Source organism: Pedobacter ginsenosidimutans, from assembly GCF_001442625.1.
Taxonomy (GTDB): Bacteria; Bacteroidota; Bacteroidia; order Sphingobacteriales; family Sphingobacteriaceae; genus Pedobacter; species Pedobacter ginsenosidimutans.
Window position 1 is genome coordinate 1 of the sequence record NZ_LMZQ01000019.1, and the last position, 56,487, is coordinate 56,487.

45 protein-coding genes and 1 pseudogene are annotated in these 56,487 nt (G+C 38.1%); 9 read left to right on the forward strand and 37 right to left on the reverse strand.

Annotated elements, in window-relative coordinates; all coding sequences use genetic code 11:
• The 3 genes from ASU31_RS27260 to fabG all read left to right on the forward strand — a co-directional run.
• Positions 1-110: agmatine deiminase family protein (locus ASU31_RS27260; RefSeq protein WP_167346212.1), on the forward strand; the 110-nt coding region annotated here is incomplete at its 5' end.
• Between the two features lie 136 nt (positions 111-246).
• Complete coding sequence (locus tag ASU31_RS19495) at positions 247-546, forward strand: GIY-YIG nuclease family protein (protein ID WP_057933996.1); 300 nt, start codon at positions 247-249, stop codon at positions 544-546.
• A 49-nt stretch (positions 547-595) separates the two neighbouring features.
• Positions 596-1,339: a 3-oxoacyl-[acyl-carrier-protein] reductase gene (fabG, locus tag ASU31_RS19500; protein ID WP_057933957.1), complete on the forward strand. Its 744-nt coding sequence runs from the start codon at positions 596-598 to the stop codon at positions 1,337-1,339.
• 154 nt (positions 1,340-1,493) lie between these two features.
• Here fabG and ASU31_RS19505 read toward each other — a convergent pair whose 3' ends face one another.
• Entirely contained in the window at positions 1,494-2,228 is a 735-nt protein-coding gene (locus tag ASU31_RS19505; RefSeq protein WP_057933958.1) for a L,D-transpeptidase family protein, read from the reverse strand.
• A gap of 449 nt (positions 2,229-2,677) precedes the next feature.
• On the opposite strand from ASU31_RS19505, the gene ASU31_RS19510 reads away from it, so the two are divergent.
• Complete coding sequence (locus ASU31_RS19510; RefSeq protein ID WP_057933959.1) at positions 2,678-4,762, forward strand: hypothetical protein; 2,085 nt, start codon at positions 2,678-2,680, stop codon at positions 4,760-4,762.
• Positions 4,763-4,917: 155 nt separating this feature from the next.
• Here ASU31_RS19510 and ASU31_RS19515 read toward each other — a convergent pair whose 3' ends face one another.
• The 5 genes from ASU31_RS19515 to ASU31_RS19535 form a co-directional block, all read right to left on the reverse strand.
• Positions 4,918-5,532: a trimeric intracellular cation channel family protein gene (locus ASU31_RS19515; RefSeq protein ID WP_057933960.1), complete on the reverse strand. Its 615-nt coding sequence runs from the start codon at positions 5,530-5,532 to the stop codon at positions 4,918-4,920.
• Positions 5,533-5,625: 93 nt separating this feature from the next.
• Positions 5,626-5,925, reverse strand: a complete 300-nt coding sequence (locus tag ASU31_RS19520) for an FtsB family cell division protein (protein WP_025145767.1) — start codon at positions 5,923-5,925, stop codon at positions 5,626-5,628.
• A 169-nt stretch (positions 5,926-6,094) separates the two neighbouring features.
• The gene (gene eno, locus ASU31_RS19525; protein WP_057933961.1) at positions 6,095-7,390 is read right to left on the reverse strand and encodes a phosphopyruvate hydratase; all 1,296 of its coding nucleotides are present in this window, start codon (positions 7,388-7,390) and stop codon (positions 6,095-6,097) included.
• A gap of 291 nt (positions 7,391-7,681) precedes the next feature.
• Entirely contained in the window at positions 7,682-8,530 is an 849-nt protein-coding gene (locus tag ASU31_RS19530; RefSeq protein ID WP_083505444.1) for a DUF2911 domain-containing protein, read from the reverse strand.
• Positions 8,531-8,591: 61 nt separating this feature from the next.
• Positions 8,592-9,113, reverse strand: a complete 522-nt coding sequence (locus ASU31_RS19535; RefSeq protein ID WP_057933962.1) for a GNAT family N-acetyltransferase — start codon at positions 9,111-9,113, stop codon at positions 8,592-8,594.
• 74 nt (positions 9,114-9,187) lie between these two features.
• On the opposite strand from ASU31_RS19535, the gene ASU31_RS19540 reads away from it, so the two are divergent.
• Both ASU31_RS19540 and ASU31_RS19545 read left to right on the forward strand, forming a co-directional pair.
• Positions 9,188-9,820: an ABC transporter ATP-binding protein gene (locus ASU31_RS19540; protein ID WP_057933963.1), complete on the forward strand. Its 633-nt coding sequence runs from the start codon at positions 9,188-9,190 to the stop codon at positions 9,818-9,820.
• Entirely contained in the window at positions 9,820-10,947 is a 1,128-nt protein-coding gene (locus ASU31_RS19545; protein ID WP_057933964.1) for a hypothetical protein, read from the forward strand. The genes ASU31_RS19540 and ASU31_RS19545 overlap by 1 nt, the downstream gene beginning before the upstream one ends.
• Positions 10,948-10,976: 29 nt before the next feature.
• On the opposite strand, the gene ASU31_RS19550 is transcribed toward ASU31_RS19545, so the two are convergent.
• From ASU31_RS19550 to ASU31_RS19640, 19 genes are all read right to left on the reverse strand, one after another.
• Positions 10,977-11,336: a hypothetical protein gene (locus ASU31_RS19550; RefSeq protein ID WP_057933965.1), complete on the reverse strand. Its 360-nt coding sequence runs from the start codon at positions 11,334-11,336 to the stop codon at positions 10,977-10,979.
• Between the two features lie 18 nt (positions 11,337-11,354).
• The gene (gene dacB, locus ASU31_RS19555; RefSeq protein WP_057933966.1) at positions 11,355-12,764 is read right to left on the reverse strand and encodes a D-alanyl-D-alanine carboxypeptidase/D-alanyl-D-alanine endopeptidase; all 1,410 of its coding nucleotides are present in this window, start codon (positions 12,762-12,764) and stop codon (positions 11,355-11,357) included.
• Positions 12,765-12,878: 114 nt separating this feature from the next.
• Positions 12,879-13,481 carry a CDP-alcohol phosphatidyltransferase family protein gene (locus ASU31_RS19560; protein WP_057933967.1) on the reverse strand — a complete coding sequence of 201 codons (603 nt, stop codon included), beginning with the start codon at positions 13,479-13,481 and terminating at the stop codon, positions 12,879-12,881.
• A gap of 67 nt (positions 13,482-13,548) precedes the next feature.
• Entirely contained in the window at positions 13,549-14,538 is a 990-nt protein-coding gene (locus ASU31_RS19565) for an aspartate-semialdehyde dehydrogenase (protein WP_057933968.1), read from the reverse strand.
• A gap of 551 nt (positions 14,539-15,089) precedes the next feature.
• On the reverse strand, positions 15,090-15,959 hold the full coding sequence (locus tag ASU31_RS19570; protein WP_057933969.1) for a sugar phosphate isomerase/epimerase family protein: 870 nt from the start codon (positions 15,957-15,959) through the stop codon (positions 15,090-15,092).
• 9 nt (positions 15,960-15,968) lie between these two features.
• Complete coding sequence (locus ASU31_RS19575) at positions 15,969-16,844, reverse strand: sugar phosphate isomerase/epimerase family protein (RefSeq protein ID WP_057933970.1); 876 nt, start codon at positions 16,842-16,844, stop codon at positions 15,969-15,971.
• Between the two features lie 10 nt (positions 16,845-16,854).
• Positions 16,855-17,745 carry a hydroxypyruvate isomerase family protein gene (locus ASU31_RS19580; RefSeq protein WP_057933971.1) on the reverse strand — a complete coding sequence of 297 codons (891 nt, stop codon included), beginning with the start codon at positions 17,743-17,745 and terminating at the stop codon, positions 16,855-16,857.
• A 1-nt stretch (position 17,746) separates the two neighbouring features.
• Positions 17,747-18,988, reverse strand: coding sequence for a nucleoside permease (locus ASU31_RS19585; protein WP_057933972.1), 1,242 nt, complete (start codon positions 18,986-18,988; stop codon positions 17,747-17,749).
• Positions 18,989-19,166: 178 nt separating this feature from the next.
• Positions 19,167-19,847 carry a 3-keto-disaccharide hydrolase gene (locus tag ASU31_RS19590; protein WP_057933973.1) on the reverse strand — a complete coding sequence of 227 codons (681 nt, stop codon included), beginning with the start codon at positions 19,845-19,847 and terminating at the stop codon, positions 19,167-19,169.
• Positions 19,848-19,897: 50 nt separating this feature from the next.
• Positions 19,898-21,355 (reverse strand): Gfo/Idh/MocA family protein, encoded by a 1,458-nt coding sequence (locus ASU31_RS19595; RefSeq protein WP_057933974.1) that lies wholly within the window; start codon positions 21,353-21,355, stop codon positions 19,898-19,900.
• Positions 21,356-21,386: 31 nt separating this feature from the next.
• Entirely contained in the window at positions 21,387-21,770 is a 384-nt protein-coding gene (locus tag ASU31_RS19600; protein WP_057933998.1) for a c-type cytochrome, read from the reverse strand.
• A gap of 92 nt (positions 21,771-21,862) precedes the next feature.
• Positions 21,863-22,921 carry a sugar phosphate isomerase/epimerase family protein gene (locus ASU31_RS19605; RefSeq protein ID WP_057933975.1) on the reverse strand — a complete coding sequence of 353 codons (1,059 nt, stop codon included), beginning with the start codon at positions 22,919-22,921 and terminating at the stop codon, positions 21,863-21,865.
• A gap of 9 nt (positions 22,922-22,930) precedes the next feature.
• Positions 22,931-24,088: a Gfo/Idh/MocA family protein gene (locus ASU31_RS19610; RefSeq protein WP_057933976.1), complete on the reverse strand. Its 1,158-nt coding sequence runs from the start codon at positions 24,086-24,088 to the stop codon at positions 22,931-22,933.
• Between the two features lie 81 nt (positions 24,089-24,169).
• Entirely contained in the window at positions 24,170-25,870 is a 1,701-nt protein-coding gene (locus tag ASU31_RS19615; protein ID WP_209435025.1) for a GMC oxidoreductase, read from the reverse strand.
• Positions 25,871-25,894: 24 nt separating this feature from the next.
• Entirely contained in the window at positions 25,895-26,479 is a 585-nt protein-coding gene (locus ASU31_RS19620; RefSeq protein ID WP_057933978.1) for a gluconate 2-dehydrogenase subunit 3 family protein, read from the reverse strand.
• Between the two features lie 279 nt (positions 26,480-26,758).
• Positions 26,759-27,664: a TIM barrel protein gene (locus ASU31_RS19625; protein ID WP_057933979.1), complete on the reverse strand. Its 906-nt coding sequence runs from the start codon at positions 27,662-27,664 to the stop codon at positions 26,759-26,761.
• Between the two features lie 48 nt (positions 27,665-27,712).
• Complete coding sequence (locus tag ASU31_RS19630) at positions 27,713-30,643, reverse strand: TonB-dependent receptor domain-containing protein (protein WP_057933980.1); 2,931 nt, start codon at positions 30,641-30,643, stop codon at positions 27,713-27,715.
• Positions 30,644-30,838: 195 nt separating this feature from the next.
• Positions 30,839-31,861 (reverse strand): FecR family protein, encoded by a 1,023-nt coding sequence (locus ASU31_RS19635; RefSeq protein WP_057933981.1) that lies wholly within the window; start codon positions 31,859-31,861, stop codon positions 30,839-30,841.
• Between the two features lie 106 nt (positions 31,862-31,967).
• On the reverse strand, positions 31,968-32,528 hold the full coding sequence (locus tag ASU31_RS19640) for a sigma-70 family RNA polymerase sigma factor (protein ID WP_057933982.1): 561 nt from the start codon (positions 32,526-32,528) through the stop codon (positions 31,968-31,970).
• Between the two features lie 307 nt (positions 32,529-32,835).
• On the opposite strand from ASU31_RS19640, the gene ASU31_RS19645 reads away from it, so the two are divergent.
• Both ASU31_RS19645 and ASU31_RS19650 read left to right on the forward strand, forming a co-directional pair.
• Positions 32,836-33,780 carry an NAD-dependent epimerase/dehydratase family protein gene (locus tag ASU31_RS19645; protein ID WP_057933983.1) on the forward strand — a complete coding sequence of 315 codons (945 nt, stop codon included), beginning with the start codon at positions 32,836-32,838 and terminating at the stop codon, positions 33,778-33,780.
• A gap of 74 nt (positions 33,781-33,854) precedes the next feature.
• Positions 33,855-34,583 (forward strand): YebC/PmpR family DNA-binding transcriptional regulator, encoded by a 729-nt coding sequence (locus ASU31_RS19650; RefSeq protein ID WP_029274031.1) that lies wholly within the window; start codon positions 33,855-33,857, stop codon positions 34,581-34,583.
• A gap of 230 nt (positions 34,584-34,813) precedes the next feature.
• On the opposite strand, the gene ASU31_RS19655 is transcribed toward ASU31_RS19650, so the two are convergent.
• From ASU31_RS19655 to ASU31_RS19710, 12 genes are all read right to left on the reverse strand, one after another.
• Complete coding sequence (locus ASU31_RS19655) at positions 34,814-35,593, reverse strand: carboxylesterase family protein (protein ID WP_057933984.1); 780 nt, start codon at positions 35,591-35,593, stop codon at positions 34,814-34,816.
• A 150-nt stretch (positions 35,594-35,743) separates the two neighbouring features.
• Entirely contained in the window at positions 35,744-38,041 is a 2,298-nt protein-coding gene (gene bglX, locus ASU31_RS19660; RefSeq protein ID WP_057933985.1) for a beta-glucosidase BglX, read from the reverse strand.
• A gap of 144 nt (positions 38,042-38,185) precedes the next feature.
• The gene (locus tag ASU31_RS19665; RefSeq protein WP_057933986.1) at positions 38,186-39,940 is read right to left on the reverse strand and encodes a discoidin domain-containing protein; all 1,755 of its coding nucleotides are present in this window, start codon (positions 39,938-39,940) and stop codon (positions 38,186-38,188) included.
• Between the two features lie 13 nt (positions 39,941-39,953).
• Positions 39,954-40,355: a hypothetical protein gene (locus tag ASU31_RS19670; protein ID WP_057933987.1), complete on the reverse strand. Its 402-nt coding sequence runs from the start codon at positions 40,353-40,355 to the stop codon at positions 39,954-39,956.
• A 58-nt stretch (positions 40,356-40,413) separates the two neighbouring features.
• A complete protein-coding gene (locus ASU31_RS19675) occupies positions 40,414-41,772 on the reverse strand; it encodes a glucoamylase family protein (protein ID WP_057933988.1) in 1,359 nt (452 codons plus the stop codon).
• A 15-nt stretch (positions 41,773-41,787) separates the two neighbouring features.
• Positions 41,788-43,452, reverse strand: coding sequence for a glucoamylase family protein (locus ASU31_RS19680; protein WP_057933989.1), 1,665 nt, complete (start codon positions 43,450-43,452; stop codon positions 41,788-41,790).
• 76 nt (positions 43,453-43,528) lie between these two features.
• Positions 43,529-44,353, reverse strand: a complete 825-nt coding sequence (locus ASU31_RS19685) for a LamG domain-containing protein (RefSeq protein ID WP_057933990.1) — start codon at positions 44,351-44,353, stop codon at positions 43,529-43,531.
• Between the two features lie 23 nt (positions 44,354-44,376).
• Positions 44,377-45,861, reverse strand: a complete 1,485-nt coding sequence (locus ASU31_RS19690; protein WP_057933991.1) for a RagB/SusD family nutrient uptake outer membrane protein — start codon at positions 45,859-45,861, stop codon at positions 44,377-44,379.
• Positions 45,862-45,872: 11 nt separating this feature from the next.
• Entirely contained in the window at positions 45,873-48,887 is a 3,015-nt protein-coding gene (locus ASU31_RS19695; protein WP_057933992.1) for a SusC/RagA family TonB-linked outer membrane protein, read from the reverse strand.
• Between the two features lie 378 nt (positions 48,888-49,265).
• Entirely contained in the window at positions 49,266-52,145 is a 2,880-nt protein-coding gene (locus ASU31_RS19700) for a triple tyrosine motif-containing protein (RefSeq protein WP_157258137.1), read from the reverse strand.
• Positions 52,146-52,562: 417 nt separating this feature from the next.
• Positions 52,563-53,498, reverse strand: coding sequence for an oxygen-dependent tRNA uridine(34) hydroxylase TrhO (gene trhO, locus ASU31_RS19705; protein WP_057933994.1), 936 nt, complete (start codon positions 53,496-53,498; stop codon positions 52,563-52,565).
• 124 nt (positions 53,499-53,622) lie between these two features.
• The gene (locus ASU31_RS19710) at positions 53,623-56,070 is read right to left on the reverse strand and encodes a DUF5686 and carboxypeptidase regulatory-like domain-containing protein (RefSeq protein WP_057933995.1); all 2,448 of its coding nucleotides are present in this window, start codon (positions 56,068-56,070) and stop codon (positions 53,623-53,625) included.
• 247 nt (positions 56,071-56,317) lie between these two features.
• On the opposite strand from ASU31_RS19710, the pseudogene ASU31_RS28055 reads away from it, so the two are divergent.
• A pseudogene (locus ASU31_RS28055) lies at positions 56,318-56,487 on the forward strand (glycine C-acetyltransferase); the annotation flags it as partial.

A 56,487-nucleotide genomic window follows, 5' to 3' on the forward strand; every position in this document is an offset into this window, starting at 1 on the left:
TTATTCAAGGTTGTTTCCCAGATAGAAAGGTTATCGGTATCAATTCGGTTGATATTATCTGGGGATTGGGAAGCTTTCATTGTTTGAGCCAGCAGGAGCCAGCAGTTTAAGTTTGGAGTTGGCAGTCAATCTTGTGTGGTTGTCATCCTGAGCTTGTCGAAGGACTTTTTGTAGTGTTTCGACAAGCTCGACATGACAGTTTTAGCGAGAAATATTTTTAGTAACTTTATGTTCCTAAAGATCTTTATGACTATAATACATAACTATTTTGTCTATATCCTGGAATGCGCTGATAAAAGTTATTATGTTGGGATAACAAATGATTTAGAGGCTAGACTTTCTCAGCACAATGATGGTGAAAATGTCTTTGCTTATACTTTTTCAAGAAGGCCAGTTACTTTAAAATATTATCAAAGATTTGACCAAATAGAAGATGCTATAGATTTTGAAAAGCAGCTTAAGGGATGGAGTAGAAGGAAAAAAGAAGCTTTATTTAAAGAAGATTGGAACGAAATTGTAAGATTATCAAACTATAAAAATAAATAACACATTCGGTCTTCGACAGGCTCAGACTGACAAACAATAAAAATAAAGAATGAAATTATTAGAAGGAAAAACAGCATTAATTACAGGCGCATCTAAAGGAATCGGTCGTAAAATAGCTGAAAAATTTGCCGAGCAAGGCGCTAATGTAGCTTTTACATATTTATCATCAGTAGAAAAAGGCGAAGCTTTAGAACAGGAATTACAAAGCTTCGGAACAAAAGTTAAAGGTTATCGTTCTGATGCTTCTAAATTTGCCGAAGCTGAACAATTGATCAACGATATCGTAGCCGAATTTGGTACCATTGATATCGTGGTAAATAATGCAGGGATTACCAAAGATGGTTTATTGATGCGTATGAGCGAAGAAAACTGGGATGATGTGATCAATATTAACCTAAAATCGATTTTCAACGTAACCAAAGCGGCTTCTAAAGTGATGATGAAAGCACGTAAAGGTGTTTTTATCAATATGGGTTCTATTGTGGGGACTACAGGTAACGCGGGACAGGCAAATTATGCAGCGTCTAAAGCTGGTATCATTGGTTTTACCAAATCAATCGCTAAAGAATTAGGTTCGAGAAATATCCGTGCCAACGTAGTTGCGCCGGGCTTTATCCGTACTGAAATGACAGATATTCTTGATCCGAAAGTTGTTGAAGGATGGGAAAAAGATATTCCATTAAAACGTGCGGGAGAAACTGAAGATATTGCCAATGTTTGCGTGTTCCTAGCCTCAGATATGAGTGCTTACGTAACTGGCCAAACTTTATCTGTTTGCGGCGGGATGCTTTAAGAGAGGTTGAAGGCGGAAGGTTTAAGGTAGGGGGCTTTCGTTCCAATACCATAAAAATAGCAAAGGCGTAAGGTGGGTTTAACCCTAAACCTTACGCCTTTTAGCTTTTACCTTATTTAGAACATTCCAACTTTTCAACATTACAACATTAAAACTATTTTACAACATACTTCCCTTTTACCTCACTTACATTAGCTTGGTTTTTATTTTTCTCAAAAGCTAAATACCCTGGTTGCAACGATTTCCAAAAGTTTGCCTGCGCAGGGAATTGAGCACTGTATTTCTTCATATTTGCATCAGTCATTTTGAAAGGATAGATGTTAACCGGAATCTTTTCCTGACCAGCATTCCTCGCTTCAACACCTAAAATATAAACTTCTTTAATTTTTTCGTCAGTTAATGGAATGCAGCCAACAGTAACGCAATTGCCGTGGATGTAAATATCACTCCCAGGTTTTCTGCCCTTTCCAGTTCGGGCATAATCTACAGCGTTTGGATAATTCACGCCCAACGATAGATGGAAATTACTCATCGGGTTAAAAACATTAATGTAATAAAAACCTTCCGGTGTTTGTCCATCGCCTTCAATTACTTTTGGGCCAATGGTGCCAGAATGTGCGCAGAAATCATATATTCTAAACAACGAATATGTTTTTGCTGAATTATTTTTTAACCAAATTTCTAGTTTTCCTTCTGTTTTATAGGCATTGATCAACATCGAAAACTGATCACCATAGCCACCTGCCAGAACAAATTTTCTCAATGTTTCCCATTTTTCATTGTAGGCCTTTTCTACTCTTTCGAATTTAATTTGAGTGGCTTTAAAATTATTTTGGGCATTTACCATAAGGCTTAGAGACAGTAGAAACGTTAAACAGATTAATTTCATAAATTTTGATTTGGTTTAAAAATAGGGATTTAACCACAGAGCGCATAGCGTTCTCTTTTTTTACCACAAAGGTCACCGAGAAAAGGCACGAAGTACACAGAGTTGGGCTTAAAAAGGTTTAGGTAGTCTGTGATCCTCAGTGTAAAACTCAGTGAACTCGGTGGTTAAAAAAACGTTAAACAGATTAATTTCATAAATTTTGATTTGGTTTAAAAATAGGGATTTAACCACAGAGTGCATAGCGTTCTCTTTTTTTACCACAAAGGTCACCGAGAAAAGGCACGAAGTACACAGAGTTGGGTGCTTAAAACGGTTTAGGTACTCTGTGATCCTCAGTGTAAAACTCAGTGAACTCGGTGGTTAAATGAAGTTATATTTTAGCCCTCGCATAAATTCTTTATAGACAATACTCTTGAAAATTTCCCCAAAATTACCATCTTTATAAAAGTATGAACAGTTTTTTTTCGGGTACATCTATTTTGTTTTTTCTCGGTTGCTTGGCTTTGGGCGTGCTGTATGCCTGGTTGCTGTATCGCGGCAACAAAAATTTGGATAAAAAACTTGAGTATGGCTTAACTGCCTTGCGGATTATCGCAGTGGCTACTATTGCCTGGTTAATATTTGCACCGCTGATTAAAACCTTAAATTACACTTTAGATAAACCTGTAATCATTATCGGACAGGATAATTCCCAATCAGTTGGTCAGGTTAAAGCCGCAGGTTTCGATCAAAAATTATACGAACAAAACCTTAAAACCTTACAAGATAAGCTATCAGACAAATACGAGGTAAAAACGCTTCACTTTGGCGATCAGGTTGCGGATGGTTTCGATTTTAAAAATAAGGGTAAATTAACCGATGCTTCCGCATTTTTTCAAAAAGTTAGAGATGAATATACGAACAGAAATGTTGGTGCCATTATTTTAGCTACCGATGGTATTTTTAATCACGGTGGAAGTCCGCTGTACAGCGTAAATCAGATCAATGCCCCGGTTTATACCATTGCCTTGGGTGATAGCATTCCAAAGCGTGATGTATTGATTTCTAATGTAAATTACAACAATATTGTTTATCTGGATGACGATTTTACGATTGAAGTTCAGGTTCAGGCTTTTCAAAGCAATGGCGAAAGCACTTCTTTAACGGTTAGCCAAAACGGCGCGAAGGTTGAGCAGCAGAACATTGTCATTAATGGAAGCTCTTTTGTTAAAACGATTCCGGTTAAGATCCATGCAGGTAAAATTGGTGTTCAGAAATATACCGTTCAGCTCAGGGCACTGAAAAATGAAATTACTACCCGGAATAATATTCAAACTTTTTATGTAGAAGTGATTGATGGCAGGCAGAAAGTATTGCTTGCAGCAGTTGCGCCGCATCCTGATTTGGGCGTGTTAAAAGAGGCTATTTCGCTCAATAAACACTACGAGGCTAAACTCGCACTTGCTGATGATTTAATTACCACAGATCCCGCTAAATTCGATCTAATCGTGTTGTATCAATTACCCGATGCGCAAAATATTTCGTCAGCATTTTTAAAGAAATTAACTGGACTGAAGAAACCAATCTGGTACATTTTGGGTGCACAGAGCAATATAAATGCTTTTAACCAAATGCAAAATCAGGTTAACTTAAGTTCTGCAAATGGCTCCATTCAGGAAGTATATGCCGATTTTGCAAATGGATTTACAAGCTTCAATCTTACTGAAGATAACAAGAAGCAGTTTTCATCTTTCGATCCTTTGCTAAGTCCGTTTGGAAGATTAACCGTAAATGCAGGCGCAATACCTGTTTTTAATCAGCGTATCGGCAAAGTAAGCACACAGCAGCCTCTACTGTTCTTCGCGAATGAAAATGGCTTAAAGGCAGGTTATTTGATGGGAGAGGGGCTTTGGAGATGGAAACTTTCAGAAGCTGAAAATGAAAGCAATCAATTGGTTTTAAACGATCTGATCTCAAAAACGGTTCAATACCTGTCTGTTAAAGATGATAAGAGAAGGTTTAAGGTATTTACTTCAAAGTCTGCTTACGATGAAAATGAAACCATCCAGTTTAACGGTACCCTTTATAACGATAGCTATCAGTCTGTAAATGAGTCGGAAGTTAATCTTCAGGTTAAAAATGAAACGGGCAAAGTGTTTAACTATATTTTTTCTAAAACTGAAAATGCTTATCAGCTAGATGCAGGAACCATGCCTGCAGGGAACTATTCTTATCTCGCCAATACCGAGCTGAGTGGAAAGAAATTCACGGCTACAGGTAGTTTCTATGTAAATGCTTTGATTGCAGAATTTCAGCAGACAACAGCTAATCACCAGCTTTTAAATACGATGTCTAAACAAAGTAATGGCAAGTTGTTTATGCCCGAAAACCTGCTGAAAATTGCTGATGAGATTGCTAAAAATGAAAATATTAAAACCATTAGCTACGAAGACCGTAAATACGATGAATTGATTAGCATGAAATGGTTGTTCGGCTTAATTTTGATTTTGCTGGGACTAGAGTGGTTTTTAAGAAAAAGAAATGGGGAACTCTAAAATTGGAGCTCGTTGCGCAGTCAGATGTTTACCATCTGACTGATAAATAATCCTTAAATTGGAGAATAATGAATGGTGTTCAAATAATTTGAAAGTGTCAGGTGGTAACACCTGACACCACGGGAAAAAGCTCTAAGTTGAAACTCCCAACTGAATTAGTGCCATTCATCCCTGTAAACAAACTTAGGCATATGCCATTCGAAGCGGATAGAAAGTAATCTTAGGGCTAATCCAACTACGGCTGCTAAAATAGTAGCTAGCATCTCACTTCCATGAAAATGCTCTATGCCGATATAAACGGCACCAGTAACTATAGCTGCACTGGCATAAATCTCTTTTCTAAAAAGAAATGGAACCTCATTGCAGAGGACATCGCGAAGTACACCGCCTGCACAACCAGTAATCATTCCGCTAAAAAGTACAATTAAATAAGGTAAATGGATTTCCTGCGCAACCTGACAGCCGATAATGGTAAAAACTACCAAACCTAAAGCATCAAGGTAAAGAAAAAGCTTTTTGAGTTTAGTCATAATCGAGGCAATAAATGCAGCGATTAAGGCCGCTACCGCTGTAATCACCAAATATTCTGGATGTTCTACCCAACTCATTGGGTAATGGCCAAATAATACATTTCTAACCGTTCCGCCACCTAATGCCGTAACCCAGGCAATAATACAAACACCAACCCAATCCATATCACGTCTGCCTGCAGAAAGTGCAGCAGTCATGGCTTCAGCGGTTATGGCAATAATGTAGAGGATGTGAAGCATTAGATAGGTTAACTGTTTGAAGTGGTTAATCTGTTAACTGGAAGGGGAATTGTTCTATGGTTTAACTGCCAACTGAGAACTGCCAACTGAAAACTAATCCTTCTTCTCTTCCTGAATAATCACGAAAACATCTTCATTATCTTTTTTCATAAAGTATTTTTCGCGGGCAAATTTTTCAGCCGTATTCAGGTTGGTATTCAGTTCGTTTAAATCTTTTTTAACCTGAGCGGTTTCTTTCTCGAAATATTCCTTTTCTTCCTGCAGTTTATTGGCCTGACTGCGGTATTCATACTGCGACATCATATCGTTTTTGTCGAAAAATAGCATCCACATCGCAAAAGCGACAGTAGCAAGGAAATATTTATTGCGGAAAAGATCTATTAAACGTTTCATATATTTTGATATGAGATTTTAGATGTGAGATTTGAGAAAACCCAAATCCAACAAACAAATATAGTATTAAAATAAAAACATCCGAAGATTTAAAATCCCCGGATGTTCTGCAAATAAGTTTTTCAACTTGTTAACATTATAGGATTGGGTTTAAACCCAATCCTATAAATTATTTCTTAGCGTATTTGAATTTTGAACCGATGAAACGAGCGTTTTCACCTAATTCTTCTTCAATACGTAATAATTGATTGTATTTTGCAATCCTGTCAGAACGTGATGCAGAACCAGTTTTAATCTGTCCGCAGTTTAATGCAACAGCTAAATCAGCAATCGTAACATCTTCAGTTTCGCCAGAACGGTGACTCATTACCGAAGTATAGCCATTGTTTTGTGCTAAAGTTACCGCATTGATGGTTTCAGTTAAAGAACCGATCTGGTTTACTTTTACCAGGATCGAGTTAGCAGTAGCCTCATCGATACCACGTTGTAAACGCGTAACGTTAGTTACAAATAAATCATCACCAACCAATTGAACATGATCACCAATTTTATCGGTTAAGCTTTTCCAGCCAGTCCAGTCGTTTTCGTCCATACCATCTTCAATAGAGATAATTGGATATTTTGCAGAAAGATCAGCTAAATATTGTGCTTGCTCTTCGCTAGAACGAATTACTCCAGTAGCGCCTTCAAATTTGGTATAATCATATTTACCATCTTTGTAAAACTCAGATGATGCACAGTCTAACGCTAAACAGATTTGAGAACCTGGTTTGTAACCAGCAGTTTCAATTGCTTTTAATACCGTTTCAATTGCATCTTCAGTACCATCGAAAGTTGGCGCAAAACCACCTTCGTCACCTACTGCAGTAGATAAACCTCTATCGTGAAGAATTTTTTTCAAGCTATGGAAAACTTCAGTTCCCCAACGTAAAGCCTCGGAGAAAGAAGGTGCACCAACTGGCATAATCATAAATTCCTGGAAAGCAATAGGCGCATCAGAGTGTGAACCACCGTTAATGATGTTCATCATCGGAATTGGTAAGGTATTTGCGTTAACACCACCAATATAACGGTACAATGGTTGACCGATTTCATCAGCAGCAGCTTTAGCAGCAGCTAAAGAAATACCTAAAATAGCATTAGCACCTAAGTTACCTTTGTTTTCGGTACCATCCAGGTCTAACATGATTTTATCAATTGTATTTTGCTCAAAAACATCAATACCTCTTAATGCATCAGCAATTTTAGTATTTACATTTTCTACAGCTTTTAAAACACCTTTACCTAAATATGTAGATTTATCACCATCACGTAATTCAACAGCCTCATATTGTCCAGTAGATGCACCGCTTGGTACAGCTGCACGGCCAAAAGCGCCTGCTTCTGTTACAACTTCTACTTCTACTGTTGGATTGCCTCTCGAATCGAGAATTTGTCTGGCATGGACATTAACGATTATGCTCATTTTTTATTTGATTTTTTATTGATTTTTTAACCTGCTTAGTGTATAAAGTACAATTACTAAGCGCAACATCAAAGTTAGTATTATTTTTAAATAAATAAAGCGTTTTAAGGGTTAATGTTATGATAGTTGTTCAAGTTAATCAACGGTTAATTTTAAGTTAATATTGGCTATCTGTAATGCCGGATGAAGGTCGTCATCTCGACTGAAGCGCAGTCCCGAATTTTCGGGAGAGAGATCTATGTACAATATCATGCAGATAGATTTCTCCGCTGCGGTCGAAATGACGCTTCTTTATTTTTTAGCTTCAGCCAAAAGTTCAGAGTTTAAGCGTACATATTCATCAACCTTTTGTGCTTTCGCAGCGTCTATGCCTTGTTGTGCAGTAACTGATGCTCCCGCTTTATCGCCCATTTTTAATTGGATACGGCCTTTCCACAGTTTAAACCACGGAGCTTTAGGATCTGATTTTTCTGCTTCCGTCATCCATTCTAAAGCTGTTTTTAAATCTTTTCCATTTTGATAATAATACAATGCCGAATTAAAGTAAGGTTTTTTTTCGCCCTTCATAGCTTCAGCAATATTTGCCATTACTTTTTCATCAATAGAAGTTGTGATATTGATTGAGTACGCACTATTCTCCCACATCATGTTTAACTGTGCCGAAGTTTCGCTAACAGCCGAAAACTGCATGCTAAGGGTTTCTACTTTATCTTTTAAAGCTATTGTTTTTACTTTTACACGAAGCACATCATCACTTTCCTTATATTCGTAAGCACCCCATTGATCGGCAATTTTATTAAAAATAACCGTCCATTCATTTTTGCCTGGGATACTGAACAGGCCGTATTCGCCGGCAGGTAAATCTTTGCCTTCAATTTTAACGGCATCGGTAAATTTAATGCGTGTAGCTGCATTTGCACCGTTACGCCAAACTACGCCCATCGGTTCCATACCTCCAAAAATTTTGCGGCTTTTAACATTCGGACGAGAGTAGGTTAACGTTATTTTGCCTAATCCAAAATCCTGGATAATAGTTTGTCCGCTACTCGGTTGAGGGAACTTGGCTCCCTGGGCATTTGCGAAATCTGCTGCACCTAAAAGTGCAACAAACAGCATTACTGATTTGATCGATAATTTCATTGCTTTGTTGTTTTTGGTTTGCACGAATTTACGCAATAAGCTTCGAGTTTAACAAAATGTTTTAATTCTGTTCTTTGCTTAGCTGATGTTTCCTAAATCCAAAAATCAATTCATCAAAATATTCTCCATTTTTAAAAATGGTGTCTTTTAGTTCCGCTTCGAAAATAAAGCCAGTTTTTTTTAAAACCTGTTGCGAGGCCAGGTTCGTATGTGTAGTTCGTGCGAAAATTCTTTCAATATCGAAGGTGTCGAAACCATATTTAAGCATTTCTTTTATGGCGAGCGGAACAATGCCTTTACCCCAAAAATCTTCAGCAATCCAATAGCCTATTTCTGCACTTTTGCTGTAAATATCGGCCAGTTGATGCACACCTATAGATCCAATTACTTCACCGTTTAACACAATGGCCTTAATCTGTAAGGGATTATGACTTAGTGCGAGTTGAATAAAAGCCTCCCCATCTTTTTTCTCATAAGGAAAAGGGAATTTATTGGTTAAATATTTCGAAATATTAAAATTGTTGGCATGTTTAACCAAACTTTCAACATCACTTGGTTGGTAAGGGCGTAAAACTAATTCCATCGTATATAATTTTATCGAGATGAATAAGGTCTGTAACTTTTTATTAAAACTAAAGTCAGAAATAAAATGATTTTATGTTAAACTTCAATCAATTTGAAAAATCTTATTTCAATCATCTTGTTTTAAAGATAGATAATATTAAAATTCCCGAAGGCATTTTCTGGATTAAAGGCAGCAACGGGTCAGGGAAGAGTACCCTGCTGAAAGCAATAGCAGGAATATTGTCTTTCGAAGGCGATATTGCAATAAGTACTATTTATTTAAAAAATCATGGTGTTTCCTATCGAAAGCTTGTAAATTTTGCCGAGGCCGAACCACTATACCCCGAATTTTTAACCGGATTTGAAATGGTTGATCTTTTCGCTAAAGCCAAGGGGGCGGTTTCTGATCAAGAAGAAACCTTAATTGCTGAAATGGGAATGAAGCCTTACATTCATAATCCGTTGGGTTCATATTCTAGTGGCATGTTAAAAAAGTTGTCGTTGGTTTTGGCTTTTTTAGGGAAACCTAAATTGATCTTATTAGACGAGCCATTAAATACAATCGATGTAGAATCTTTAGAAATATTATACCGTTGGATTAATGAAAAACACCAAAATGAAAAAATCAGTTTTTTACTGTCCTCACATCAGCCATTAGATGAGTTAAAACTGCCTGGACTTAAGCAGATCAATATTAAAGATAAAAAAATAATACTGAATTTTTAATGTCGTTGCTTTCAAATACTGCCTTAAAGAAAATATTTGTTGATGGTTTTTACCGTACCCATGCAGGTATGTTGGTGTTCATCTTTGTGGTGTTGATCAGTTACTGTTTGTTTATTAATACTTTGGGCACTGTCCGGCCAGACCAGATTGATTTCTGGCAGTTTTTCTTTACCATTAGTTTGGTGAGTAATCCACTTATTTTAACTTTTTACCTGATAGGGAGCTCACTTTATGCTTATAAAAGCTTAAAATATGTTTTAAACCAAATGGCTTTGCCACAGCAGGAATTTCTGTATTATAGTTTCACATCAGCAGCCAAAAAACAGCAGTTTATGGCCTGGTGCGTAGTGCAGACCTGCATATTTATCCCTTTATTGTGTTATACACTATACGCCATAACCATTGGAATTGTATTTGGGTATTATCTTATTTCCATAGGGATTTTGCTTTTTCAGGTGCTTCTGATTGTGGCTAGTGCTTATATCTGCCTAAAAGAAAATAACCGTTTAATTGAGGCCAATAAACCAGATTGTTTAATCAGGGTTAGCAGAAAATGGAACAAACCTGTTTTTTTGTTGTATACTTTTCAGGTTTTCAATCAATCGAAATTGGCTTATGTGCTCACCAAATTACTTTCATGGGTATTGATTTCGAGTGTTTTGGTGGTTTTTGCTGATCTTAAAGATGATTCAAGATTATTGATGCTCGTTACCTCATGTATTGTTGTTGCACATGTTGTACTCATTTATCAGGAGAAGGTTTTTAATAATAGATACTTGTCTTTCTTATCAAATTTTCCTTTTACTAAAGAGAAAATATTTTTTAGTTTTTGTTTAAACTATCTCGTTTTATTACTGCCCGAAATCTGTTGGATATTTACCAACTTCGGTATTTTAACATCGTTTGGGTTAATCGCATTTACCTTTTCTACGATTCTGTTATTTAGAAGCCTGCTTTTGTTAAATGCAATGCAGATTAAAGGATTTTTGATATGGGTTTTTAGTCTGTTTTTCCTTTTTTATGTATTCATCATGTTTGGCTTCGGGTTAATCCTTATTCCGTTGAATGTTATTGTTGCCTGGATATTGTTTAATCGAAATTATTTGAATAACAGTATTTTGTGTTGATGTTATTTCAGCTTATGCACGTAGTCTATTTAAATATTCGCGAATAAAAAGTTTAATCTTGTAAGCTCTGTTTTTATCTGATTCATACCCATTAAACCTCCAGACATGCCACTCGATTGCTGAAAAACATTTACAGTAAGTTCGTTTTCAGTATTTGGTGACATGGTTACGCTAAATTTATAATACGTTGCAAATGCACCTAATAAAAGCCGTTTTGTTCGGCTCCCTTTCTCTAAAATTAAATTGCCATATTGATGGTCTATGACTTTATAACCTTGTTGTTCCATGAGATCAGTAATTTTTTTGGTCATTTCTTCGATAGAAATTTCTTTATATAAATTCGAAATCAATCCGTCAACAGTTTGTATGTTTTTTATAAAATGTGCCATATTCTATATCAGTTGGTTTTATTTGAGTTCATCTAATACTTTAAACAATTTTTTGTTAATCCCACTTCCGTTGTAGTTGTTGATGTTAATAACGATTACATATTTATTGCCGGCAGCATCAGTATGATAGCCTGCAAATGCCGAAACATCATTTATCGTTCCGCTTTTAATTTTCATGCCATTGTATTCTGGCAGGGCTTTGTAATAATCAGGAAACCAATTTTCTTTTTGGATCTGGAAAAGTACACTGGCCATTGCCGAAGTGGTTATTCTGTCGCCCGGAGAAAGCCCGCTACCATCAATAATGTTTAATGCTGTTTTATCGATGCCTTTATCTGCCCAGAAATTAATCTCGGTTTCTGCACCTTTACTTGTTGTACCGGCTTTGCCCGATTTTATCGCAATGGTTTTTAAAAGTGATTCGCCATATAGGTTAATGCTTTTCTTTAAAAACCAATAAGTAATTTCACTTAAGTTAGGCGAACTTATGGTGCTTATTTTCTGTGTAACGGAAGGGATAACCTGATTATTTAAATTCATTAAGCGGGCAGTAGTTGCTTGTTGACTGGTAGAGATACCTAATCTCTTCAAGGTATCCTGTAAACGGAAGGCACAATCAAAAGCAGGATCGGGGGTTGCGACTGAAATGCCCGATTTACTAATGCCCATGCCCCAGCTACCGCGGAGGTAAGCAACATTACTGTAAGGCGGAAGAAAAGCATAACTTCTATCGCCAGAACCTGGACTTCCGGTTTTCAGTTCATTTATGATCTGCACATAAGGTGTTGCCGGAACTGTTTTTACTACCTTCACTTCATCTGCTGTACTACTTCCAGGTTTCAAATGAATATCAAATTGATTTTCGCGCCAGGCTAAGCCAGAAGTTCCGGCACCATAGTAATTGCCAATATCCTGCCAAACCCAACCCTCAGGCGTTGTTTGTGTACCGAAAATGCGATCATCACCAATAACTGTACCTTCAATTTTTTTGATTCCTGCAGATTTTATTGCAGTAACCCATTGTGTTAGAACAGCATTCTCTTTGTTTTGATATCGCCAGGATCCTAAAGTTGGGTCGCCACTGCCAATAATGATCAGGTTTCCTTTTAATATTCCATCTGTAGTAATTGTTCCGGTATAGGCCAATGTGGTTTGGAACTGAAAATCCTTCCCTAAAATACTGAAAGCGGTGGCCGCAGTAATGGTTTTTAGCGTAGAAGCAGTGGCCAGACCAATCTGTTCATTTTTGGCATACAATGTTTTGCCCGTATTGGCATCTAAAATGCAAAGAGAAGCAATAGCGTGTTTTGCCTGCTCATCATTTAATAAATTGTTGAAAGCTTTTTCGAGGTTCTGAATTCGATTTTGGGCAATTGTAATGTTTGCAGCAAAAACTAGAAGCAATAGGAAATATATTTTTAATCGCATAGAGATTTTATCCGTTGAAGATAAACAAAGATAAAATTAAAAGGCTAATCACTAATTTATATATAATTTAGTGATTATAATCTCCAAATTATATGTTTTTTAATTTCATACAGTTTATCCATTAAACAGTTTGTTGCGTTTAATTTCTTTTCCCTTTCTCAATTTTACTGCGTGATAGATGGTAGGTACATCGTTGGTCCATTTTTTTAGGGTGAGAACAATGGCGAGTATTTCTAACCTTGTTGCCAAACCGATCCAAAAGCAAAACACAAATAATACTACCGATTCGCAATGCACTATAATTTCGACCAAAGTGGCGAATATAGTCAATGTCCAGATTTTAGCGCCGATAGAATGTGTAGCGATTTCCTTTTTAAATTTGATATAGCTAAGTGCATATGTTGAGGCTTCAAAAGCACCAAGGACAATCAGTTTTACCAAGTTGACTTCGAAAAAATCAGGGCATTGGATATAAGTAGCAACCGCAACCGAAATAAAAAATACCTGATCGATGCTGGAGTCTAAACGTCGTAATTTTTCGGAGGAGATATTGAGTTTTCTGGCTATTATTCCATCAAATACATCTGTTAATAAACCAATCGATAATAATGTGATTGCAAGAAAAGAATAATGATTGATGTGAAAAAAGCTTAATAGAATTATTATAAAACCAATCAGTAACCTGGAATATATTAAAGCGATTGGAATATGTTTCATGGTGGAGAGCGGGCATAAAAAAAAGTCCCCCGATTTTACACCGGGGGACTTCTTTTGAGGTTATTGATTAAACTAATTCTTTCTGAATTAGATATTCGGCAATCTGAACGGCATTGGTTGCAGCCCCTTTGCGCAAGTTATCTGCAACAATCCAAAGATTTAAAGCTTTAGGGGCTGATTCGTCTCTACGGATGCGGCCTACAAAAACCTCATCTTTTTCATGCGCATCCTTAGGCATTGGGTATTTTAGGTTGGCAACATCATCAACAACGATTATGCCTGGTGATTTTTCTAAAATACTGCGCACTTCAGCTAAATCGAAATCATTTTCGAACTCGATGTTTACTGATTCTGAGTGGCCGCCCATTACCGGGATACGAACTGTAGTAGCGGTAACTTTAATGCTATCATCGCTCATGATTTTGTTCGTTTCCTTAACCATTTTCATTTCTTCTTTGGTATATCCGTTTTCCATGAAAACATCAATATGAGGAAGTACGTTTAAGTCAATTTCGTATGGATAAGCTTTTGGGCCATCAATACCTTTACGCTCGTTCATTAACTGCTCAACCGCTTTTACGCCTGTACCAGTAACCGATTGGTAGGTAGAAACCACAACACGTTTAATTTTGTATTTATTGTGCAAAGGTTTTAAAACCACAACCATTTGAATGGTAGAACAGTTTGGGTTAGCAATGATTTTGTTATCTATAGAAAGTTCGTGTGCATTAACTTCCGGTACAATTAATTTAATTGCAGGATCCATTCTCCATGCAGAAGAGTTATCGATAACGGTTGTTCCGGCTTCTTTAAAGCGTGGAGCATGCTCCAATGAAGTATTTCCACCTGCTGAAAACAAAGCGATATCTGGTTTCATGCTGATTGCAGTATCCATGCTAACAATTGGGAACTTCTTACCCTTAAAAGTAATTTCCTTACCAACACTCTTTTCTGATGCTACGGGAATCAACTCTGTTAAAGGGAAATTTCTTTCCTCCAATACTTTTAACATGACAGTGCCTACCAATCCGGTGGCACCTACTACTGCTACTTTCATTTTAAATTTTAATTATATATTGTTAAATATTTGATATAAGCCCAAATATGCTAAAAATTAAGCTTATATCCCCATTGTTACCAATTAAATTTGCTTTTAATATTTAAAATCTTACTTTTTCGGTAGAAAATAAGGTGAGAAAGATTAGGTGTAATTCGATTTAGGAAGGGCTCGGAGGTCTTAATGCCGTTTGCGCTCGTTTCCTAACGAGTGCATTAATAGCTATACGATTTTATCGTTTGTAAACGACAAGCTATTCAACTCTCCGTTAGTGAGTTGCTTGATTTTTTTGTTTTGGAAAGCATGTTACTGTGTATATCGGTTCCGAAAGTCCTGCTATCCACTTCAAGCCTCCACTGCGTTACGGGCTTTCCGTTACTATCAGGTTTAGATAACTCAGATCAGCAGTTCTAACCTAAAATATATTGTTGAAGAATTGAAGGTTTGCTGTTTTGGAGATAGATCTCTCCATTCCGCTATGCTTCAGTCGAGATGACGATAAGTGCAGAAAACCTCGCAAGTTTCTAAAACTTGCGAGGTTTGGATAAGTTTTAAATCAAATTGGCTTTGATATAATCGCAGCTTGTTTTGATTGAACCAACTGGATCCGGTTGGTAATTGGTTTCGTGCTCTACAAAGAAATGTTGCATGCCTGAAAGTTTTGCCTGAGCAAAAATGCTTTTAAAATCAATAGCACCTTTACCTACCTCGGTATTCCATTCAGGTTTGGCTTTGTCCATATCTTTAACGTGCCACATTGGGAAACGGCCCGGATATTTTTTAAATAAAGCTAACGGATCGTTACCCGAGCGTACCACCCAGTATAAATCCAATTCGAAATTTACCAGATTTTTATCGGTTTCGCTTAAGTAAACATCATAACCGGTAGTATCACCTAATTTTTTAAATTCGAAATCGTGGTTGTGGTAGGCGAATTTTAAACCAGATGCTTTTGCAATTTCGGCAACCTTATTAAAATCATCAGCAGTTTTCTTAAAGCCATCTACACCTTTGCTCATATCTACATGCGCACCGGCAATGGTAAAATATTTACCGCCAATGGCAGCTGAAGATTCTATATCTGCCTTTAATCTGTCTGTTTTTCCGGTTTTTACAAAATCATCCATATGGTAATGACCACTTGGCGCTTTTAAACCGTTTGCATTTAATAATGCTTTAAATTCTTTGGGTGTTAAGCCCCAGAATTTTCCATTAGAAAAACCATAGGTTTCTACCTCTTTATATCCGGCCTGTGCTACCTTTTCGATAATGCCTTTTACATCTTTTGGCAGTTCATTACGTAAAGAGTACAATTGTAAACCAACATTTTTACTTGCTTTATCAAAGGCAAACGACGGGATTAATAATGCCGCTCCGGCAGCCAATCCTGCCTGTTTTAAGAATGTTCTTCTTGAATTCATCTCTTAAATTTAAATAATTTCTTTTTTAATGTATGCACAACTAGCTGTAACAGAATCTATTGGATTTGGCTTGTAGTTGGTTTCGTGTTCTACAAAGAAGTGTTTCATGCCCGAAAGTTTAGCATCAGCGAAAATAGGTTTGAAGTTGATAGAGCCTGTTCCTACTTCAGCATTTAAGGCTGGATTTGCTTTATCCATATCTTTAACATGCCACATGGTAAAACGGCCTGGATTTTCTTTAAATAATTTAATCGGATCGTTTCCTGAACGTACTACCCAATATAAATCAAGTTCAAAATCAACAAGATTTTTATCAGTTCCTTTTAGCAGGATTTCGTAACCAGTGGTATCACCTTGTTTCTCGAATTCGAAATTGTGGTTGTGGTAAGCTAACCTGATACCCGCTTCTTTGGCCAATTTTCCGGCTTCATTAATTTTAACCGCAATTTTTTTATAGTCGTCGGCACTTTTTCTAATGCTTTCATCTAACCAGGGAATGGTTACATATTCGCTTCCAAGCACTTTAGCAGCAGCAATTGCTGCTTTTAATTCTTCAGTGTTTCCATCAGTTAAATAGCTGCCTAAACCGTAATGACCGCTTGGTGCAGTTAATCCGTTTTCGTCGAGCAATTTTTTGAATTCGGCTGGTGTTAAGCCCCAAAATTGATCCTTTATAGAGAAACCATAAGTTTCAACCTCTTTAAAGCCAGCTTTAGCTACTTTGGCTATGGTTCCTTTTAAATCTTTCGGAAGCTCATCTCTTAAAGAATATAACTGCAGACCAACTGATTTTTTATCGGAAGCCACACAAGCAAATGATGGAACCAAAAGTGCTGCAGCTGCAGCCATACTACTGTTTAAAATAAAACTTCTTCTTGATAACATAGGTATATTTTTAGATATCGCAAATAGAAACTGCCTTTTTTAACGAGGCTATTTTGTCTGCATTTTTAGGTATAAATTCTTGTGCAACGAAACCTTTAAAGCCAGTTTCGGCAATGGCTTTCATTATTGCAGGATAGTATAACTCCTGCGTATCATCAATTTCATTTCTACCCGGAACACCAGCGGTGTGGTAGTGGGCTATGTATTGATGGTTATCTCTGATGTTTCTAATTACATCTCCCTCATCAATCTGCATATGGTAGATATCGTATAACAATTTGAAGTTTTCAGATCCTAAGCGTTTGCAAAGTTCAGCTCCCCAAGAAGTTCTATCGCATTGATAATCTTTATGGTTAATTTTGCTATTTAATAACTCCATTACCAACACAACATTGTGTTTTTCTGCCAATGGGATTAATTGTTTCAATCCTTTAACGCAATTGTTCCAGCCTGTTTCGTCATCTTTACCACGGCGGTTTCCACTAAAACAGATTAGGTTTTTGTAACCTGCTTCGGCAACAAGCGGAATCATTGCAGTGTAGTTTTGAATTAACTTTTCGTGGAATTTTTCGTCGTTAAAACCATCCACTAAATTAATCTCCGCACCATTACACATGGTCGATTCTAAGCCATGTTTTTTTAAAGTAGGCCAATCTTTTGGTCCAACTAAATCAATGCCTTTAATGCCGATCTTTTTAGCTTCAACACAAAGCGTTTCTACATCTAAACCGCTAAAACACCAACGGCAAACGGCATGATTAATATTTCCTTTTAGCCTTAGTGGCTGATCTGATTCTGATTTATCCATTGCTAATGCTGAAAATCCTGAAGAAACACCAATCGCAGCAGTTCCTGCAATGATGTTCTTTAAAGCATTTCTTCTATTTACGTTCGATGCCATATTAAACAGTTTTAGGTTCTATTTCAGCTTTGGATTTATCGTTGAAAACCAATGCAAATAATAAAAATACCACTAATGCAATTCCCGCAGGGATAATCCAGATCATTTTCCAATCCATCACGCCATCTGCTGCTTTGTAAGCATCAGAAATTTTACCTGCTACGGCAAATCCAATCAACATTCCTACGCCGTAAGTAGCTAAGGTAATTAAGCCTTGGGCTGAACTTTTAAAACGCTCGCCAGCTTTAGAGTTGGTATAAATCTGTCCTGAAACGAAAAAGAAATCGTAGCAAACACCGTGTAATGCAATTCCTAAAATCAGCATAAAACTCAGTTCGCCTGCGTTACCGTAAGCAAATAATGCATAACGTACTGCCCAAGCCAGCATGCCCACCAATATGGTCATTTTAAAACCGAATCTTTTAAAGAATACCGGGATAAATAATAAGAAAATAACTTCTGAAGCCTGACCAATAGTCATTTTTCCTGTAGGGTTATCCATGCCGATATTTGAAAGGAATGGATTTGCATTTTGGTAGTAAAAAGCCAGAGGAATACAGATGAAAATAGATGAAATAAAGAAAATCAAGAAATTTCTGTCTTTCAAAAGTTTTAAAGCATCAAGACCTAATACATCAGAAACGATAATTTTTTCGTCTGAAGATACTTTAGGCGGAGTTTTTGGTAAGGTAAAGCTGAATAAACCTAAAGCTAAAGATACTATACCAGCCATTAAGAAAGTATTTTTCAACAAGCCAGCTTCTGTACCTTCTTTTGAATCCCAATGGAAAAAATAACTGATTAATAAACCTGCAGCAATCCAGCCTAAGGTACCCCAGATGCGGATTGATGAAAACTCTTTCTCCGGATCTTTCATTTGATTGAAGGAAACTGAGTTAACCAAAGCTAGAGTTGGCATAAAAAGGATCATATAACCCAATACATATGGGTAAAAAACACTTACATCAGTAGCGTTGTACATTTGATACATTAATACTGCACCAATAATGTGTAACACACCTAAAATTCTTTCAGCGTTAAAATATCTGTCGGCAATTAAACCTACAATAAAAGGAGCAATGATGGCGCCCCAAGATTGGGTTGAAAATACAGCTCCGGTTTCTGAGCCCGTGGCTTTGAGGTTGTTTCCTAAGAAAGTTCCAAGTGTTACAAACCAAGCGCCCCAGATAAAAAATTCCAGGAACATCATGGCAGAGAGTTTGAAGCGAGTAGTGCTATTCATTTGGTTTATATAAGATTAGGTTTAAGGTTTAAGGCGTAAGGTTAAAGCAAGGGATATAAACCCCTCAATCTTTTACGCTTACGCCTTCAGCCTCTTTTTTATATTATTAAGTTTTAGGCATTATTGTTGAAGCGAAGGCTATGACCTTCAACCTTATACCTTCCGCCTTCAACCTTATTTACAGTTCTTTAATTGAGATGTTTTTGTACCAAACTTCATCTCCGTGATCTTGTAAGGCAATTTTACCTGTTTTAAAAGTGCCCCAGTTTTCCCATGTTGCAAATTTGCTGCCTGCAACAATCTTTTTCCAGTTATCATCCCAAAGTGTGGTTTTTACTACTTCAACACCGTTTAAAATTAGCTTTAATTTGCCCTTTTTGCTAATGATTTCTGCTTTATTCCATTCGCCAACAGCTTTAACAGGCTCTGATGAACTTTTTACCAGATCGTATAAATCGCCGGCACGGTGTTTAGTGATTTTCCCATCTGGGTGGCCATCATTATCAATAACCTGCATTTCTAAACCTGTAGAATAGGTAGCATGGTATTTAGGTTCTTCGTGAACATAAAAAATTAAACCGCTATTTGCTTTTGGAGCCACTTTCCATTCATATTTTAAATGGAAATCGCCGTATTCCTTATCGGTAACCAAATCGCCACCACCGTCTTTACCTTTGGTGGCTAAATCTAAATGAAGGGCACCATCCTGAACCTGCCAGGCGCTGCCAACGGTAGTTTTGTTGTAAGTATGCCAGCCTGTTGTTGTTTTACCATCAAAAAGTGGCTTAAAGCCCTTTTGAGCCTTTGATATTTGTGTTAAGCTTAACAAGATGTAAGCAGAAAGAAAGATTTTTTTCATTTTTTTAGAATAAAACCCAACAGGTTTTTGGACCTATCGGGCTATGATAATTAAAGCGTTAAATTGTTCCAGCCTTTGCGGTATTCGCGTTTTACAAACTGGTTGGCTTCGTCAAAATTGGTAACTTTCATATTGTCGTTATCCCAAAGCATTTTAGTATACCTGCCTGGGTAGGTAGTCTTACCATTTACCGTTTTTTGGATATCGAAACTTCTGATTGCCAAATTTGCCATCAGTAAAGCTTCTGTTAACGGACCGGCAATTTCGAAAGGCGAACTTACTTCTCTCTTGCCATAACCTGCAATTGCGGCTTCAACCCATTGTTTATAGTGACCGTTTGCGCCATCTGGTACACGGGTGTATTTTGGTGCTACCTTAATGTCTTTGTTTTTACTTAAAGGCAATAATTTTGGGTTTGCACTATACGTTTCAGACATCATTTTGCCTTTAGTTCCAATAAACAAAGTACCATTACCGCCATCGCCAAAAGTTTCGTTTGCTTCTAATTCTTCCGGACGTTCTGGTTGGATACCACCGTCCATCCAGTGTAAAGTAACATCACCTTTTGTTTTATCTGTTTTCGGGAATTTTAAGGTAACATGGCTTGATGGAGGGCAGCTTTCAGGGAAATAACCACGTTTAAATTCATCTACATAAACAGAACCTACACTGGCCTGAACTTCTTTTGCGTATTTTAAGTTTAACACGCTAAATGGAGCTTCGATTAAGTGACAGCCCATATCGCCCAAGGCGCCAGTGCCATAATCCCACCAGCCACGCCAGTTAAAAGGAACTAGTTTGTCAATATAATCTTTTTCGGGCGCAGTACCTAGCCATAAATTCCAATCTAATTCAGCAGGGATTTCGGCTTTTTTAGTTGGGCGAGGAATGCCTTGCGGCCAAACCGGTCTATCGGTCCATGCGTAAACCGTGTGTACATCTCCAATTAAACCAGCTTCGTACCATTCTTTCATTTGGCGCGGACCATCGTTTGATGCACCTTGATTTCCCATTTGGGTTACCACTTTATATTTTTTTGCAGCAGCGGTTAGAATCCGCGCTTCATAAATATCATGTGTTAAAGGTTTTTGTACATAAACGTGTTTACCCAATTGCATAGCTGCTAAAGCCTGGATGGCATGATTATGATCAGGAGTAGAAACAGACACTGCATCGAAATTTTTATGTTCCTTATCTAACATTTCGCGCCAATCTTTATAGTATTTTGCTTTAGGGAAAGCTTTAACACTATTTGCTGCACGGCGATCGTCTACATCGCATAAAAAAGCGATGTCTGCTTTTCCGCTTTTGTAAAACATGCTTAAATCGCTCTGGCCTTTTCCGCCAACACCAATACCGGCAACCAATAAACGATCGCTTGGTGCTAAATAACCAGGCCCACCTAAAACATGGCGGGGCACGATCATAAACGCAGCAGCGGCAATAGCTGTGGTCTTAATAAAATCACGGCGGTTACTCGTGTTTTTATTTTCTTGCTCTGTTTTCATATAAGTAAATCGATTTGCTAACTGAGGTCGATTATTTTTTCTTTAAAGATAAGATATACTTTACCATTAATTTTGCATCGTCTTTTTTCAGGGTAGCGTGAGCAGTCATCGGCATATTGCCCCAAACTCCGGTTCCACCTTTGATAATCTTATCGGCTAACATGTTGATGTTTTTCTCGGTAGCCGGATATTTTTTTGCAATTTCTACATATGCAGGACCAATAATTTTGTTGGTCTTGTTATGGCAACCCAGACAGTCTGATTTATTGATCAGTTTTTCTCCTGGATTTGATTGCAAGGCATGGCTTGCTAATGTTGCGGTTGCAACTACGGTCTTCTCTCTCGTTAAATCGGCTTTTGAAAACGATGCCATAAAAATGACTACGGCGCCTAAAATTAAAAATGTTTTTTTCATGTGTGTTGTTTTTAACTGCATTCAAGCTTGCATAAGCGGTAATATTTATTTGTTGTTGCTTATGCAGGTTTTCATTTTTTGTGTGTGTTGTGTTAATCTTGTAATCCTAATATTCTTTTATTGAAAGCGCTATCACTACCCGATGCTGCAAAATCATCAAATGCTTTATCGGTTACATTAATGATGTTCTTTTTGATAAATTCTGCGCCTTCGCGGGCACCATCTTGCTGGTTTTTGATACAGCATTCCCATTCCATAACGGCCCAACCTTTAAAATCATATTGCGCCAATTTACTAAAAATGGTTTTAAAATCAACCTGACCATCACCTGGTGAGCGGTAACGACCGGCTCGGTTTGCCCAACTCTGGTATCCACCAAAAGTGCCTTGTTTGCCTGTAGGGTTAAATTCTGCATCTTTAACGTGGAAGGCTTTTATGCGTTCGTGGTAAAAATCGATGTATTGAATGTAATCCAATTGTTGCAACACAAAGTGTGATGGATCATACAATAAGCATGCCCGAGGATGATTATTTACTGCAGCGAGGAACATTTCATAGGTTTCGCCATCAAATAAATCTTCGCCTGGATGTATTTCGTAGCAAACATCAACGCCACATTGGTCAAATTCGTTTAAAATTGGTGTCCAGCGTTTTGCCAATTCAGCAAAACCTTCTTCAACCAATCCTGCCGGGCGTTGTGGCCAGGGATGGAAATATTGCCACAATAATGAACCACTAAAGGTAGCATGTGCATTTAAACCTAAGTTTTGAGAAGCTTTAGCTGCATATTTCATTTGCTGCACAGCCCATTCTGTTCTTGCTTTTGGGTTTTTGTGTACTTCTTTTGGTGCAAAGGCATCAAAAAGATCATCGTAAGCAGGGTGTACCGCAACCAATTGACCTTGTAAGTGTGTAGAAAGTTCAGTAATTTCTAAGCCATAAGAAGCGATTTTTCCTTTTAGTTCATCTGCATAGGTTTTGCTTTCGGCAGCTTTTTGAAGATCGATAAATCTTGTATCTAAGGTTGGCATCTGAATGCCTTTAAAGCCTAAACCTGCTGCCCATTTACAAATACTGTCTAGGGAGTTAAATGGGGCTTCATCACTTATAAATTGTGCTAAAAATACTGCTGGTCCTTTTATCGTTGTCATGCTTGATTGTTATAATTTATAGTCTAACCACTTTTGGTCTGATTGGCTAGAGGCCACTACATTTTCGATAAATGCCATTCCTCTAATTCCATCTTCAGTACTTGGAAAGTCTAACATTTCAGCAGTAGGTTGCTGGTTATTCAACTTCGCATCTACTGTTAATGCAAAGTTTTTATAAATATTTGCAAATGCTTCTAAGTAACCTTCCGGGTGACCACCAGGAGTGCGGGTATTGTGCTGAGCAAAACTACCCATATAACCATTGCCTGTTCTGTAAATTTGAGCAGGGGCATTTAACCATTTCACAATTAGGGTGTTCGGTTCCATTTGGTGCCATTCCATGCCACCTTTTTCGCCATAAACTTTAATTTTTAATGCATTTTCTTCTCCGGCAGCAATTTGCGAAGCCACAAGAACACCATTGGCACCATTATCGAATTTTAACAATACGTTTCCATCATCATCAATAGCTCTGCCTGGAACAACAATACTTAAATCAGCACAGATTTTAGTAATTTTTAAACCAGAAATATACTCTGCTAAATGAGCGGCATGTGTACCGATATCGCCCATGCTGCCGCTTTTTCCGGTTTTAGATGGATCGGTACGCCAGGCTGCCTGTGCATTTCCTTCGCGTTCTGATAAGGTGCTTAACCAGCCTTGAGGATATTCGACGATGATTTTTCTGATTGCGCCTAAAGCACCTTCGCTAACCATTTGTTTGGCCTGTTTAACCATTGGGTAACCCGAGTAGGTATGCGTTAAACATAGTGTTAAGCCAGTTTCTTCTACTTTAGCTTTTAGCTGTTTTGCTTCTTCCAAAGTTAAAGTAATTGGTTTTTCAATCACCACGTTAAAACCCTTATCCAAAGCCATCATTGCAGGAGCAAAGTGAGCAAAGTTTGGGGTAACGATGGTTACAAAGTCAATTCTTTCATCTGCTGGCAATTCACTTTCCCTTGTCAGCATTTCTTCGTAATTGGTGTAGATTCTGTTATCCGGAAGAAAAAGTAGTTTTCCAGATTCGTATCCAATTTCAGGATTTACACTTAAAGCTCCGGCAGATAATTCAATAAGGCCATCCATATTGGCTGCCAAACGGTGTACGGCACCGATAAAAGCGTCTTTTCCACCGCCTATCATGCCCATTCTTAATTTTCTTTTCATTTTTATAAAAGGTGTGAGGCGTAAGGTGTAAGGCTTAGGGCAATTTCCCTTATACCTTAAACCTTACGCCTTTTACCTTGTCTAGATGTTCTTTTTCTTTAATTCTTTTACAGCATAATCACATGCACGGGCAGTTAAAGCCATAAATGTTAACGATGGGTTTTGGCAAGCGATTGATGGCATACAAGATCCATCAGTTACGAAAACATTATTTACTTCGTGCATCTGGTTCCACTTATTCAGTACAGAAGTTTTTGGATCATTACCCATTCTTGCGGTACCCATTTCGTGGATGGCCATGCCTGGATAACAGCCATTATCAAATGTTTTGATGTTTTTCATGCCAGCCTTTTCTAACATTTCGGCGGCATCATTCATCATATCCACACGCATTTTTTTCTCGTTCTCTTTGTACTCGCAATCGATAGCCAATACGGGTTGTCCCCATTTGTCTTTTTTGGTTTTATCGATGTATACCTTGTTTTCGTAATACGGTAACATCTCTCCGAAACCGCCCAAGCCCATAGACCATTTGCCTGGAGTGGTCATTTTTTGTTTTAAATCTGCTCCGAAAGACAATTCAGCAACATCATCTTGCCAATTTGCTCTGCTTGCACCGCCCTGATAACCGAAACCACGCAGGTAGTCGCGTTTATCGTTTCCAATATTTTGATATCTAGGTACATAGATTCCGTTTGCACGGCGGCCGTATGTGTATTTATCGTCAAAGCCTTCAGCCTCTCCAGATGCTCCGCAACGGAAATGGTGATCCATTAAATTGTGGCCTAACTGACCACTTCCATTACCCAATCCATTTGGATGTGCTTCTGATGTAGAGTTTAATAAAACGAAGGTTGAACCTAGTGTAGAACCATTTACAAAAACGATTTTAGCATAAAATTCCATCGTTTTGTTGGTTTCTGCATCAATAACCATTACACCTTTAGCTTTTTTAGTGTCTTTATCATAAATAATATGATTTACGATAGAGTATGGTCTTAACGTTAAACGTTTAGTTGCCATTGCCGCAGGAAGGGTAGAAGACTGAGTACTGAAATAAGCGCCAAACGGACAGCCCCGGCTACATAAATTTCTGTACTGGCAATTGCCACGGCCTTTATGTGGAACGGTAAGATTGGCAACACGGCCAATCATCATAATGCGTTCTCTTTTATAGTGCTCTTCGATACGTGCTTTAACCGATTTTTCTACAATGTTTAAATCCATTGGCGGTAAAAATTGCCCGTCAGGGCAGGTAGGCCAGTTTTCTTTTGAACCACTGATCCCCGCAAAACGTTCTGCATAATCGTACCATGGTGAAAGTTCTGCATAACGAACAGGCCAATCGCTTCCGTGTCCATCTTTTGCATTATCTTCAAAGTTATGATCGCTTAAACGATAACTTTGGCGGCCCCACATTAACGATTTTCCACCCACGTGGAAACCACGGTACCAATCGAAACGTTTATCTTCCGTATATGGACACTCTAAATCATTTACCCACCATTTTTCATTTGCTTCCTGGTAAGGATAATCTCTTTTTTGTACGGGGTGAGTGCGTTTTTGCTCTTCGGTAAGTTTTCCGGCATGTTTAAAATCCCATGGATTTTTCATTGCAGTTTCGTAACCGGTAATGTGCTCAATGTTCATTCCTCTTTCGAGCATCAACACGCGTAAGCCCTTTTCTGTAAGTTCTTTGGCAGCCCAGCCACCGCTAATTCCCGATCCTATAACAATAGCATCGTAAGTATTTTCTGCTTTTAAATTTGTATTTAAATTCATGATGTTTTGTAGTTGTTTTAGAAATTAGGTTGCCCAAGATTTTTGACCTGGTTTTAATGGCGCATTGCCATCATATCGGCCTGGAATAAGCACATATTCGCGTGCTTTGGTACAACCAATTTCTGAAGAATAATAACCAAGAAGGGTTAAATCTCTTGCGGTAATAAAAAAGTAAGCTAAATCTTTATTCTCTTCTGATTTGCTCGCTTTTTGGGCAAGCGCGATTGCCCTTAAATCGATCATTAGTTTTTTACGATCGGCTGGTGTTAAGGTGATATAACTTTTTCCGAAATCTTTCATTGATTTAGCCTGAAGATCTTTAAAACCTTGTGCAAATGAGGTTTGCATGCTGGCAGGATAACAATCTTTCATCATCATCGGAATAAACTTCCCTAAACCTGCAGCCTTAGCGCCAGCAGATGATTTGGTAGTTGGAACAATAATATCAGCGAATTCAGCAAAAATTTTTTCGTCTTCCAGTGAATAGAGGACAAAGTTCTTTTCGTTTTCCGGTAGCGTAAAACTTTCAAATAAAACGCCCATTGTACTTGCTGAGATTGCTCCTCCCAGCAAAAATGCAACGTTTTTGAGTGCTTCTCTTCTGTGCATCGTATTTATGATTTTATATATTGGTTACTTATGTGTTGAATTAGTAATATTAGAAAAAATATAACGGAAAGAATAACTTTTTTAAGTTAAATTATCGGTATGCAATGTGATTGTTACTGAGTAGAATTGTTCTAAATAAATTGTTTTTTGCCACTCTACTGTAGTTTAAACCGTGTTTTTGTGTCGATTTTACTTGGTGTAAAAAGTACATTTAGTATAGGTAAGCATATTATTTACTAATAAATTTAAAAACACCGATTTTTTAAGGAGAAAATCTGCTTAAAGTAGATTTTTTTTGATGTAGTTATAGCTTTCAGCTATACTCTCATAAGGTGCTTTCTTGATGATGTCCTGTTCTGTAAAAAAATAATCTACTCCAGCCAATTTAGAAGCAGCAAAAATGCGCTTGAAATCTATCCTGCCAGAACCCACTTCTACGAAAACGGCTTTGTCTGCTTTATCCATATCCTTAACATGGAACATTTTATAACGGCCTGGGTTTTTTTTGAACATATCAATAGGGTTTAAACCTGCATTTACCGCCCAAAAGATATCGAGTTCAAAACCTACCAGCTTGGCATCGGTTTCAGCGAGCAGGATTTCGTAGCCTGTAGCCCCGTTGCCCTGATCTTTAAATTCGAAGTTATGGTTGTGGTAAGCTAATTTCAATCCTGACTTTTGGCAAAGCTCAGCCGCCTGGTTAAATTTTAAGGCCATGCGCTTGTAATCATCTAATGTTCCATTGGCCCTGATATCGGTAGGCAAAGCTGGGATAACGAAATATTTCTGGCCAGTGGTGGCTGCGGTTTCGATATGCGATTTTAGCACTTTATCGTCTCCTGAGGATAAAAACTCAGTCACATTATAATGGCCGCTAGGAGAGGTGAGGCCATTTGCTTTTAATAAGGTATTAAAGTCTTTTGCTTCTAAACCCCAAAAACCTTTCACTTCGTACTTGCCGGGATAACCATAGTAGGTTTCTACCTGACTGTAACCGATTTTAGCTACCTGTTCTATTGTGGCTTTTACATCTGCAGTTAACTGCTCCCTTAAAGTGAAAAGTCCGATTCCGATTTTTGAAACTTTAGCAGATTCAGCTAAAGCTGTTGTAACTAATGATGGACTTAAAAAAGCTGCTGCACTAGCAAGGCTTACCTTTTGTAAAAATGATCTTCTTGTTGTCATGATGTTTTAGAATTAAAAAAACCGGAGCGTAAACTCCGGTTTTATTTGTTAGAATGAATAAGCTAATGATCCCCAGAAGGTACGTTGAAGTAATGTTCTGCCAATCATTAATGTGCCAGGGGTTATGGTTGAGAAATCTCTGAACTGATCTCCGCGAACATCGCCCTCTGTCAGCACTTTTGCATTTAACAAGTTGTCTGCCCAAAATCTTATTGAAATCTTTTTAGTAAAATTATATCCTGCCCCGGCTTTCATTACTACATAAGCAGGTAGTTTATAGCTATCGCTGGGAGAGGTGAAGCGGCTGCCTACATAATTTGCTGCTACATATAGGTTAAAGTTTTTGTAGTCGTAATTGGCGCCAAGTTCGGTGTTGAGTACAGGAACACGTTCTGTTCTTTTGCCGGTGAAGCTATAGATCCGATTGCCGAATTCAGCTGCAACAGCGGCATTGTTGCTTGTGTTTGCTTCGTAATCGGTGTATTTGGAGTCTTGTAATGTTCCGGTTAAACGTAAACTTAATGGTTTAGCTATTTTGTAAGAAACTTCATACTCGGCACTCCAGGTACGTGTAGAACCAAATGCCACCAATGCCTGTAAACCTGATGCAACTGTTGGAACATTAATGGTTAATGATGTGTTTTTGATTGCCGAATAACTTCCAGATGCGAAAATGGCCAGGTTGTTTTTAGCATATTTAAAACCTACTTCGCCTAAATAAACCGGACGCTTTTTAATGTTTACGGCGTTATAGGCTGATGCATTATAGTCGCCAATGTTTGGTGCGTTGTAAGCTTTTGTAGCCCTTGCAAAAATACTTGATGTAGTGTTTATTTTGTAATTTGCCCCTACTGACGCTGCCCAGTTGGTTAAAGTTTCATCATAATGCGTGTAGCCTAAGATATTGGGGTTTGCACTGGCGGTTGTATTAACCGTACCATCTGCATTTAACGCATAATAAGGTCTGTCGCCTTTAACATTTTGATTATCAATCCTGGCACCAATATCTAAACGCCATTTTTCAGATATTTTAATCTCGTCTCCAGCATATACAGATAGGGTTCTTGTATCGCCAATAAAAGTGTTTTTGGTTTGGATGGTGCGCTCTGCAGCTGTTGGTGATTGTAATAAAATGCTAGGTTGCTCTTTAAATTCGGTAAATGAACGGAAAGCATAACGTAAATCATCCCGGTTATACTGGTGGATGCCCAATCCGATGTTAAGACTGTGATTTTTCACTTTCTTTCTTAGATCCAGGTAATCAACAATCTGAACATCACTATTAATTTGTCCTTGTGCATTAGAGGTAATTACATAATCTCCTGCTACGAAAGGTGCCACTGAACCGCCGGGATAGTAATAAGGTGTTGCTGCTGTTCTTGCTACAATTCCCGCAGGGGCAGTATAGGTAGAATTGGTATGGGTATTTTGATAACGGAAATTGTTAACAATCTGCCAGCCACTGTCGGTTAGGTAGTTGAACTGAAAACCACCCGATCCCAATTTAGTGTGGATTCCATCTGTTAAACTAAAATTATGGCTTCCTGTTGCCGGATCGTTATAACTCCATTCTGTTTGAATTGGCGTAATCGATTGAGAAGCCATATCATAATCGCGGTAAGTAGTTGGTTTCCCGGTACCATCGTAAGGGTAATAACTCGTTAGTAAGAACTGAACTTTATCATTCAGGTATTTACCATACACCCTGAAAAAGCCTTTATTGTTCTTAAAATTAAAAGTCATGTTCCCTTTAATCTGTCCGCCCTCGTTAGCTGGCTTAAAACCTTGATCTACCACACCGTTATCGGTACGGTAAAAACCACCTATATTGTATTTAATCTGGTTGTTTATTTTGCCTCCGGTGTTGCCATCAACACGGTACAGGCCTTGCGAAAAACCTGTTGTAAACTTAAATTGACCATATTGTTTATCTGCACCAACATAGCTGATGTTATTTACCACTGCGCCTGGTGTATTGGCCTGAACAATTGAGGCGTTACCGCCTCTGATGGCTTCTATGTTCTGGATAGTCAGATCTGTTTTATAATATTGATCTACAGATGGGTTGGTGTTGAAACCTGTTGGTAAAAGCGGTAACCCATCTTCCTGTATGCCCAGAAAGATATATCCGCCCTGCTGCGGAAAGCCCCTTACCCAAACATTTCCCGGACCGTCGCCACCTGTGCTTTCTACCGTTAAACCTGGTATAGCTTTTAATAAATCGGTACTGTTTAATGGTGCCCGGTTGGTGATATCTTTATTACTCACTGAGGTTAAGGCCACACTGCTTTCTAATTTTTTCTTTGGATTACCACCGGTTACCATCACACTTTCCAATTGTAGGTTATCTTCTGATAGGCTGATACTCAGGTTTTCGTCGGCATTGCCAGGTGATAGGTTTACTTCTTTAGAAATGAAACCTACGTATCTCACCACGATTACACGGCTATCAACAGTTAGGCCTTTTAAAGCAAAAGCCCCATTTTCGTCGGTTGTGGTCCCGATTGATTTTCCTTTAACGGTAACTGATACCCCAGGGATGGCATTCCCTTTACTGTCGGTTACTTTTCCGGTAACAATGCCTTCAAACGCTTTTAGTAGTTCGAGGTTGTTATTGGCGGGAATAGAATAGAGCAGAATCTGATCTTTAACTATCCTATATCCCACGTCATAACGTTTTAGCGAATTCTCAAGAAAGTATTTAAGTTTTTGGTTAACCACATTAATAGAAACTTTACGGTTGGAGTTTATTAATTGTGGGCTGTAAACAAATTTAACATTGGCTAGGTGTTCTGTTTTTTCTATAATGGTTTTAATATCTGTTTGATCGGCTTTAATCGAAATTGATTTGTTCAGAAAATCTTGTGCGTCGACATTTTTGGCAAAAGCACCACAAGTAAAAATTATTATTGCAAGTATTTGGTAAATCGAAACTCTCATTGCATATATCGCCAGCGAAATAAGTTGATTTTTTTTCATAAATTTGGTTATTGTTCATTAAATGATTGGATTTATTGGACATAGAAATACCATGAATACATTTCTGATGTATTTAACTCGCCGGCAATGCCCCACATTGTCGGCTTTGTTTTTTAGAAAAATATTATGGAAAATGGAGCCGCGGTTATGGGCTGTTGGTGTTGTGGTTCTTCTTCATCATGTTTGTATATTTGGTTAGTTTTTATTGGAAACCACAATGGTGGTTCCCTGGATGTAATATTTGCTTGATATGGTTCCACAGATCAGGTCGAGCTGCTCATATAGCCCTTTTTTACTTAGATCTCCGGTAAAAGTATAGGTCGAAATCTGCTCATTATCCGATTTTATCTCTATCCCATAAGCTTCAGATAAGGTTTTGAAAATTTCTTTAATGCTTTCTTCTTTAAAGTTGTAACTCAAGCTAGTGGGTATGTTATAAGCTTCGGCCAATGGAATAGGTCTGCTTACCAATGTTTTATTTAACTGATGATCGGAAAAAACACCTTTTTGATTTGGCGTAAGCAGAATTGGTTTAGCCAGTTTTTCTTTAGCGAAAGTAAATAGCGAATTTTTTTGATTTTCCTCTACCTGAACTTTTCCGGTCCTTACCGCAACTTGGGCGGGAAGTTTATCTGTTGACGATTTTACCCAAAAGCTGGTACCCAAAACACGTACAACCAGTTTTTGATTATAGACATAAAACGGCCGCTTAGGGTTTTTACTTACCGAAAAGAAAGCTGTTCCTTTTAAATAAACCATTCTTTTATTGGCAGCAAAAACCTTTGGATAAATAATATTGGCCTGCGGTTTAAGTGTTGCTGTGCTTTCATCGCTAAGCGCTATAACGATGGAATGATCAGTATCATTAGTTTTGCTGATTAAGTTTAAGCCTTCATTTTCATCAATAAAAGATTGTTCAGCATGGTTGTAGCGCATTAAATATAATCCAGCTATAAAAAAGGCAACCAATATAGCTGCTGCTACTGCAAACTTTGGCCAAAGCCTTTTAACCTTAAGCGCTGTTGTAGATTTGCGTTCAATATTATTGATGTTTAGCCAGGTATTGGCCTGCATTTCTTCGAGTGCGGTTGACGATAGGTCTTTAAAATTCCTGCTGTTTAAATTATGATACCATTTATCTACCCAAAGTTTTTCGGCTTCGGTACAATTTCCGTTTTCGTAACGGCTTAGTAAATCGTAAAATGATTTCTGGTCCATAAGAAAGAATATTTGGCTCTATACTATACAAGTAACGCAACGAGAGCGAACCCCTAAAGGTAGGAGATAAAAAACCTGAAATAATTTGCAATTGACTGGTAGTCAGCTATAAAAAGATGTAAAAATTTTTAATATATTCTTTAATTCTTTTAATTGAGCGGGTGATATGGTACTCTACAGCTTTTTCGGAGATATTTAAACCAGCAGAAATATCTTTAGTAGATTGGTGTTGATACCGGCTCAGCCTGAAAACTTCCTGTGTTTTTTCTGGAAGGGAATTGATACCTTCTTCAATGATTGAAGATAGATCGTGAAGATCAACCAGGTTTGTGGTATCCTGATGGTTTTCAGAATAGGTTAGGGTTTGGTACTCCATGTACTTATTCTCCATAACCAGGCTCCTGACGTGGTTGATTACACTTAACTTCAAGGCTCCGAACAAATAGGCCTGGAGGTTATTGATCACTGCTTCCTGTCGCTTTTCCCAGAGGGAAATAAAGATGTTCTGCACCAGTTCTTCAGCAATTACCTTGTCGCCGGTTTTTTTGTAAGCTGCTAATAAAAGCTCATTACTATAGGTGAAATATATTTTTTCGTAAGCCTGCTTATCACCCAGTTTTAAGCGATCAAGTAAATCATCAGATTTTTCAGGCTCAGCGTGAGTCATTTCTTTATTTGGTTATGCAGATAGGTATAGTAAATGTAATAATTTATTTTGCTTTGCCTTTTAAGTTGCTTAAAATATTGAAAAGTTTTAAGGTGAGGGGTGGGAGGCTGGAAAGTTTTAAAGCTGCAATGTCAGTTTAACAGTTTGCAATTTACACATAACCGATTCAGCTTGCGGTTTACAGTTAACTAGTTTATACAATTAACCGATTACGAGTTTAAACATTAACTCTATTCTATACACTAAGTATAAATATTTTATCGCCTTTTATCTCATTTTTTTACCTTTGCTCAATCTCAAAAAAATTATGCAAGAAAAAATTGTTGTTTTAGGCTCTAACGGGCAAATTGGTACCGAGTTGGTAACCATGTTACGTAAAATATATGGTGATGATCATGTGGTTGCATGCGATATTCGCAGACCAGATTACGACATCAAAAACTCTGCACCGTTTGAATTTGTGAATGTGCTTGATAAGGAAATGATCAATGGTATTTTTCATAAATACAAACCAACACAGGTTTACCTTTTAGCGGCTTTATTATCCGCTACAGGTGAACAAAATCCAAAATTAGCCTGGGACTTAAATATGAACGGCTTGCTGAATGTTTTAGATTTAGCTTTAGAATATAAAACGGCAAAAGTATATTGGCCAAGTTCTATTGCTGTATTTGGTCCGAATTCGCCAAAAGATAATACCTCACAATATTGCGTAATGGATCCGAATACCGTTTATGGAATTAGTAAACTGGCGGGGGAGCGCTGGTGCGAATATTACAACCAAAAATACGGATTAGATGTGAGGAGTATCCGTTATCCAGGATTAATCAGCTGGAAAGCTGCTCCAGGTGGTGGTACAACAGATTATGCGATCCATATTTTTCACGATGCTTTGAAAAAAGGCAGTTACCAGAGTTTCTTAAATGCAGAAACCGAGCTGCCAATGATGTATATGGATGATGCCATCCGTGGAACCATCGAACTAATGGATGCACCAGCAGATCAGATTTCTGTGCGTAGCAGTTATAATTTTGGTGGGGTAAGTTTTACTCCGGAGGTTTTGGCTGCAGAAATCAGAAAACATATTCCAGATTTTACATTATCTTACGCCGCTAATGATCCCCGTCAGCAAATTGCAAATAGCTGGCCACGTTCTATCGACGATAACTATGCTGCAAAAGATTGGGGATGGAAACCAGAGTTCGATTTATCGAAACTGACAATTGACATGTTGAATAATTTAAAAAAATAATATAAAGGTAGAGGGTTGAAAGGTTGAAGGCATAAGGTCTCCTATCTCAAATCTTATATCTCAATACTCGAAAAATGGGAAGAGCATTCGAATTTAGAAAAGAGAGAAAATTTAAGCGTTGGGCCAAAATGGCGGTTCAGTTTACGCGTATTGGTAAAGATATTGTAATGGCAGTTAAGGAGTCTGGACCTCATCCGGAAACCAACTCGCGCTTACGTACGGCTATGCAAAATGCAAAAGCGGTAAATATGCCAAAAGATAGGGTAGAGGCTGCAATTAAGCGCGCTTCTGATAAATCGATGGCCAATTACGAAGAAATTGTATATGAAGGTTATGCGCCGCACGGTGTTGCAGTTTTAATTGAAACGGCTACTGATAATACCAACCGTACCGTAGCAAACGTTCGTAGTTATTTTAACAAAACGGATGGTTCTTTGGGTAAAACCGGATCGTTAGATTTCGTTTTTAACCGCAAATCTGTTTTCCGTTTTGTACCGGCTGAAGGTTTAGACTTAGAAGAGTTAGAGTTTGAACTAATTGATGCTGGTTTAGAAGAATTGTACGTAGAGGCTGATGAAGAAGGCAACGATATCGCTGTTGCCCAAGGTGCTTTCGAAAACTTTGGATCTTTACAAAAAGCTTTAGAGGAAAAAGGCATTGAGTTAAAGAGCTCAAAACTAGAGCGTATTGCTTTATCTCACCATGAGGTAACAGAAGAGCAGGCAGCTGATGTTTTGAAATTGATCGATAAGTTGGAGGAAGATGATGATGTGCAGGCGGTTTACCATAATATGGCAGAATAATATCAATTAGAATATGTATAGAAAAGGTCCTGGTTTTATCGTCAGGACCTTTTTCTGTATTTGGTCGTCATGCTGAACTTGTTTTACAAGTATAAATAGTGTTTTTAGTTGTCTTGTAGCTACTACGTGGTCAGTATCTATTTAGCAGGGACCCTGAATAAATTACCTGCGTAGCTTTCCGCTTCGCTACAGGTCAGGGTGACGATCGAGAGGAAACTGCGGTTTTGATCTTATTTTTTATGTGAAAACAGCCACGGCAATAACTCTGGTTCAGCAAAGGCGCTATCCCAGCTATTGTGGTTGGCATTTGGGTAAAGGGTAAACTTCACTTCATCGCCAACCGTTTTCAAGCGTTCGGCTATGGCAATCGAAAAAACCGGATCAACTACATCATCTTTTGCCCCATGAAAAATCCAAAGTGGAATTTTTTGATATTTTTTAATATTGTTGGTATTGTCTCCGCCACAAATAGCAATGGCAGCGGCAAATTTGCGGCGCTCTCTTCTTAACAGCTCATAAGTACCCATTGCTCCCATTGATAAACCGCCCACATACACCTGCTCTTTGTTTATATAAGGTTTATTAAGGAAGTTTTTAACCATGCCTTGTAGCGCATGCATAATTTTGGTTGGTTTGCCGCCTTCGACAAAACTGATCCTTCTTTTACCTTTGGCATCTTTCTCAAAATTGGCATTTGCCCAAAAATCGTTTGATGGGCATTGTGGGAAAACAACAATAGCAGGGAAATTTTTGCGTAGATCGTTTTTTAAGAACAATTTTCCACCGTGTACCAGTTGACTTGCATTATCGTTACCTCTTTCTCCGCTTCCATGCAGAAAAAATATGATCGGATATTTTTGGTCAGGATTAAAATTCTCGGGAAACAGGATTCTGTAGTAAATAGAGTCCTTTCCTTTGATATAGCTTCCCTTGTCGTATTTTTTTAAGTCTTGAGCGTTTAAAAAGAGTACAGAAAAAAGAATGCAGGTAGTTAGAATAATCTTTTTCATCTGTTTAATGTGTTTTTAATGGTAATGAAGCTATCATAATTTGTTATTACCACGTGTTTTTTGATAAATTATGATGGTTTCATTTAACAAAAATAGAAAACCCTGGCTACTTTGCAATAGCACAGGGTTCATAACCAAACCTAATTGTCTTTATTTCAGTGTAAAAGATGATTCTTTTACATCGCGTGAATTTGTTCCGATAAATACTTTAAAATCGCCAGGTTCGGCCACGAATTTTAAGTCAGCATTGTAAAACTTAAGATCGTTCTCCGAAATATTAAAAGTGACGGTTTTACTTTCTCCGGCATTTAAATTCACCTTCTGAAAGCCTTTTAGCTCTTTAACCGGACGGGTAATGCTTCCAACAAGATCTTGAATGTACAATTGAACGACCTCTTTACCCTCATATTTACCTGTATTGCTTAAAGTAACCGATGCTGTGATCGTTTTCCCCTTGGTTAAGGTATTTGAACTTAATTTAATATCGCTGTAATTAAACGTGGTATAGCTCAGGCCAAAACCGAATGGATATAAAGGATCGTTGCTTACATCTAAATAATTGGAACGGAATTTTTCGAACCATTTACCCTCTGCCAACGGTCTACCGGTGTTTTTATGTGCATAGTACAAAGGTACCTGACCCACATTTTGAGGAAAAGTTGCACTCAATTTACCCGAAGGATTAACATCGCCAAAAAGTACATCGGCAATTGCATTTCCTGCTTCACTACCCGGGAACCAAACATTTAAAATGGAAGGAATATTTTCCTGCTCCCAGTTTAATGCCAATGGTCTGCCGGTAAATAACACTAATACCACTGGTTTACCAGTTTTAGCCAATGCTTTTAACAGGTTTTTTTGCGTTTCAGGAATCTGGATATCGGTTACACTGCTGCTTTCGCCGGTAAATTCAGAACCTTCACCAATGGTAGCCACAATAACGTCTGATTTTTTTGCAACTTCTAGAGCCTCCCTGATCATTTCAGCTTCGGTTCGTGGATCGCGTTTGTAAGTAGGGTTGTGGATGTTAACATAACGGTGTTCCATAGCAGAATCTGCTAAAAAATTAGCGCCACGTGCGGTTAAAATTTTCGCCTTATCACCCAAAACATTTTTTAAACCTTGAAGTACCGTTACCGATTTATCAAAAAGAGCTGCAACACTCCATGTACCATACATATTGGCCGTATTATCTGCCAATGGACCGATTAAACCAATTGTACCTGATTTTTTTAATGGAAGTACATTATTGTTATTTTTTAGTAATACAAAGCTTTCAGCTGCAATTTCGCGTGCAACCTGACGATTAGCCGGGCTAAAAACCTCTTTTTCTGCTCTTTCTGCATTACAGAATTTATAAGGATCAGCAAATAAACCCAATTTGTATTTTGCCTGAAGCACTAATCGGCAGGCCCTGTCTATTTGTGCGATGCCAACTTTTTTCTCTGTCAATGATTTTTTTAAAGTACCTAAAAAGCCTTCGCCCACCATATCCATATCAATGCCAGCATTTAAAGCTAGGGCAGAAACAGTTTGTAAATCTCCCATGCCGTGGGCAATCATTTCAGGGATACCCGTATAATCAGTTACAACGAACCCTTTAAAACCCCATTGGTTACGTAAAACATCGGTCATTAACCATTTGCTTCCCGTAGCAGGAATGCCGTCAACCTCGTTAAAAGAAGCCATGATACTGGCTGCTCCAGCGTCAACTGCGGCTTTGTATGGTGGGAAATATTCGTTGTACATGCGCACTTTGCTCATGTCGGTGGTATTATAATCTCTACCCGCTTCGGCAGCACCATAAAGGGCATAGTGTTTTACGCAGGCTAAAATTTCGTTATTGGCCTGAATTTTACCCTGATAACCTTTCACCATGGCTGCAGCAATCTGCGAACCTAAATAAGCATCCTCTCCGCTTCCTTCTGAGATACGGCCCCAACGTGGGTCTCTCGAAATATCAACCATAGGAGAGAAGGTCCAGTTAATTCCACTTGCACTGGCTTCTATTGCAGCAACCCTTGCCGATTTTTGTACGGCATTCATGTCCCAAACGCAACTCATTCCTAATGGAATTGGGAAAACGGTGTTGTAACCGTGGATCACATCCATTCCAAAAAGCAAAGGAATTTTCATTCGACTGTTTTCTACTGCAATCTTTTGAACTGCCTTTATCTTATCTACTCCTTTAATGTTAAATAAACCACCAACCTGTCCATCTCTTATTTTTTTTGAAATGTCGCTACTATTGGCCTGTCCGGTGGTGATATCGCCAGAACTTGGCAGATTCAATTGACCAATTTTTTCATCAACGGTCATTTTCGCCATGAGGTTGCTGATGAAGGTATTCATCTTTGCATCTTCTGTCGAAACAGGTTTTTTGGTTTGCGCTGATCCGTTCAGTACAAGCAGGGTTAAAAAAACAACCAGGATATTCACTCTCTTCATTATATGTGTGTTTTATTCTTTTATTAGCTGGCGCTCGTTTCCAACGAGTGCCTAAATGGTTTTACGATTTTATCGTATTAACATTAATCGCTAAGAGCGATTAGTTATTTTCACACTCGTTACAAACGAGCGTGAGCATTTATTTTAATCAACTTTCTTTACCTCGGTTTTTACCGATACACCATTCTCATTTATCGCTTCGATAGAAAAATAATAGGCCTTCTGGCTGTCCATTGCCTTGAACCAATATTCGTTAAAATCGTGGATCATAATGCAGTTATACAGCTTATCTGGTGCAGTACCGTAGTAAAGATTATAGGCAAATGCATTATCAACAGGCTCCCATTTGATGTAGGCGCTACGTTTATCTTTTTCTGTTCTCAATACAATCAGGTTTTTAACTGTTGTTGGTTTTTCTCCATTTCCATTACCGAAAACACGCAAGCCACTAATGGCAAATTTTCCGGTAGGCATGTGGATGTTTATCATTTTGATAAACCTGGTTTTTACCGGTTTTTGGAGTTCGATATAATCATGAGGAACATCGGTTTTATTCTGGCTTTTATCAACCAGAGTTGTCCATTTTTTTCCATCAGTTGAGGAAAGAATTTTGTACTGATGGTAAATCCCTGTTTGTTTGCCGATAAATTCGGCGTCCTGATCAGCATAGTTAATTTGTATGGCATTAACGGTTGCAAGGTTCCCCAGATCAGTCTGGATCCATTCTCCTTTGTTTGCAGTTTTTGCGCTCCAATAAGTCTTGATGCTTTCATCAACAGCATTATTGGCATTAAAGCTTCCTAAAGTTGAAGAAACAGTAACGGGTTTTTTATAGTTAATGAGCATCCAGCCCGGGCCAGCAGGGCCACCTTCTTTTCTTTCGGAAGGTAAATAGAGCGGATAGTCTCCAAAGGCAGTATTGGTCCACATCACATCGTCTTTATCAAAACCTGTTGGCCAGATACCCATTCTGCGCTCCCAGGTGTTTTTTACACAGATAATGCTGGTTGAAATGTGCCAGTAGTTTTTGCTGTTATCCTGAAAGGTTGCGCCATGGCCTGCACCACGCGAAAATCCACCGCCTTTATAACTCAAAGGATCAGATTGCGGGGTAGATGGACTATCATAAAACAAAGGCTTGGTTCCAACTACTACTCCATCAGAATAACCGCTAAATTCTGTTCCGGGAGCCCCGTATTGAAAATAATATTTGCCATTATGTTTGGTCATCCATGCGCCTTCCGCAAAAGGATCCAGAAAAGTATCGTCCATATATTCGCCAAAACGCTGCCAGCCATATCGCCAGCTTTGAAGCAGGTACATTGGCATGCGTGTACCTTTGGGCTGAAAAGTTTTGCGGTCTAATTCTACCCCGTACATGGGGTAATTGTTGCTGCTTCCGTTATACATGTAAAATTTGCCATCGTCATCGGTAAAAAAGGATGGATCCCAGCCACCAATCTCCAGTGAGTCCACTAATGGAAACCATTTATTCCCTTTGGGATCGGTACTTCCCCATAAAGTGAAATTTTTAGTATAGGTGCTGCCGAAAACGACCATGGTATCGCCAACAATGCCTACACCTGGTGCACATAATTCATCTTTTGTCTTATTCCATGGACGAAGAAACTTTCTTTCGTGAAATTTCCAGTTTAGCATATCGGCGCTATGCCAATAACCCCATTGGTTGGTGCTGAAAAGATAGAAATCGCCTTTATAATTTACGATCACCGGATCGGCAGTGGCACGGTGTTTCCCCCATTCGGTAAAAGATTCGAAAGGTGTGTAACCATAATCTATATTGATTGGGTTGCAATACGTCTTTTGCTGAGCATATGCAGCATAAGTACCGCAGAACAGTAATGAAATTAAAAATATTTTGAATAAATGTTTAGCCATTATTCGTATGGGGTTAATTAAAAATGTTTATTCGTGCACAGCTCGAACAGCCAATGGCCATTCCGCTAACGCTTAATCCGGTAACGTGCGATTGATGCTCCCAGTAAACCCACATATCATGTGCGCCACCTGTTGAAGTTAATTTTACCGTGTAAATGTCTCCGTTTTCTGGTATTTGTCCGATTACTGTTCCGCTCGGCGAGTTTGGTGGGATAAAGAAAGAATAAACACCACCACTGGTATTGTTTTCTAGTCTAACATACACACCATCGCTGGTTGAATTTGTGGCTGTAACATCGATGTTAGCAAACTTAGTTTTTATGGTTTTATGTTTAGCGCTTGATATTGCCGTAAAGCTTGAATTTAGGATTACAAACCCTATCATTGCTGTTAATATTAAAATTACTCTTTTCATGGTTCTGTAGATTTAATTTGAAATATATGATGGCTAAACATTTATATACTATTGAATACTATGGCTTAAACTGGAAATCTAATTTTGTTAAGCCAGCTTGAACATCTTTGTTTCTCATAAAAAGCTTCCAAAGTAGTCCTGATCTGTAGTTTTCGATCATCACCACCATTGGCCCCTGATCGATCCCCAAATATCTTTTTGGATACCAGTTGTCCTGCTCTGAAAAGGCATCATAAAAGCCATATTTGCCCCAAACCTTATCGCCCAGGTTTTCGTAAAGGTTTCTGATTACCTTCATCGATTCTTTTGGTGTGTACGGGATAGATGATATAGCGGCCGTAGGAGAGATTACGCCAAAATCTTCCTGAGGGTTATGTGCTGCATAACCTTCTACCGAATAACTGGCTGTTAAACCCCAGTTATTTTCGCCGTAACCTTTAAATTTCTTAGGGTTGGCTACGCAGTAATCGTGTATGGCAAGGGTATGGTTTACATTGTTTTCCCAATAATCGGCATAACGGTCTTTCAATCCTTTCGGGTTTAAACCCAAATAAGAGTAGTGTGCCCAAAATAATGGACCTACTGAATTTTTCTGACCTTGATAATCAAGTGTAAAAGGATGACCATAAAAGTTGAAATTAGTTTTAATCTGCCCGTTTCTTGCCCAGCCTTCATGATAAACCGCTGCAGGAACACCATGCGTAGGGGATGAGGCAGCCATAACGTACATAATCAAACATTCGTTGTAACCTTTAACGGGAAAGTTCATTTCCCAATTGTACTCTGGCGACCAATGCCAGTACAATACGTTTTGTCCATTGCGGAACCAATTAAAATCGATACCCTTCCAAAGTTCATCAGCTTTTTTTGCCAAAGCTTTTTCGGGATCAGTTCCATTTTTATAATACTCGGTGATGCAGATTAAGGCCTGTGCAACAAAAGAAGTCTCAACTAAATCACCCCCATTGTCTTTTTTTCCAAATGAGCGTACTTTTCCTGTTTCGCCATTTATCCAATGCGACCATGCACCATGAAAACGATCGGCTTTGGAAAGGAAATCCAGTATTTTGTTTAAACGGTCTAATCCTTCTTTTTTTGTTACATAACCTCTATCAATACCGCTTAAAATAGCCATTAAGCCGAATCCAGTTGCGCCAGTTGCCACTGTATTCTTATCATTTTCCGGGTACACGTTATCCACATGAAAGCGTTCTCTACCAGCACCTGATGTGGGTTCAGCTCCATCCCAAAAATATTGGAAAGTCTGTTTTTGGACCAGATCTAATAGTTCAATATCGGAAAGGTTTTTTTTGATCTTCAGATCGGGATTGTATGTTTGTTTTTCACGCTGTGCACACGATGATAGCGTAAAAAGAGTAAATGATAATAAGAGGAAGTTTCGGAATATAAATTTCATTGCTGATGTATAATGTTAAAGATTGGGGCTGCTAAAACCAAGATTTTTCATGCCTGTTTTAACTTCAGGGGCCGACATAAATAAGTTCCAGATTAATTTGGTTCTATAATTTTCGATCATTACTATTATTGGTCCCTGATCTATCGCCAGAGTAGAAGAAGCAAACCATTGATCTTTTAGGGAGAAAGCATCGTAAAAACCATAATCTCCCCAGGTTTTGTTGCCCAGTTTATAATAAAAATATTTTAGCGCCTGCATTGATTCTGTTGGTGTATATGGAAAAGATGATAAGGCTGCGGTAGGGGCAATTACACCAACATCATTGTTCGGTGCACTTGCAGTATATCCGTTAGGGATATCACTTGCCGTTAAACCCCAGCAATTTTCGCCATAACCATAGTTCCCGAGTGGATTGGCTTTGCAATAATTATAATTAATCTGCGTGTGCGCTTTAGTCTGTGTTTCGTAATTTGCGTAAGCATCACTTAAACCTGTTGGATTGATGCCCAAGAAAGAATAGTGCGAAAAAAATAATGGCCCACCATTGGCTGTGCCTAAAGGAAGTTGTACACCATAATAGGTGTTCCCATTTTTCATAGTGCCGTTTTGAGCCCATCCGATATCATAAACAGTTTTAGGGATCGAATAAGTAGGAGAGGCTGAAGCCATCACATAAGTGATTAAGCACTCGTTCCAGCCTTTAATCGGCAGGTTCATGTCCCAATTATAATTAGGGCTCCAATGCCAATAAAGTGTATTACTGTTATCTTTTCTGTACCAGCTCCATTCTACGCCGTTATAAATGGTATTAATATCAGCTCGTAATGCAGTTTCTGCTGCATCAGTTCCATTAAAATATTGACGGGCTGTGATTAGGCCTGCCATTAAAAATGAAGTCTCAACAAGGTCGCCACCATTATCTTTGTTACTGAACGGAATTACTTTTCCGGTATTTCCATCCAGCCAATGTGGATAGGCGCCATGAAAGCGATCGGCAGTTTTTAAAAAGGATACCATCTTTTGGATCCTCGTCAACCCATCGGCCCTGCTGATGAAATTCCTGCTGATACCTGTAACCAAGGCCATGATCCCAAAACCCGATCCACCTGAAGTTACAGTATTACCAGATGTATTTCTTTCCCTGGCTAGGCCACTGGTTGGATGTGCAAAATCCCAGAAATATTTAAAGGTCTGCTTTTGAACTAAAGTTAAAAGGTCATCGTCACTGATGCGGGCAAATTTATCTGCATCATCTACAGCAGTGATCAGGTTTACAGCAACTGCCGATTGAAGTTTGCCACCGGTTTTTGATGATAAATTGTTATTAATGTTTAAAATATATTTAGTAATGGGCTGCAATGCCGTAGCGGTAATTACAACCGTATTATCGTTGTTCTCTAATTTGGAAGTGAATGTGGCTGGATTTCCAGAGGCATCGGTAAGGGTAACATTACCACTTATAGAAGTGGAATTGATCGGTGATGAGAATGTTATTTTGATAATTGGACTATTGTTTAGGCCATAATAGGTAAAGCCACTGTAAGCGTCGTTTACCTTTAAATCGCTAAAAGCGAAAGATGTTGGTGTAACAGGTGGATCAACTGGTGCGGGTGTGTCGCTTTTTTTGCAGGCTGTTACAAAAAGAACAAGAATTAAAAAATATGGGAAGATTTTTGTCATTACACATGGTTAAAAAGGGCTGCCATTACTGACAACCCTTTATTATTAATTGCCTTTCTCAAGCGTTGGAAAAGGATTATTTTCCTCTACCTTCTAAAATAGAAAGTGCGCTTACTTCTGCATCTGTTAAGGCTTTATCAAAAAGTCTAACTTCATCAATCTGTCCGGTTAAAAAGCTGGCCCAATCCTGTTTGGTTGTTCCAGTCGTTTGACTTGGGGTAGTTTGGAATTGAACGGTACCAAAAACAAATTTTCCTGTATTGGTAAACGCAAGAGGGCCCGTAGCGGTAGAAGCGATCGCTGCTACTCTAGAACCATTGATATAAACTTTAACAGTAGAAGTTGTTTGATCGTAAGAAACTGTTAAGTTTACCCATTTGCCAAATAGATTTTGAACACCATTTACCTGATATTCTTTATCTGACCCACCTTGATTTAGGTGTATTCTTAATTTACCATCAGTTGCTGTACTTCCATTTTCGATAAAGATTTCAATATTACCCCAAAATTGAGTGGTATTGGCTAAGGTAAATAATCCGATAATGCCGGTGCTTGGCGCTGGGCTATTAAACCATTCACTTACGGTAAAACTTTTTAAAGCAGCAACCTTATTTGACGGTGTTGCTAGTACGTAACTATTTAAGGCACCTTGTAACGATTGTTTTTTTATACCTGTTCCAAATGTTGTACCCGTATTTACACCGGTAGTGTTAGAAGCACTGTCAATCAAGCCGCCATCAAATGCAAAATAGGAAACAAGATTACTTGGTGCAATTTGTTTTGCGCTGGTATAGCCACCGATATTTAATGCTGGTGCATAACTCGATGGATCAAATTTTTTCTGGCAAGAGGATAACCCTAAAGTTACAGCTGCCATCAATAAAAAATATTTTGTTTTCATTTCTTTTCTATAAAAGTTAGCAATTAATAACCAGGATTTTGTGTGATTGTTCCTGCACTTTTTTCAATCTCCTGCGAAGGGATTGGCCAAACTTCGTTTTTACCAGCTTTCCATCCTTTAGGGCCAAAAACGGTTGTAGCACGTCCTTGACGGATCACATCAAAATAACGGTCAGATTCCATAGCCAATTCAACAAATCTTTCTTTCCAGATGGCTTGACGTAACGCATCTTTATCTGATGTGGTTACATCCGGCACAACGCCTGCAGCACCACCTCTGGCACGAGCTCGTACCCTGTTTAAAGAGGTCTTAGCAAGCGTAGGGTTTCCCTGTTCGTTTGCAGCCTCAGCATTCATTAATAAGACCTCTGCAAAACGCATTACTCTTACGTTTTGATCAGCTCCCTGATTAAAACCGGTAATAATTTTATTAAATGGTACATAAGCTTTTTGATTATACATTGGATTATCAGCAGTATTAGAAATAGCATCACCTTCTGGAGTAGTTTCACCTCTGTAAAGGATAGTTGCATCACGACGTACATCGCCAGCTTCGTAAGCCGATTCTAATGCTGCAGTTGGTACATTAAAGCCCCAACCTGTATCAGGAGTATTTCCTCTAGCACCCTGTACCTGGCTATATTGTGAGTTAGATGCGTCTTTGTTGTTCAACAAAAGTTCACATTGGATCTCGAAAACAGATTCAATATTGTTCTCGTGATTTAAACGAAAACCTTGTTCGAAATTAGGGTATAAATCATATCCTAAAGTCATAACGGTATTGGTAAGTGACAATACTTGATCCCATTTTTTAAGATACATTGCCACTTTAGCATGAAGTGCTAACGCTGCACCTTTAGTTGCCCTGCCTAAATCGGCAGCAGGATAGGATTGAGGTAATGCTGCTGCAGCTTCATCTAAATCTTTTTCAATCGCTGCATATACCTGTGCTTTAGGCGTTCTTGGAATGTTAAATTCAGATGGATCTTTAGGCACATTTAAGCGTAAAGGAATGTCTCCAAATGCACGTACCAATCTGAAATAAGAATAGGCGCGAACAAATTTTGCTTCTGCCAAGTAACGTGCCTTAAGGCTGGCATCCATACTTATCCCCGGAACGTTATCCAATACCTGGTTGCACAAATTAATATTCTGATACTGGCCTTCCCAAAAACCATTTAATTGAATGGTAGTAGAAGAAGCTGTAAACTGATCATATTCATTCATATAACTCGAATCGTTCGGGCTACTGCCTTTTTCGGCTTCATCGCTCCCTATACTTTCGATTGCAAGAGCAGGAAAAGCAGTGTTTGCCCAATTTCTTAAGTTACCATAAATAGAATTTACTGCAGCAGTTGCATCATCAGCGGTTTTCCAGAAGGTTACTGCTGGTTGTTTTGCTTGTGGATCTACATCTAAAAAACTTTTTTTACATGCAGACATTACTAAAAGAGAGGAGCAAATGGTCAGCATCCCGATCTTTTGTATATAAGTATTTTTGTAATTCATTTTCGTTGTGATTAAAAAGTAACTTGAACACCAAATCTGTATGTGGCCTGAAGTGGATAAACATTTGCATCTATACCTGCGTTGGTAGGAGTGCCACCTACTTCAGGAGTAAAACCTTTGTAACCAAATAGTGTTACAGGATTCTGCGCATCAAGGAAAAAACGGAGTCTTTGCATTTTCCATTTGTTCACTAATAAAGAAGGAAGCGCATAACCCAACTGTACATTTCTTAAGCGGATATAAGAGCCATCCTCAACATAAAATGAATTAGGTGCAGAGTTGGCCGTTGTTCCTAAATTTACAGAAGGATAAGTAGTTGAAGTACCTTCACCGTGCCATCTGTTATCATAAAAATCTTTAGTGAAGTTTTCGTTACCAAAACGAGATGCAATATTGGCATTATAGACATCAACGCCAGCTAAACCTTGAATATCAACAGTAAGATCGAAGTTTTTATAAGCTAAATTTGCGCTTAAACCATATGAATAAGTTGGATTTGGATTGCCTAAAACAATGCGGTCATTACCATTAATAATACCGTTGCCATCTGTATCAACATATTTAAAGTCGCCTGGCTTAGCACCTTTTTGTGCAGAAGCGGCAATTTCGGCAGGATTTTGGAAGATACCAGCAACCTCATAACCATAAAACTCTCCTATTGCGCCACCTTGAATGGTACGTGTAGCAAGACCTCCGTTTGAAAGACCTGCACCACCTGCATAAATTGGGTTGTTACCCGTTACAACTGATAAAACTTTGTTTTTGTTATAGCCAAGATTACCGCTTATTGAGTAAGCAAGACCAGATTCATTTGTATCTCTCCACGTTGCTGAAAATTCAAAACCACGGTTTTGGAAATCTGCCTGGTTACCTATTTGGTTACCCGAACTGGTACCTATTGAAGTTAAAACAGGGATTTCGAAAATTGCCTGCTCGGTTCTCTTATTGTAAAAGCCAGCTTCAATGTTTAACCTGTTTTTTAAGAATGCAGCTTCAAAGCCAATATCTGTTCCGGTAGTACGCTCCCAATTTAAGAACGAAGGAACCAATGTACTCACGTTTTTACCAGTATAAGCTATACCATTTAAAATAGCTACATATCCGCCATTTTGTGTAACTGTTAAGGTTGTTGGGTTTATCGGCACACCTGCATTACCCACCTTACCCCATGAGGCTTTTAACTTTAAGTTGTTAAATACCGTTTGGTCCTTCATAAAATCTTCTTGAGAAATTACCCATCCAGCACCTACTGACGGGAAATAACCCCAAAGATCGCCTCCACCAAAAAACTGTGAGGCAGCATCAGCACGAAGCGTTGCATTTAACAGGTAGCGGTCTTTAAAAGAGTAATTAACCCTGCCAAAATACGAAGCATAAGTTGTTAGTGCACCACCATCTGTAACTGAGCGCTTATCCGCACTACCTAACGTTAAATACAAATCGCCATCACTTGAGTATGGCACATCAAATGCCGTTGCATTTAAGAAATAAGATTTTCTTCTTTGCGCAGTTTGACCAGCTAAAACAGTTAAATTGTGTGCTCCAAATGTATTTTTATAAGTTAATGTATTTTCAATGATCCAGTTTCTGGTTTCCTCACGCCTAACATCCAATTGGCTTTGCGTGCTTTGTTGGCCTTGGGTAGCTTTATAAACTGGAATATATGCCCTTACTTCATTTTGACCAAAATCTCCGCCTAAGCTTGTTTTAAATGTGAAATTTTTTGCAATGGTTAATTCTGCATATACATTTCCATTAAGTCTATAATTTAAAGATTTTTGGTTAAAGAAATCGATTGTTGCCTGTGGATTAAAATTATTCCCGCCACCTAAACTAAAATCGTTGGCATCACCATAAGTCCCATCTGCGTAATAAACTGGAACAACTGGCCCCGCCGCATATAATTGACGGAATATGCTTGATGGAATATCGTTTGATTTGATAGCCGTACCGGAAACAGTATAGCCTATTTTTAAAGGTGCTAATATTTGGAAATCGTTAGATAATTTCGCTGTATAACGCTGATAGTTTTGTTTTTTTACAATTCCATCTTCATTGGTATAACCCAAAGAGAAATTATATGTCGATTTATCACCTCCACCATTTACAGATAATTGATGATTGGTTTGTAACGCATTTCTAAATACCTGATTATACCAATTGGTACCTACGCCATAGCTTTCTGGATTAGCAAATAGTTTTGCAGCGCCACTCGATGCTGATAATTCATTTATCAGTGTAGCATATTCGGTTGCATTGGCCATTTCTATTTGATTGGTTACAACTTTATACCCTACAGATCCATTATAAGTAATAGCTGCTTGACCCTTGGTGCCTCTTTTAGTAGTGATCAATACCACCCCGTTTGCTGCACGAATACCATAAATAGATTGTGATGATGCATCTTTCAGAATGCTTAAATTTTCAATATCAGCAGGATTTAAGAAACTGATATCATCATACCATACACCATCAACTACGTATAGAACGCCAGTATTACCATAAATTGTTCCAGTACCACGAATAGTGATTTGTGGCGACGAACCTGGTGCGCCATTATTGGTAATGGTTACACCTGCAACCTTGCCCTGTAAAGCACTAATTGCATTTACTGATGCCTGTTTTGAAATATCTTCTCCTTTTACAGTTCCAACTGATCCTGTAACATCAATTTTTCTCTGCGTACCGTAACCCACAACTACAACCTGCTCTAATTGTTGTGTTGATGAAGCCATTGATACATTAATGGTTGTTTGATTATTTACAGCTTGCTCAAATGCTGTATAGCCTACAAAGTTAAATACCAGTGTGGCATTGGCCGGCGCGCTAAGGGAGTAGTTGCCGTTCACATCTGTTTGCGTACCAGTTTGTGTGCCTTTAATTAAAATAGATACGCCTGGTAGGGGTGTCTTATCACCTCCATCAATTACCTTACCTTTTACAGTAATGTTTTGCGCTAATGCTACGTTAATTGTTAGCAAACAAAATGCAGCGAGAACAGAAATTCTTGTAAAGATTCTTTTCATGCTTTATTATAAATTTAGTTTAATTGTTAGTTAAATGTGAGGTTGTTTTTGCTGATGCGCAAGTGTTTTTACCTCTACATTAATACATCATCTTGCCTTGTGGGGTATCTCACCCCAGTAAACCAAATGCAATTTTAGCCCAAAAACGCAGTTTTCTGGATTTTAACATCATATTAACATATGCACAAGTGTACAAAGCACACTAAGTGTTTTGTGGGGATCAGAAAGCGGTTGTGAGAGGTAATGATGTAGTGCCTGATTTGAGTTTGAATAGAAAAGAGTCTTAAAATCCGGTTTTTACGCAATCGTTCCCGAAACTATTTGTCTCTGGTTTTTTATTGCAGTAAGTTAAAATATTTTGAAAAGGAAGGTTTAATTTTACAGCTCCATTAAAAACTCTGTCAGGTTTTTATCGTGGGGCACTTCGAGCTTTTTACGCAAGCGATACCTGCGTATTTCAACTCCTCTTAAACTAATGTTTAGTAGTGATGACATCTCCTTGCTACTCATATTCATCCTGAGGTAGGCGCAGAGTTTCAAATCATTCGGAACAAGATCGGGATGCTGTGCCTTTAATTTTTTAAAGAAACTTTCGTGGGCCTCATTAAAACTATTCTCAAATAAATGCCAATCACGCTCATCATTCATTCCATCATTAATTACTTTCTGGATTTTGCGGGTCTGATCATCTGAGAGTTTTTTACCATTCTCATCCTTTAATTTGGTGATTTCATCACTTAGCTTTTGAAGCAGTTCGTTTTTATAAACGAGGGTCATGGCCGAGTTGGCGAGTTCTCTGTTTTTCGAGGCCAATTCGGCTTGTAATTTTTCGGTTTGCAGCTTGATGATCTGCTTTTCGTTGATCTCTGTTTCCTGCCTAAGAATCTCTTCCTGCTCAGCCTGTAAACGATCGCTAATTTTTTGGCTATCCCGCTGTAATTTTCTTTCGTAGATTTTTTTGCCCAGAATTAACACCACCACAAAAAGAACAACATAACACAAAATGGCCCAGTTATTTAGATACCATGGCCGCAAAATGGTAAACGAATAAACGGTTTCCCCGCTTACTGAAGTATCATCGATTTTTGCCCTAACTTTAAAAACATAGTTCCCGGCACTTAAATTGGTGAAATCTTTTTCTGTGGCATAACTCCAGTCAGACCAGGCCTTAGAATATCCCTCTAAATAAAACTGATATTTAACCTTAGCCTGCCGGTAATAGGGCAATGCATAAGAAATGCGGATATTGTTGCGGCTGTTTTGGATCTCTGTTGATTCCTCACTATTTCCAGTTTCGCTGATGAGCGAAAATTTATCGGTAATATCTTCTACACGCCTGATCAGTACGGCAGGCAATTTTTGCTTCTGCAAATTCAGTTGAGCCGTAGGATTGTAAATTACAAAGCCATCATCAACGCTGATCAGGTAAATGGAATTACTGATTCGGCTGATATTCTCATAATATTGCACCATCCTGCCATCTAAAATGCTGAATTGATTCGAATCTATTTCTACTTTACCAGGTTCGCTAAAGTTAACCAGTGCTGTTTTTCCGTGATTAATAAACCAATATTTTTTGCCTCCTGCGCTAATAATTTTATTGGATGATTCGAAAGAACCGAGTTCTTTATTAAGTGCTTCGTATTTGGTAAACTTATTGCTCAATTCATCGTAAGTATAAAAACCCGCATCAGAAGAAAAGACAATTTTGTTCTCTAAGTTGAATATATTGATGTTGTAATTGCCAGGGAGCCCGTTTTTTTCATCGAAATATTTTGTGCTGGTTACACTCGTGTAATTAGTACTTAAGCTTAATTTGTACAACCCTTTATAAGCATGCGCCACCCAGATATCTCCCTTATTATCCTGTTCTACATATCTGGATGGGGCATCAAAGCCTGCAATTTTTGTAGCAAACTTTAATCCCAGCGCTGGAGATTCTGTAAAAAGCGAAAGCCCGGTATAAGTGCCCTGAACTAGGTAATTTGGATTTGAGTTTAACTTTTTAATCGTCCAGCCACCAGCTGATCTTGATAACCAATCGATTTTATCGCCGTTTACTTTAAATGTGCCACTATTATGCCCGCAGATCAACTCATTATCAATAATGGTGAGTTCCCATACCTGCCCTTGTGAATTAGCGATTAACCGAAAATTAAATGGCAGTAGGTTATCTGGCGACCACTCGCTATAAAATAAACCTTGATTGGTACCGAGATAAATTTTATTATTAAAAATAATGCTGGAGTAAACAGTACCAAACTGACCGGTTTTATCGAAATAAAAATATAAAGGAGAGTTAAGTTCTATGCGGTCTATCCCGTTATCAAGACCTGTCCAAAGATTTTGTTCATTATCGGCATATAAACTTAAAACAGTATTGTTCTGTAAACCGCTCGATTTATTGATCCGTTGCACAACTCTTCCATTTTCATCAATGATGATCAGGCCATTAAGGATAGTACCATAAGCAAAATATTTACCCAATAAACTTACCCCATTGTTAAGTTGGTAGGTTTTAAGATAGCTATTTGCCGGCGTATTCAGGGGCGTAAAATCTTTTCCGTCATAGGTAAATAATCCGTTCTTACTGGTGCCGATAATGAGGCCGCTGGTTTTATAAGGAAGGATAGAAAGAATTCCTTCTTTGCCAAGTTTCTCACTGTTTGGAATATGAACTAACTTGTTGCCAATGAGTTCGAACAAACCTTTTTCCAGTACTTCAATTAAGAACCTTTTGTTTACCTTATGGAGAAACAGAAAGGAAGATGGCGATTTTACAACCTCGATTTTGTTGTTTTTATAGATAAATATTTTCGAAAAGGATTGAAAGATTACCCTGTCCTGGTCTACATAGATTTTCCAAACTTCATCATTGATTTTTATTCCTTTTGGTAAAAGATTGGTAAGTGAGCTATAGGTTAACTTGTTGCTTTTAATCGACCAAAAGCCAAATTCACCAAAGCTACCGGTATAAATTCTTCCTTTATCATCTATCGCGACCGATCTAACAATTTGCCTGTTGGGCATCTGATATTTCTGCCAGTAGCGGCCATCGAAAGTTAAAAGTCCTTCAGCATTGCCAAAGTACATCACGCCATTTTTATCTTTTGCTATACTCCAGTTCTGGTTTCCTGACGAATAAACAGATTTTGGATAATTTTCTATATATGGAACGCCTATGCTTTTAATTTCTGATGCATGGGTATTTATTGCGAAGCACGATAATAATAATAGGAGCCGGAAATAGTTTAGCATAAAATGGTTAATAGGTAAAGCCATTAATACACAAAGTAAATGAAAAATTGTTTAATAGTCGATCGTTAATGGCCTATAGTTCATGACTATTAGTTTAATGATGGCTTTTTGATAAATGATCAACAATCGCACTATTAAAACAGATCGTGGTTATGCAATATTATAATGGTTGATTGTCTTCACCATTGAAAAGTTAAGAAACATTAAGTAGTTAAGTAAATTAAGGATTGAATACTGGAACCTGCTAACTAGCCCTGATGGCAGTGGCACGAAGCCAATTCTTCATTGGCGAAGTAAAACGTACAGCAGGACGGAACCCTTGTTGTTTGCAATGACACTGCGCTCCAAAAAACTTATGATGTTATAATTCCTGCAATTGAAACTTCATCAATCAACTATGAGCTATCAATCCAAAACCTAGCTTTTTACTGCTACCGGCTGCGGAACCTTTACGTAATAGCCTGTGCCATCGTATGGGCGTTTGCGCGGGTTAGTTGTACATGCTGTTGAGCAACAACCTTGAAGCTGATCGCCGCATTCATCGCATTGGGTAATGTGTTCATTACACTCTGGATTGGCACAGTTGATCATTTTAGGGGTAGTTTTACCACAGTTATAACAAACTGAAACAATGGTAGGGTTTACTTTATTTACATCAACGGCTATGCGGTTGTCGAAAACATAACACTTGCCTTCAAAATCCTTTCCGCCTGCTTCTTTTCCATATTTAATAATGCCACCATGTAATTGGTAAACATCGTTAAAACCATGATGTAAAAGCAAAGCAGATGCCTTTTCACATTTTATGCCACCTGTACAATACGTTAATATTTTTTTGTCTTTATATTGGGCAAGTTGATTAATCTGTTCAGGGAAATCGCGGAAATTCTCGATATCGAGTGTTAATGCATTTTTAAATTTACCAAGATTGTGTTCATAATTGGAGCGGACATCCAGGATAATTACATCCTCATCATCTTTCATTTTCATGAAATCTACAGGCTCTAAATGTTTACCTGTTTTTTCGTTCGGATTAATGATCGAGGTATCTCTTAAACCAGAATGAACAATTTCTGATTTATAACGGCAGTGCATTTTCAGAAACGAAGGCTCCTCAACGTCATCTATTTTAAACTCTGTTTTTGCAAACCTTTCATCGGCATGTACAGCTTTCATGTAAGCTTCGCAAGCCTCAGCAGTACCAGAAACAGTGCCGTTTAAACCTTCATCGGCAACGATAATTCGGCCAACTAAACCTAATGATTTACAAAATTTAAGATGATCGGCAGCAAATTGTTCTGCCTCTGCTATGTAGCTATAGCAATAGTAAAGTAGTGTCTGATATTTTTCCATAACGCTGTTGATACCGTTGCAAACGGCGTTTAAAGCGGGGCAAAGATAATAAAAAAGGTTGAAGGTAAAAGGATAAAGATGTAAGGTTTTGCCCTCTACCTTATGCCTTCAGCCCTAAACCTTATTATAGGGTGTAAGCTATTCTAAATCCTTGTGTTAATTTGCGGGCACCATCATAGGCAAAGCCATAACTGGCCCTTAATACCAGGCGCTGGAAACCGAAATAAAATTCTTTATAATTTCTTTTTTCTGGAGAAGACAAATAACCGCCCCCAATAAATTCTTCTAATTTAGCTTTACGCAGTAACGGCACTTTATTTGTGAAAAAGCCTGCAAAATTATGCTCTAAATGCGCTTCGAAGTATTGCTGGTTGGTGCTAAACTGATAAAAATCTAAAAATTGAAACTTCCTTATATTAGGAGGGAAGATGGTAGATATGTTACCTGAAAAATGTTTGAAATCAGGATAGTACATCTTTGTATTATTAAGAAACTTTCCTGCCCCAACCAAAAATGAGCTATAACCCAATAACCCTAAGCTAATTCTATCCTGATAAACTTCTGCTTTTACAAAATCATAATCAACATCGCTATTTAAAACATTGTTAAATCCTTTTTTATATAATACTGTAATCCTAGGAAAGTGAGATTCGGTATAAAACTTGCCATCTGGACGGGTAATGTATTTCTGACCGATGGTGTAGGTTAAACTTACAGTTGCACTTAAGGAGTTGTAGGTGGGGAAAAGTGGCGTTTCTACAGTTGGACTAAAAGGATTGTTCGACGTAAATTCCCTGTCCTTGGCATCGATAAACTTAAATGTAGAGTTATTGATTAAATTTTTGTTCCTGCTATAATCTACACTTGCACTTCCCTGTAATCCTGTTGCCAGTTCTCTGGTGGTGTTAATGTTAATAAAGCTTTTCTCATAAAATTTTGAGAAGTTTTTTTCGTAAAGCAATGAATTAATGGTATTGCCTAGGGCAGTCATTGAGCCCAGATTGTTTAGGTCGAAAATGCCATTTCCGAACGATGCACCTACACTGGCCCTTTTAAGCGGATTGTAATAGTAACTTCCGGTTAAACTTCCGGTAAGTTTTTGGTTGGCAAAACCATACCTCAGTTCAGGGCGGATAGAATAAGATCTCCTATTCTCAAAATCCTTTCTATACGTAACTCCATATTTTACCGCAAAACCTTCTACGGTATTGTAAAATATGGCTTTAAGTACCGGATCGAAAGACCAGTATTCCTTATCATAGCGGTCGTTAACACTATATCCTCTAAGCAGCAATTTGCCGATACCAAACTTATTGTTGTCTTTTTCTAATGAATCGAGATACTTTTTCGATTCCTTTAATTTAGCAATACTATCTTTTTTAACGTAATTAAGCTTTTCGTCACCTGTTAAAGGGATCGGCCTATTATTTGTCCAGTAGGTAGAGTCTTTTTTGTTCACCATTTCGGTTATTTTCAATATTTCGCCATTGAAAAAGTTTTTAGGAAACTTAGGGTCAACATTGTAATTGCTATAAATACCAACAAAATAGCCTGCAATTTTAAAGCCTAACACATTACCCGCAAATTGAAAATTGATAGCGGTAGGCATGTAAACCTCCTTAACTTTGGTGAATTGCTGGCTGATGTTTAAGGTATCGATAAAGTTGATCCCCGATTTTTTAGTTAAGTAAACATCGGTATTGTAAATTCTCCAGCTGCCATCAATAATGTAAATAATTCCCCTAAACACAGGGTCATTTTCGCGACGGGGGATGACCTCGATTTTGTGGATCAGTTCTCCATTTTCTTTGCTTTCGCCAAGCAATTTGTATTTATAGTAAAACAGGGCATTGTCTGCAATTGGCGAAATAAAGCCCCTGGTACTTAATTTGTTTTCGAGCAGGTAATTATCATAAAAATTAATGATGAGATCAGATGCTTTATTAAAACTGAAAGCATTGTTTCTTCCGGCAACTTTTGATGAAATCATTTCTTCGTGCACATCATTAGGCCTTCTGAAATTGAACTTACTCTGCGATTCTGATAAATAAATGATACCTTTTCGATTGGTATCGAGTTCCAAAACTTTTTGGATATCCTGCCCGAAAAACTTTTTAGGGGCACCTCTTAAACGTTGTACACCTTTGATGTAAACATCGCAACTAAATTCCTTAACTTCATTTAAGTGTGTTTTTCTTTGCTTAATGGTCTTACGGATAATGGCATAAGCCGGATCTTCAGCATTTGCCCTGATGTTTACATTTTCTAAAGTATAACTTTCGGATGTAAGGGTTACGTTGAGCGAAATATCGTCGGTAAGGTTGATGATATGCTCCTGCTGTTTATAGCCCACTGCCCTAAAATGCAGCGTGTATTCTCCCGTTTTTAGCTTCATCGAATATCTCCCATCAACATTTGCAGATGTGCCGGTAGTGGTGTTTTTTAAATAAACGGAGGCAAAAGGAACAGGCTGTCCGTTAGTATCTTTAACTATACCTGTAATGGTAAATTGTTGAGCAAAAACAAAATTGGTGAGGCCACAAAAAAATAGGAGCGCGCAAATTCTTATCATAAATTAGATTAGTAAGCTATAAATATCGAATAACTTTTAAGACTATACATATAGGGGGGTGTTAAAGTTTGTTAAGATTGAAAAAAATGGGATAATATTAATTTTTTTCAGAATAATATAAATGTAATCACCATTAGCCAACTAATCAAACGTTTGTCTCTAAAATATGTTGTTAAAATTGCCTTTTTAGGTCTGTAAAGACTTTTTTTTATAACTTTGGGCGTAAAATCAACCATATAAAAAGGCCATGTATAAAACATTACAACCTGTTCTTCAGAAAGAACTTGAAGAAATCGAAAACGCTGGATTATTTAAACGCGAAAGAATTATTGTTACCCCTCAGGGTGCCGACATTAAAGTGGCCGGCGGTGCTGAAGTAGTTAACTTTTGTGCAAATAATTATTTAGGACTCTCTTC

Bases quoted from the DNA above. Each gene is read 5' to 3' on its own strand.
- ASU31_RS19530 (WP_083505444.1), bottom strand. From the start codon at position 8,530: ATGAAATTATCGATCAAATCAGTAATGCTGTTTGTTGCACTTTTAGGT.
- ASU31_RS19625 (WP_057933979.1), bottom strand. From the start codon at position 27,664: ATGACAACAAGAAGATCATTTTTACAAAAGGTAAGCCTTGCTAGTGCA.
- eno (WP_057933961.1), bottom strand. From the start codon at position 7,390: ATGAGCATAATCGTTAATGTCCATGCCAGACAAATTCTCGATTCGAGA.
- ASU31_RS19685 (WP_057933990.1), bottom strand. From the start codon at position 44,353: ATGAAAACAAAATATTTTTTATTGATGGCAGCTGTAACTTTAGGGTTA.
- ASU31_RS19550 (WP_057933965.1), bottom strand. From the start codon at position 11,336: ATGGCACATTTTATAAAAAACATACAAACTGTTGACGGATTGATTTCG.
- ASU31_RS19545 (WP_057933964.1), top strand. From the start codon at position 9,820: ATGTCGTTGCTTTCAAATACTGCCTTAAAGAAAATATTTGTTGATGGT.
- ASU31_RS19675 (WP_057933988.1), bottom strand. From the start codon at position 41,772: ATGAAATTTATATTCCGAAACTTCCTCTTATTATCATTTACTCTTTTT.
- ASU31_RS19605 (WP_057933975.1), bottom strand. From the start codon at position 22,921: ATGACAACGATAAAAGGACCAGCAGTATTTTTAGCACAATTTATAAGT.
- ASU31_RS19695 (WP_057933992.1), bottom strand. From the start codon at position 48,887: ATGAAAAGAATCTTTACAAGAATTTCTGTTCTCGCTGCATTTTGTTTG.
- dacB (WP_057933966.1), bottom strand. From the start codon at position 12,764: ATGCGATTAAAAATATATTTCCTATTGCTTCTAGTTTTTGCTGCAAAC.
- ASU31_RS19585 (WP_057933972.1), bottom strand. From the start codon at position 18,988: ATGAATAGCACTACTCGCTTCAAACTCTCTGCCATGATGTTCCTGGAA.
- ASU31_RS19595 (WP_057933974.1), bottom strand. From the start codon at position 21,355: ATGAAAACAGAGCAAGAAAATAAAAACACGAGTAACCGCCGTGATTTT.
- ASU31_RS19610 (WP_057933976.1), bottom strand. From the start codon at position 24,088: ATGAAAAGAAAATTAAGAATGGGCATGATAGGCGGTGGAAAAGACGCT.
- ASU31_RS19670 (WP_057933987.1), bottom strand. From the start codon at position 40,355: ATGAAAAGAGTAATTTTAATATTAACAGCAATGATAGGGTTTGTAATC.
- ASU31_RS19535 (WP_057933962.1), bottom strand. From the start codon at position 9,113: ATGGAATTAGTTTTACGCCCTTACCAACCAAGTGATGTTGAAAGTTTG.
- ASU31_RS19640 (WP_057933982.1), bottom strand. From the start codon at position 32,528: ATGACTCACGCTGAGCCTGAAAAATCTGATGATTTACTTGATCGCTTA.
- ASU31_RS19665 (WP_057933986.1), bottom strand. From the start codon at position 39,940: ATGGCTAAACATTTATTCAAAATATTTTTAATTTCATTACTGTTCTGC.
- ASU31_RS19600 (WP_057933998.1), bottom strand. From the start codon at position 21,770: ATGAAAAAAACATTTTTAATTTTAGGCGCCGTAGTCATTTTTATGGCA.
- ASU31_RS19570 (WP_057933969.1), bottom strand. From the start codon at position 15,959: ATGAATTCAAGAAGAACATTCTTAAAACAGGCAGGATTGGCTGCCGGA.
- ASU31_RS19510 (WP_057933959.1), top strand. From the start codon at position 2,678: ATGAACAGTTTTTTTTCGGGTACATCTATTTTGTTTTTTCTCGGTTGC.
- ASU31_RS19630 (WP_057933980.1), bottom strand. From the start codon at position 30,643: ATGAAAAAAAATCAACTTATTTCGCTGGCGATATATGCAATGAGAGTT.
- ASU31_RS19515 (WP_057933960.1), bottom strand. From the start codon at position 5,532: ATGCTTCACATCCTCTACATTATTGCCATAACCGCTGAAGCCATGACT.
- trhO (WP_057933994.1), bottom strand. From the start codon at position 53,498: ATGGAAAAATATCAGACACTACTTTACTATTGCTATAGCTACATAGCA.
- ASU31_RS19505 (WP_057933958.1), bottom strand. From the start codon at position 2,228: ATGAAATTAATCTGTTTAACGTTTCTACTGTCTCTAAGCCTTATGGTA.
- ASU31_RS19645 (WP_057933983.1), top strand. From the start codon at position 32,836: ATGCAAGAAAAAATTGTTGTTTTAGGCTCTAACGGGCAAATTGGTACC.
- ASU31_RS19680 (WP_057933989.1), bottom strand. From the start codon at position 43,452: ATGACAAAAATCTTCCCATATTTTTTAATTCTTGTTCTTTTTGTAACA.
- ASU31_RS19495 (WP_057933996.1), top strand. From the start codon at position 247: ATGACTATAATACATAACTATTTTGTCTATATCCTGGAATGCGCTGAT.
- ASU31_RS19700 (WP_157258137.1), bottom strand. From the start codon at position 52,145: ATGCTAAACTATTTCCGGCTCCTATTATTATTATCGTGCTTCGCAATA.
- fabG (WP_057933957.1), top strand. From the start codon at position 596: ATGAAATTATTAGAAGGAAAAACAGCATTAATTACAGGCGCATCTAAA.
- bglX (WP_057933985.1), bottom strand. From the start codon at position 38,041: ATGAAGAGAGTGAATATCCTGGTTGTTTTTTTAACCCTGCTTGTACTG.
- ASU31_RS19635 (WP_057933981.1), bottom strand. From the start codon at position 31,861: ATGGACCAGAAATCATTTTACGATTTACTAAGCCGTTACGAAAACGGA.
- ASU31_RS19565 (WP_057933968.1), bottom strand. From the start codon at position 14,538: ATGAAAGTAGCAGTAGTAGGTGCCACCGGATTGGTAGGCACTGTCATG.
- ASU31_RS19650 (WP_029274031.1), top strand. From the start codon at position 33,855: ATGGGAAGAGCATTCGAATTTAGAAAAGAGAGAAAATTTAAGCGTTGG.
- ASU31_RS19580 (WP_057933971.1), bottom strand. From the start codon at position 17,745: ATGGCATCGAACGTAAATAGAAGAAATGCTTTAAAGAACATCATTGCA.
- ASU31_RS19590 (WP_057933973.1), bottom strand. From the start codon at position 19,847: ATGAAAAAAATCTTTCTTTCTGCTTACATCTTGTTAAGCTTAACACAA.
- ASU31_RS19520 (WP_025145767.1), bottom strand. From the start codon at position 5,925: ATGAAACGTTTAATAGATCTTTTCCGCAATAAATATTTCCTTGCTACT.
- ASU31_RS19615 (WP_209435025.1), bottom strand. From the start codon at position 25,870: ATGAATTTAAATACAAATTTAAAAGCAGAAAATACTTACGATGCTATT.
- ASU31_RS19575 (WP_057933970.1), bottom strand. From the start codon at position 16,844: ATGTTATCAAGAAGAAGTTTTATTTTAAACAGTAGTATGGCTGCAGCT.
- ASU31_RS19690 (WP_057933991.1), bottom strand. From the start codon at position 45,861: ATGAATTACAAAAATACTTATATACAAAAGATCGGGATGCTGACCATT.
- ASU31_RS19620 (WP_057933978.1), bottom strand. From the start codon at position 26,479: ATGCACAGAAGAGAAGCACTCAAAAACGTTGCATTTTTGCTGGGAGGA.
- ASU31_RS19540 (WP_057933963.1), top strand. From the start codon at position 9,188: ATGTTAAACTTCAATCAATTTGAAAAATCTTATTTCAATCATCTTGTT.
- ASU31_RS19655 (WP_057933984.1), bottom strand. From the start codon at position 35,593: ATGAAAAAGATTATTCTAACTACCTGCATTCTTTTTTCTGTACTCTTT.
- ASU31_RS19710 (WP_057933995.1), bottom strand. From the start codon at position 56,070: ATGATAAGAATTTGCGCGCTCCTATTTTTTTGTGGCCTCACCAATTTT.
- ASU31_RS19560 (WP_057933967.1), bottom strand. From the start codon at position 13,481: ATGAAACATATTCCAATCGCTTTAATATATTCCAGGTTACTGATTGGT.